Raw genomic sequence first — 56889 nt, forward strand, 5'->3', positions numbered from 1 at the left:
CTTCGCCGGCCTTCTTCGGGTTCACGCCAGCGACGAACGCTTCACGGCCGTTTGCATACTCACGGCACGCGCGGGTGTGGAACTGACCGGTCTTGCCGGTGATGCCCTGCGTGATGACCTTGGTGTCTTTGTTGATCAGAATCGACATGTATTGACCTCTTTTCGTTTGGCGTCGCGCGTCGCGTCATCCGCGCCTTGCGTTGCGGATTTCGCGCCGGCACGCCGCCATTCGTGTCCGGTGAAAATTACTTGCCTTCGGCAGCCGCGACGACCTTCTGCGCGGCTTCTTCCATGCTGTCTGCCGAAATGATCGGCAGGCCCGATTCGGCCAGCATCTTCTTGCCGAGGTCCTCGTTCGTGCCCTTCATGCGCACGACGAGCGGCACGTTCAGGTTCACGGCCTTCGAACCGGCGATCACGCCTTCCGCGATCACGTCGCAGCGCATGATGCCGCCGAAGATGTTCACGAGGATCGCCTTCAGGTCCGGGTTCTTGAGCATGAGCTTGAACGCTTCGGTGACCTTCTCGGTCGTCGCGCCACCGCCCACGTCGAGGAAGTTGGCCGGCTCGCCGCCGAACAGCTTGATGGTGTCCATCGTCGCCATCGCGAGGCCTGCGCCGTTCACGAGACAGCCGATGTTGCCGTCGAGCGAGATGTACGCGAGGTCGAACTTCGAGGCTTCGATTTCGGCCGGATCTTCTTCGTCCAGGTCGCGGTAAGCGACGATTTCCGGATGACGGGCCAGCGCGTTGGAGTCGAAGTTGAACTTCGCGTCGAGCGCGATAACCTTGCCGTCGCCGGAGACGTTCAGCGGGTTGATTTCAGCCAGCGATGCGTCGGTTTCCCAGAATGCCTTGTACAGGCCTTGCAGGATGGCGCGGGCTTGCGGAATCGAAGCTGCGGGCACGCCGATCTTCGCGGCGAGGTCGTCGGCCTGGGCGTCGAGCAGACCCGTCGACGGCTCGACGATGACCTTGTGGATCAGTTCCGGGTGCGTTTCGGCGACTTCTTCGATGTCCATGCCGCCTTCGCTCGAACCCATCAGGACGATCTTTTGCGACACGCGATCAACGACGAGGCTGACATACAGTTCCTGCTTGATGTCGGCGCCTTCTTCGATCAGCAGACGGTTGACCTTCTGGCCTTCCGGACCGGTCTGGTGCGTGACGAGCTGCATGCCGAGGATCTGGTTCGCGTATTCGCGGACTTGCTCGATCGTCTTGGCGACCTTCACGCCACCGCCCTTGCCGCGGCCGCCAGCGTGGATCTGCGCCTTGACGACCCAAACCGGACCGCCCAGCTCTTGAGCGGCCTTGACCGCGTCATCCACCGAAAACACCGGGATGCCGCGCGGGACCGCGACTCCGAATTTCCGCAGGATTTCCTTACCCTGGTACTCGTGAATCTTCATGCGTGATTCCTTCAGTCTGAGAGTTGGAGTGAACTTCGATTCCGCTGTTGTTATTCATGCGAGACGGCGTCGGCCCTGCCCTCTTGGCCCGGGCTCCGGCTGTCGCGCACGCCGGGGGTTTCCGCGCCACGCTCTATCGAACGCGGCACATGGCCATACCAGCGCGGATAAAACTGCTTCACCGCCTCCCCGTCGAACCGCAGCGCGTGGCAGCGGCCAAGCTGGAAGGGCGGCTTTTCACCGGCGGCCTCGTTGCCTCCGGCGGTCTTGCCGAGTTCCGGTCCGGGCGCTTCGCCCGGCGAGCCATTCGATGTGTCCCACACTGCCCCGACGAACGCCTGGATCGCAGCGGTCGGCAAAACGCCCAACATTTCTGTAAGGTGTGTGCAGCCGACCGTGCCGCCGAGGCGCCGGGCAGCTTCGCGGCGGAAGTTGTCGAGGAGATTGAGCCCGATAAGGGCCCGATAGGCGGGATTGGCGTTCTGGCACTGACCGTCGTAAGGCACCCAGTCGGACGACGCCTCTGCGTCGACGACGTTGAGCTTGCGATCGATCGTAATGCGCAGCCAGAGTTCATGGATCGGCAGACCATTGGGCCGGACACCGGCGGCGAGCGGCACGTCGCGTGGCTTGTGGTCGGTCAGGCACGCGTCGATGTCCCACAGGCCGTCTTCACGCTCATAGGCAACCGCCCGGATGGCGCGCTGATGGCGCAACTGGCGGGGCACGGGCGGAGAAAGCGGCATGCTAAAGGTAAGACCGGATTGGAAAACCTCGTGATTTTAACATACCGGGTATTTGAGACAGCCGCGAACACACAGGCCGGGCGGGGACTTGCCTGCGCTGTTTTTTCGAGACGGCCGGCTCAGTTATCGGACCAGTCTTCCTCGATTCCTTTGAGGATCTTGCCGATGATCGACATGGAGAAGCCGCGCGCCGCGAGAAAGCGCGCCTGGCGCGCGCGTTCGGCAGGCGTCGCGGGCAACTGGCCGTACTTCTTCTGCCACACCGTGCGGGCACGAACGAGTTCGGTCTCGCGCAGTTGCGAACTCACCTCTTCGATGAGCGCTTCGCCCACCGCGTGGCGCTTGAGTTCGCTGACGATACGCCCTGCCCCCACGCGCGACGCGCGCCGGTGCACGACGCTTTCGGCAAAGCGCGCGTCGGAGAGCCAGCCCTCGCGTTCGAGCGAATCGAGCAGGACTTCGAGCGCGTCGGCGTCCTCGGTGTACGGCATGAGCTTGCGCGAGAGTTCGGCGCGGCTGTATTCGCGGCGCGAAAGATAGCCGAGCGCGCGGCCCTTGAGGGAGCGCTCGGGGCGCTGCTTCGCCGTGGACGATTGTTCGCGCGCGCTGGCGCGTGCGGCGCGGCTGGCCGAGCTACGCTCGTATTGGTCGGTTTGCGGCGCGCTGGATTCGCGCGCCGTTTCGAGAGGCGCGCGACGCGATCGCTTGAATGTCGGTTCGGACAGCGGCTCCGGTGGCACGTTTGCCGCGGCTTCATCGGCCCCGCTGAAGAAAGCCTCGAAGGGGACTTCGAAGACCGCGCCGCCATCGTCGCTGAGATCGGCGGGCGGGGAATACGCCGCGCCAGAATGCGCGAAGCCGCGATCGCCCGCCTGGGCGTCGCGGCTCAAATGGCTTGAGCGGCTCGTGCGCGAGTCGGCAGGCTTGACGGCGGAGTGCCGCTCGCCCCCCCTGTCCGCAGGCGAACCCGCATGCGGGTTAGCCTGCTCGCCGGAAGGCGAGGACGTGTGTGACCCGCCCTTGCGCATCAGCTTGCCTTATCTACGAGAGCCTGGTGGACTTACTCTTCGTCAGCGACTTCGACTTCGCCGGAATCCTTGACGCCGTCCGGCATCGTGCTCACGCCAAGCGATTCGCGGATGCGGTTTTCGATCTCGCGAGCAATGTCCGCGTTCTCGCGCAGGAATTCGCGTGCGTTGTCCTTGCCCTGGCCAATGCGCTCGCCGTTATAGCTGTACCACGCACCCGCCTTGTCGACGATCTTGGCCTGCACGCCGAGGTCGACGATTTCGCCCTGACGCGAGATGCCCTCGCCGTAGAGAATGTCGAACACGGCTTCGCGGAACGGCGGCGAGACCTTGTTCTTCACGACCTTCACACGCGTTTCGCTGCCGATCACTTCGTCGTTCTTCTTGATCGAACCGATGCGGCGAATGTCCAGACGCACCGACGAGTAGAACTTGAGCGCGTTGCCGCCCGTGGTGGTTTCCGGGTTGCCGAACATCACGCCGATCTTCATGCGGATCTGGTTGATGAAGATCACCATGCAGTTCGTCTTCTTGATCGTGCCGGTGAGCTTGCGCAGCGCCTGAGACATCAGACGCGCCTGCAGACCCGGCAACGAGTCGCCCATTTCGCCTTCGATTTCGGCCTTCGGCACGAGCGCCGCGACCGAGTCGATCACGATCATGTCGATCGAGCCCGAGCGCACCAGCGCGTCGGTGATTTCGAGCGCCTGCTCGCCCGTGTCCGGCTGCGAGATGAGCAGTTCGGGCACGTTCACGCCGAGCTTGGCAGCGTATTGCACGTCGAGCGCGTGTTCCGCGTCGATGAACGCCGCCGTGCCGCCGAGCTTTTGCATTTCGGCGATGACCTGCAGCGTGAGCGTGGTCTTGCCCGACGATTCCGGACCGTAGATCTCGACTACCCGGCCACGCGGCAGGCCGCCTACGCCGAGCGCGATGTCGAGGCCGAGCGAACCGGTGGAGACGACCTGGATGTCCTCGACCGCGTCGCCGTCGCCGAGTCGCATGATCGACCCCTTGCCGAACTGCTTTTCGATCTGCGCGAGCGCGGCGGCCAGCGCCTTGCTCTTTTCAGCAGTCAGCCCAGCCGAGCCTTTCTTGCTATCTTCCATGAATCGTCCTTTGCTATGATGAACGGCGTCTCGTGACCATGCGCACGCCTCATTCGGGCTAATGCACACGAACGCAGACACTGTATAAAAAAACAGTGGTTTTGGCAAGCCTTTCTGGCTATCCAGAACCGCAAATTTCGGGAGACCGCCGCGCGTCGCCTGGCCGCGCCCTCAGGGACGCGGCGCGGCGCGGGTGTTACGAGCCTGACAACGAGGTCAAAAAGCCTCGAAGGCGACGCTGGCGCAACATGCGAATCCTCATTGCCGAAGACGACAGCATACTCGCGGACGGGCTCGTGAGATCACTCCGCCAATCTGGCTATGCCGTTGATCACGTGCGTAGCGGCGTGGATGCCGATACCGCCTTGTCGATGCAGTCGTTCGACCTCCTGATTCTCGATCTGGGCCTGCCGAAAATGCCCGGCCTCGAAGTGCTGCGCCGTTTGCGCGCGCGCAATTCCAACCTGCCCGTGCTGATCCTCACCGCCGCCGACAGCGTGGACGAGCGGGTCAAAGGCCTCGACCTCGGCGCCGACGACTACATGGCCAAGCCCTTCGCGCTCAACGAACTCGAAGCGCGCGTGCGTGCGCTCACGCGGCGCGGCGCGGGCGGCGGCCCGACCGTCGTGCGGCATGGCGCGCTGGCGTTCGACCAGGTGGGGCGCATCGCGCGCATTAACGACCAGGTGCTCGACCTTTCCGCGCGCGAACTGGGCGTACTCGAAGTGCTGCTGCAGCGGCTCGGGCGGCTCGTCTCAAAGGAGCAGCTCGTCGACCACCTCTGCGAATGGGGCGAGGAAGTCAGCAACAATGCCATCGAGGTCTACGTGCACCGGCTGCGCAAGAAGCTCGAAGCGGGCGGCGTGCGGATCGTGACCGTGCGCGGGCTCGGCTACTGCCTCGAAAAGGAGGCGAAGGAAGCGCAGGCCGGCGCAGGCCAGACGCCCGCGCGGACCGAGGCCGGCGCACCCGACGCCGCGCCGGCAATGCCCGCCAGCCACTACTTCAAGTAGGCAGGATCGACGATGGCCGGCCGTCCTCCCATCGCGCGCGCCGTGCCGCCCAAGGGCGCCGCAGGCGTGGCCGGTTCGGCCGGCGACAGCGACCCGGACGATTCGGCATTCGCGGCCGACGCCCTCGACGACGATGCGCGCGACGCCCGCTACGCCAATCCGTTCGCCCCGCCCGACGAGGCCGAAGCCGCCGCCGAGGCGCGCCCGCGCTCGCTCTTCGGCGAGATTCTCGACTGGATGCTCGCGCCGTTGCTGCTGCTCTGGCCGATGAGCATCGCGGTCACGTATCTGGTGGCGAAGTCGATCGCCAACGGCCCCTTCGATCGCGCGCTCGAGACCGACGCCTATGTGCTCGCGCGCCAGATCCAGCCCGTCAACGGCGTGGCCGAGCTGACACTGCCCGCCTCCACCCGCGACTTCCTGCGCGCCGATAACGTGGACAGCGTGTTCTATCAGGTGCTCGGCAGCCGCGGCGAGCTGATCGGCGGCGATCGCGACATGCCGCTGCCGCACGACGACGACCGCCCGCCGCCGGGTCTCGTCGAATTTCGCGACGACACGCTGCATGGCATCGACATCCGCGTCGCCTATACAACGGTGGAGCCGACGCATCCCAGCGCCGGCGACCGCCAAGGTCAAGCCGTGCTCGTGCAGGTCGCGGAAACGCTCGACAAGCGCCGCCAGCTCGCCAACGACATCATCAAGGGCGTGATCCTGCCGCAGTTCGTGATCTTGCCGCTCGCGATCCTGCTCGTGTGGTTCGGCCTCTCGCGGGGCCTCGCTCCCCTGCACGCGCTGCAGTCGAACATCCGCATGCGTCGCCCCGACGATCTTTCGCCGCTCGAAGCGCGCCGCGCGCCGCCCGAAATCGAGCCGCTCGTCACCTCGTTCAACGACCTGCTCACGCGGCTCGAACAGAACATGGAGTTGCAAAAGCGCTTCATCGCCGACGCCGCGCATCAGATGAAAACGCCGCTCGCGGGTCTGCGCACCCAGGCCGAGCTCGCGCTGCGCCAGAACGCGCCCGCCGAAGTGCACCGCTCGCTCGAGCAGATCGCGACGAGCTCCGAGCACGCCGCGCGGCTCGTCACGCAACTGCTCGCGCTCGCGCGCGCGGAAAACCGCATGTCGGGGCAGGTCTTCACGCCGGTGGACGTAGCCGACGTGGCGCGCCACGCCCTGCGCGACTGGGTGCAGCCGGCGCTCGCCAAGCAGATGGATCTCGGCTACGAAGGCCCCGAAACGGCCTACGGCAGCGGGGAAGAGGATGGCGAAGCGGCGGCGCGCGTCGAAGTGGACGGCAACCCGGTGATGCTGCGCGAGATGCTCTCGAATCTCATCGACAACGCGATCCGCTATACGCCCGCCGGCGGGCGCATCACCGTGCGCGTGCGGCCCGAGCCCGCGGCGGGCGTGGTCCATCTCGAGGTGGAAGACACGGGCATGGGCATTCCGAGCGCCGAGCGCGAGCGGGTGCTCGAGCGCTTCTACCGCATTCTGGGGCGCGACGGCGAAGGCAGCGGGCTCGGGCTCGCGATCGTGCGCGAGATCGTCACGATGCACGGCGGGACACTCGCCATCGACGATCACGTCTATCAGGACACGCCGCGCCTCGCCGGCACGCTCGTGCGCGTGACGCTGCGGCTGCGCGCGCAAGCTTGAGCCGCGTTGCCGGCGCTTTGGCGGCGAAACCACCGCAAACTGACGGACAGCGTCAGAAAATCGGGATGGGACTTACCCTTAGCCGATCCGCGGCGCGCGCGTCAAAGCTGGAAATTTAGACGATGTTCCGCTCCGAATGCGTGATTTTACTTGCGCATTCGGCGCACATAGCCGGCTGGGCCCCAATCCCAATCCACACTCAGAAACCTACACTCGCGTCAGAAGCCCGTAAGTTTCCATTCCAATAATGCTCCGCAGGACCGCGGGTCTAAGAGTCGCCTGCCCGACGGACCACACGCATATCAATACTGGAGACATCTATGGCAACCGTTGGCGGACAAGTCTCGCACGCGCCGATGACCAGCGACGAAAAACGCGTGATCTTCGCGTCGTCGCTCGGCACCGTGTTCGAGTGGTATGACTTCTACCTGGCCGGATCGCTTGCGGCCTTCATCAGCAAGAGTTTCTTTTCCGGCGTCAATCCCACCGCCGGCTTCATCTTCACGCTGCTCGGCTTCGCCGCCGGCTTTGCCGTGCGTCCGTTCGGCGCGATCGTGTTCGGGCGCCTCGGCGACCTCGTAGGCCGCAAGCACACGTTCCTCGTCACGATCGTCATTATGGGTATCTCGACCTTCGTGGTCGGTTTCCTGCCCGGCTATGCGTCGATCGGCATTGCCTCGCCGGTGATCTTCATCGGCATGCGTCTGCTGCAGGGTCTCGCGCTCGGCGGCGAGTACGGCGGCGCCGCGACCTACGTCGCGGAACACGCGCCGCCCGGACGCCGCGGCTTCTACACCTCGTGGATCCAGACGACCGCCACGCTCGGCCTGTTCCTCTCGCTGCTCGTGATCCTCGGCGTGCGCACGTTTGTCGGCGAAGAACAGTTCGCCGCATGGGCCTGGCGCATTCCGTTCATCGCCTCGATCCTGCTGCTCGCCGTTTCGGTGTGGATCCGTCTGCAGCTCGACGAATCGCCGGCGTTCAAGCGCATCAAGGCGGAAGGCAAGGTCTCGAAGGCGCCGATCAAGGAAGCGTTCGGCCAGTGGAAGAACCTCAAGGTCGTGCTGCTCGCCCTCTTCGGCCTCACTGCCGGCCAGGCCGTGGTCTGGTACACGGGCCAGTTCTATGCGCTCTTCTTCCTCACGCAAACGCTCAAGGTTGACGGCTCGAGCGCCAACATTCTGATCGCGCTGGCGCTGTTGATCGGCACGCCGTTCTTCCTGTTCTTCGGCGCGCTGTCGGACAGGATCGGCCGCAAGCCCATCATCATGGCTGGCTGCCTGATCGCGGCGCTCACCTACTTCCCGATCTTCAAGGCGATCACGCACTACGCGAACCCGGCGCTCGAAGCTGCCACGCAGCGCGCGCCGATCGTCGTGATCGCGGATCCGGCCGAATGCTCGTTCCAGTTCAACCCGGTCGGCACCTCGAAGTTCACGAGCTCGTGCGACATCGCCAAGAGCGCACTTTCGAAAGCTGGCCTGAACTACGAGAACGTGGCCGCCCCGGCAGGCACGCGCGCGCAGATCAAGGTGGGCGACACGACCATCGACACGTTTGACGGCCGCGCGCCCGGTGCGAAGGAGGCCGGCGCGCAGTTCGAGAAGACGCTCGCAGCCACGCTGAAAGCGGCGGGCTATCCGCTCAAGGCCGACCCCGCGCAGCTGAACTGGCCGATGACGGTGGTGATGCTGACGATCCTCGTGATCTTCGTGACCATGGTGTACGGACCGATCGCGGCGATGCTGGTGGAAATGTTCCCCACTCGCATCCGCTACACCTCGATGTCGCTGCCCTATCACATCGGCAACGGCTGGTTCGGCGGCTTCCTGCCGGCGACGGCCTTCGCGATCGTGGCGGCGCGAGGCGATATCTACTCGGGCCTCTGGTATCCGATCATCATTGCGCTGGGCACCTTCGTGATCGGCATGCTGTTCGTGAAGGAAACCAAGGACTCGGATATCTACGCGCAGGATTGAGGCTGCGAGCGCCGCCGGGCGGGGCTTCTCGCCCGGCGACTGCCTTCCTTGCAGAAAAGATGACGAAGGGGGTTGACAACCTCAGGCCGTACCGCGATAATCCTTTTCTTCGGCGAATTAGCTCAGCCGGTTAGAGCGACGGAATCATAATCCGCAGGTCCGGGGTTCGAATCCCTGATTCGCCACCAGTTGCAAAAGAAAGCCGCTGTCCCGCAAGGACAGCGGCTTTTTTCATTTCCGCGTGCCTGGCGAGCCGAGGAACCGCTGCCCGCCAGACCGCCACAGCATTCACCTGATCTGCTTGCGCTCCCGCTTCGTTTCGTACATCGAACGATCCGCGTATTCGATCAGCGCCGTCATCTCGGTGCCGTCTTCGGGCAGGATGGCAACGCCCACGCTCACGCCGAGATCGATGCGGTGTCCTTCGAACTCGAACGGCTCGCCGACGGTGTCAACGAGCCGGCGGCTGTACGCCTCGGCGTCCCTGCGCCCCGCGATGCCGGGCAGGATCACAGCGAACTCGTCCCCGCCCACACGCGCGGCCGTGTCCACGCGGCGGCTGTGGCGCGCAATGCGCGTCGCGGTCTCGCGAATCGCCGCGTCGCCGACGCGATGGCCGTAGCGGTCGTTGATCGGCTTGAGACCGTCCATGTCGAGATTGAGCACGCCAAGTCCGCCCGACGAGCGCACCGCGAGATCCACCGACTGGCGCAGACGATCGTAAAAGAGCGCGCGATTGGGCAGACCGGTGAGCGCGTCATGCGTCGCGCGCAGATAGAGCTCGCTCGTCTCGTGTCGCGCGGCGTGGAACATGGCCGCGGCGATGAGTTCCGACATCAGCGAGAGCGTGCGGATGTCCTCGTCCTTGAAGGCGTCGACTTCCGAATTCGTGACTTTCAGAACGCCGACGGTCGTCTCGAGATGCTTGAGCGGCGTGACGATCATCGAGCGCAGGCCGGCGCGCCGGCAGGCTTCGCGGTCCACGCGCGGGTCGGTTTCGGAGTCGTCGCAGCGCAGGATCTCGCCCTCGCGCACGCACATGCCCGACAGGCTCGTTTCGCGCGCGAGGCGCAGTCCAAGAAGGTTCGCGACGCTGCCCGAGGCCGCGCGGTAGACCATGTCCTCGCCCTCGGCAAGCTCGACGACCGCACCCTGGGCTCGCGTGAGCTGCTCGGTGCGCTCGGCCACATAGGCCATCACGCCGCCGAGATCGAGCCCGAGCTTCGCGATGTCCGACTGCGCCTTGATGATTTCCAGCAGGGTTGCATTGTCCAGTTGCGTGTCTTTTGCTTCGCTCTTTTTCATCGCTTAACCGTTAGCCTGTCTTTGACTTGCTGACGGCACTGAAAGCCAAAGCGCCGTTCAACCGGGCTAAAGCATAGCAAACGATATTGATTGCGCCAGCGCAAACGTTTTACATCAGCAATTCGCTGGCGTTTTTCGCGATTCGTTGCGGGTACACCCATCAGGCCTACGCGTTCAGCGCTCGATGCGCTCGCGCGTGAGGCGCAACAGCGCCGCCATCGCGCGGCTCGCCGCATAAGCGTCGCGTTGCGCGATCGCCTCGTACACAAGGGTGTGGTCGGGCAGCGCAGCGTTGAACACCTCGGCGCGCTTTGCGTTCACGCGCAACTGGCCTTCGAGCGTGCGCTCGATCAGCGTGCCTAGCGGCACCAGCAATTCGTTGCGGCAAGCGCCCAGCACCGCGAGATGAAAGCGCAGGTCGGCGCGCACCCATTCGTCCACGTTGCGCGCCTCGGCCATGGCCTCGTGCGCGGCGGCGATCGAGGCAAGCGCATCGGCGTCGTGCGCGTTTGCGGCGAGGCCTGCCGCAAACGGCTCGATCATCTCGCGCATTTCCTGGAGCTTGAGCGCGAAAGCGAGCGGCGGCGCCACGCGCGCGTACCAGTCGAGCACGTCGGCATCGAGCAGATTCCACGCTTCACGCGCACGCACCCGCGTGCCCACGCGCGGACGCGACTCCACGAGCCCTTTCGATGTAAGCGTGCGCAGCGCCTCGCGCAGCACCGTGCGGCTCACGTCGAACGTTGCCATGAGTTCGGCCTCGCGCGGCAGGACCGTCGCGGGTGGGTAGTCGCCGCGCAGGATCGCGCTGCCTAGTTCGTACGTCACGGTGCCGTGCAGATCGCGTTGAATCGCCGTTCTCCTGGATAATGGGAAGTGCTGCGAAATAATACTATTAATAGCACTTAAAGGCGAATTTTGCAGTAGCATGTGCCCTTGAAGACGTTGCCGCTCGCGCATGGTGCGAGCGCCGCCCTACCGCTCAAGTTCATGGAGACACCGCATGAAAATCACCAGGCTCGAAACCTTCGTCGTCCCGCCGCGCTGGCTCTTTCTGAAGATCGAAACGGACGAAGGGATCGTCGGCTGGGGCGAGCCGATCGTCGAAGGCCGCGCGCATACGGTAGCCGCCGCCGTCGATGAACTCGCCGACTATCTGATCGGCAAGGACCCGCTCCTCATCGAAGACCACTGGCAGGTGATGTACCGCGCGGGCTTCTACCGCGGCGGCCCGATCTCGATGAGCGCCATTGCCGGCGTCGATCAGGCGCTCTGGGACATCAAGGGCAAGCATCATGGCGTGCCCGTTCACGCGCTGCTCGGCGGCCAGGTGCGCGACAAGATCAAGGTGTATTCGTGGATCGGCGGCGACCGTCCGAGCGACGTCGCCAACAACGCTCGCGCCGTAGTCGAGCGCGGCTTCAAGGCCGTGAAGATGAACGGCTCGGAAGAACTGCAGATCATCGACACCTTCGACAAGGTTCAGGGCGTCATCAACAACGTCGCGGCCGTGCGCGAGGCCGTGGGCCCGAACGTCGGCATCGGCGTGGACTTCCATGGCCGTGTGCACAAGCCCATGGCGAAGGTGCTCGCGAAGGAGCTCGATGCGTTCAAGCTCATGTTCATCGAGGAGCCCGTGCTCTCGGAGAACGTCGAGGCGCTGCGCGACATCGTCAACCAGACCAGCACGCCGATCGCGCTGGGCGAGCGTCTGTATTCGCGCTGGGATTTCAAGCACATTCTCGCGGGCGGCTACGTGGACATCATCCAGCCCGACGCCTCGCATGCGGGCGGCATCACCGAGTGCCGCAAGATCGCCGCGATGGCCGAAGCCTATGACGTCGCGCTCGCGCTGCATTGTCCGCTCGGGCCGATCGCGCTCGCCACCTGCCTGCAGATCGACGCGGTGAGCTACAACGCGTTCATCCAGGAGCAGAGCCTCGGCATTCACTACAACAAGGGCAACGACCTGCTCGATTACATCAGGAATCCCGAAGTCTTCAAGTACGAAGACGGCTTCGTCTCGATTCCGCAGGGCCCGGGTCTCGGCATCGACGTGAACGAGGAGAAGGTGCGCGAAATGGCGAAGACCGGTCACCGCTGGCGCAATCCGGTGTGGCGTCACGAGGATGGCAGCGTCGCCGAATGGTGATACGCAAATGAACGCCGAAACGCGCGGCGCGCAGCTTGAAGTGACGCGCTCGATGCCGCGCGTTTCGGCGACGTAACGTTTTGCGTGGCTTTGGGCGCTCAGGCGCGCCCGCTCGCGAGACGCGCGAACGGCATATGTCGTTTGCGCACACAGCCAGTTCATGGAGAGCCGCGCCGCTCAAGGCGCGGCCATTGTCGAAGGCACGCGCCGAGCGCGAGCGCCACCCACTGGCCTGCTCCTTGCAGATTCCTTTGCAACTCAACTTCGGTGTTGCAAAGGATGCCATGGACGCGTCGATTCCCGACTATCTGATCCGCGAACAAGCCGCCGTCGGCGCACTCGTTGCCTTCGGCTTCCTGCGCGTGTTCGCTGCCGCAATCGCCTTCACGCGCGGCTGGCGCATTCGCTGGGTCGAGCACGCCGCAATCGGCGCCGCGGCGCTGTGGTGCGCGCCGCAACTGATCGCGCTGATCGCCAATCCTTCGTCCGTGGCCGCGCTCGCGGAACTGGAAGGCAACGCCATGGGCTGCGCCCTCGCCCTCTTCTTCTCACCGATTCTCAGTCACCGGCTCGGCTACGAATAACTTGCAGCGACGACGTTTCAGCCCTGCAACACGTAGGCCGGCACGCTGCGCGCGAGCGCGGCGGCGGCTACCAGCACGCCGATCATCACGATCGCCTCGAGATGAATCACGTTGACGAAACGGCGCGCCGCAGCTGTCGACGCCGCGCGCCGCAACTCGGGCATCGCCACGAGCCGGTTGAAGCCGCCCATCGCGAGCGCGAGCAGCACGAGCACGGCTTTGAGCATCAGCACGCGGCCCCAGGTGCTGCCCACGATGGCATCGATCGAGCCGCCGCTGCCGCGTAGCGCATCGAACACCCCCGTCGCGATCACGAAGCCCACCGCGAAGAACGCCACGTTCGAAATCTGGCCCGCCGTGCGGATCAACACGCCGCGTGCAGTCGACGCGCCGAGCGCCGGCAGCACGGCAAGTCCGCCCGCCATGACGATGCCGCTCCACGCGCTTGCGCTGAGCAAATGGAGCGTGTGCAGCCCGAGCGCGGCCGAGGCGAAGCCCGCATCGGCGGCGTGCCCGAGCCCCGCGCGCCCCGCGGCGATGGCGACGAGCGCGAGCCAGAGCACGCCATCGCGCGCCACACTCGAAGCCGCGAACGCGCAGCCGAGCAGCACGAGCGCGCCGATGAACGCGACGGTCCACGCATGGCCGACGTGCGTTTGCGAGAGCACCGTGCCGACTACGCCGAACACGCTGGGCAACGGTTCGCCGCTGACCGACGCGCTCTCGTAAAGCATCCACATGATGAGCGCCGCCACGAGGACGAACGCCGCGGCGCGCAGCGAGCGTTGCGCGCGCAGCCATGCGAGGCGCGCGGGCGCGACGGCCGTGCGGCCGTCCTTGTCGAGCCACGCGCCATAGAACGCCGAGCCGAGCGCGAATGCGTAGGCGATGTTGACAATGGCCGCCATGGCGACCTGCCCGATCCAGAGCCAGTCAGCTTTCATCGGACCTCGCCCTCCCGCGTGGTGCGGGTCGCGCGGACTTCGCGCGAAGGGGATCGGTCGGCTTGATGCAACGATAGGGAAAGTGCAATTGGAGTCATCGAGACAAGTGGCAAGGAAACAACATGAAAACGGCAACAGCAACACACACACGCATCACATCGCGTGTCCAGCAAGGGTGCCTGCTTCGATAGCCGCCGCGCCATTCGGTTCAATGCGGGCTCGATGCGGCTTCAACGCGCGTTCCATGCGCGTTCCATGCGCGTTCCATGCGCGAGCATCGAGCCGAAGCGCGAGACCGGAAGCGGCGGCGGCATGCGCCCGGCATGATGACATGCATGCGCCGGCAACGAGGGCTTGCCGAGTGTGGCGCGGGTGCGGGACAACCCCGTGTCACCGATTGGCGAACAGGTGCAGAATCATAACCGGCACCGACGCGACGATCGGCCGCAAGCACGTCGCGGTGGCGCCTCGAAGCCATCGGAAGGCGCTTGTGGCGCATGTGGCAAATAGTCACTATGGGTTCCCGATGCTAGAATCTGCTGCGTCGCCGCAGCGCGCACGGTCTTCTGCTTTCGTCGCGCGCAGCCTGGAAGCCAGGCCGTTCGAAGCCTGGTCAGGTCCACGATAAAGATTGGAGTTACGCGTGTCCCCAAGACGTATCTTCCGACCGCTCATTCCGCTCGTCGCGCCTCTGGCAGCAGCACTTTTGCTCGGGACGACCGGCGTTCTCAGCGCTGCGCATGCCCAGACGGCGGCCTCCGCGCCGCAGCCCAAAGCCCCGGACACGATCGCCTCACGCGTGCAGGGCTGCACGGCGTGCCACGGCTCGCACGGGCAGGGCACCGACAACGACTACTTCCCGCGTCTCGCCGGCAAACCGGCCGAGTACCTGTTCAACCAGCTAATGAACTTCCGCGAGGGGCGCCGCAAGTACCCTCCGATGAATTATCTGGTCACCTATCTCTCCGACGACTACCTGCACGAGATCGCGACGTTCTTCTCGCAGCAGCGGCCGCCCTACCCGCCGCCCGCGAAGCCTTCGGTCGGCAGCGACACGCTCGCGCGCGGTCAGCAGATCGTCCTGCACGGCGACCCGGCCAAGCAGGTGCCCGCCTGCGCGGCCTGCCACGGTGCGAAGCTCACCGGCATGGAGCCGGCCATTCCGGGTCTGGTCGGTCTGCACCTGGATTACATCAGCGCGCAGATCGGCGCCTGGCGCTCGGGCTCGCGGCATGCGAAGGCGCCCGACTGCATGCATGAGATCGCCACGCGCCTCACTGACGAAGACGTGAACGCGGTCGCGGCCTGGCTCTCTACGCAGAGCGCGCCGCAGAACCCCGTGCCGGCGCCGGCTGGCTCACTCAAGACGCCGCTTGCCTGCGGCAGCGAACCGCAATAAGGCGCCGGGGGAGACAGCCAATATGAACCGCAAGTCCCTGTTCGCACTTTCCGCCGTGATCGTGGCCGCCGCCGCGGCCCTCGTACCGGTGCTCTGGTCGGGCACCCACTATCTGCACAACGGCGCGGCGCAGGCGGCGACGCCCGTCGACCAGGCCGATCTCATCAAGAAGGGTGAGTACCTCGCGCGCGCCGGCGACTGTATCGCCTGCCATACCGTGCGCGGCGGCCAGATGTTCGCGGGCGGCCTGCCGATGGCCACGCCGTTCGGCACGCTCTACACCCCGAACATCACGCCCGACGACCAGTACGGTATCGGCAAGTGGAGCGCCGACGACTTCTATCGCGCCATGCACACGGGCCGCTCGAAGGACGGCAGCCTGCTCTATCCGGCGTTCCCGTTCGCGAGCTACACCAAGGTCACGCGCGCCGACGCCGACGCGATCTTCGCCTATTTGCGTTCGGTCCCGCCGGTCAACGTGCCCAGCCGCCCGCACGAACTCAAGTTCCCGTTCAACAACCGCAACCTGCTGATCGGCTGGCGTACGCTGTTCTTCCGCGAAGGCGAATACAAGCCCGATCCGACCAAGTCGGTCGAATGGAACCGCGGCGCGTATCTCGTCGAAGGCCTCGGCCACTGCGGCATGTGCCACACGTCGATCAACGCGGTCGGCGGCCCGGTCAACTCGGCGGCCTTCGCGGGCGGCCTGATCCCGCTGCAGAACTGGTACGCGCCGTCGCTCACGGGCAGCGAAGGCGGCCTCGGCGACTGGGACATCAGGGACATCGCAAGCCTCCTGAAGACCGGCGTGTCCGAGCGCGGCGCCGTGTTCGGCCCGATGGCGGACGTGATCCACAACAGCCTGCAATACCTCTCGGACGACGACATCCACGCGATGGCCTCGTATCTGAAGACCATCCCGCAGAAGAAGGAAGCGCCCGAAACCATGCAGATGGAGACGTCGGAAGCGTTCGGCGGCGAACTCTTGCAGCAAGGGCAGAAGATCTACCATGACCAGTGCGCAAAGTGCCACGCGGAGAACGGTCTGGGCATGCCGCCGAACTTCCCGCCGCTTGCGAATAACCAGTCGATCCAGATGCATTCGGCCGTGAACCCGATCCGCATGGTGCTCAATGGCGGCTATCCGCCGAGCACGGGGGGCAATCCGCGCCCGTTCGGCATGCCGCCGTTCGCGCAGTCGCTCTCCAACCAGGAGGTCGCGGCGGTGGTGACGTTCATCCGCATGTCCTGGGGCAACAAGGGCACGCCGGTGTCCCCGCAGCAGGTCGGGGACCTGCGCTCGTCTCCGCTCGACTGACGCCAGCGTTGACCCGGGTTAGCGTCTTTAGCGCTTAATCGGGTCCCATGCAAAGCGGTCCGCCGCCGGAAGGGCATCAGCCCTTACGGCGGTCCCACGCAAGTGGTTACTGCTATAGTGACGGTTGCCTGATAAGGGCGCAGTTCGCACAGCGCGGGCTGCGCCCTTCGCTATTTGGCGCCGGGGCCGTGCGGTGAAAACGGCTCCGTGGCCCGTCAGGTATGGTTTTGAACGCTGCGCTCGAGCACGGCGCCGCACGCGGTGGAACACTGTTCCACCGGCGCGCGTTGGCTCAAGAAGAACAAGGAGTGGTCGTCATGCACGCCGGTGAGCGTCTGAACAGCATTACTCACCTCGTGGGCGCGATGTTGTCGGTAGCGGGGCTCGTCTCGCTCGTGACGCTCGCGGCGCTGAATCACGACGCTTATAAGGTCGTGAGCTTTGCGGTATACGGGGCAATGTTGTGTGCGCTGTACACGATCTCGACGCTGTATCACGGCGTGCGCGGCATTCGCCTGAAGGCCGTGCTGCAAAAGTGCGACCATGCCGCGATCTATCTGCTCATCGCGGGAAGCTATACTCCGTTCACGCTGGTGACGCTGCGTGGACCCTGGGGCTGGTCGCTCTTCGGCGTAAGCTGGGGGCTCGCGGCCCTTGGCATCGTCCAGGAACTCACGCTCGGGCGGCGCACGAGAGTGCTTTCGATGGTGCTCTACGTGGTGATGGGCTGGCTCGCGGTGGTGGCGGTTCGGCCGCTCATCGAGGCCTTGCCGGCCGCAGGCACGGCGTGGCTGCTGGCCGGCGGCGTCATTTACAGCGTCGGCATTTATTTTTTCGTCAATGACGAACGCATCCGGCACGGACATGGAATCTGGCATCTGTTCGTGCTCGCCGGGAGCGTCTGTCAATTCGTGAGCGTCGCGCGCTACGTCGCCTGACGCGTCAATGCGAAGACATCGTACGGCCGCCGCAGTGTCCGCGGCCGCACGATGCAACTTAACGCCAGACGACGGGTCTCGATAGACCCGTCCGTTCCATGAAGAAAAAACGCGGCGCGCGCACTGGCGCGCCGTCCGAACAACGCGAAAAAGCGGCTTCACCGGGCGCATTCGAACCCGGCAACACCGCTTTGGCTGCGCAGCGCGCCTTCGGGCCGCGAAGCGACGCCCGCGCTACTGCAATACAACAGGTGTTTATGTCTTTCGATTCTCTCGGCTTGTCCGAACCGCTGGTCCGCGCAGTCAACGAACTTGGGTACAGCACGCCCACGCCGATCCAGGCGCAAGCGATCCCCGCCGTGCTCGGCGGCGGGGACCTGCTCGCCGGCGCGCAAACCGGCACCGGCAAGACCGCTGGCTTCACGCTGCCGATCCTGCAACGCCTCACGGACATGGCGCCGGCAGCGGGCGGCAAGCGCGTGGTGCGCGCGCTGATCCTCACGCCCACGCGCGAGCTCGCCGCGCAGGTCGAGGAGAGCGTGCGCGCCTACGGCAAGTATCTGAAGCTCAGGTCCACGGTGATGTTCGGCGGCGTGGGCATCAATCCGCAAATCGACGCGCTCAGGCGCGGCGTGGATATCGTGGTCGCGACGCCCGGGCGCCTGCTCGATCACATGCAGCAAAAGACGATCGATCTTTCGCAGCTCGAGATTCTCGTGCTCGACGAAGCCGACCGCATGCTCGACATGGGCTTCATCCACGACATCAAGCGCGTGCTCGCGAAGCTCCCGCCCAAGCGCCAGAACCTGCTCTTCTCGGCCACCTTCGCCGATGAGATCAAGGCGCTCGCCGACAGCCTGCTCGACTCGCCCGCGCTCATCGAAGTCGCGCGCCGCAACACCACGGCCGAAACCGTGGCGCAGAAGATCTATCCCGTCGACCGCGACCGCAAGCGCGACCTGCTCACGCACCTGATCCGCCAGCACAACTGGTTTCAGGTGCTCGTGTTCACGCGCACCAAACATGGCGCGAACCGCCTCGCCGAGCAGCTCACGAAGGACGGCATCAGCGCGCTCGCGATTCACGGCAACAAGAGCCAGTCGGCACGTACGCGCGCTTTGAGCGAGTTCAAGGACGGCACGCTCCAGGTGCTCGTCGCGACAGACATTGCCGCGCGCGGGATCGATATCGACCAGCTTCCGCACGTCGTCAACTACGATTTGCCGAACGTGCCCGAGGACTACGTGCACCGCATCGGCCGCACGGGCCGCGCGGGCGCGACCGGCGAAGCCGTGTCCCTCGTGTGCGTGGACGAGCATCAGTTGCTCAAGGACATCGAGAAGCTCATCAAGCGCGCGGTGCCCCAGGAGGTCATTGCAGGCTTCGAGCCGGACCCGAACGCGAAGCCTGAGCCGATCCAGCGCCGCAGCCAGCCCCAGGGGCGCGCGCCACGGCAGGGGCAAGGCCAAGGCCAGGGCCGTGGTGCGTCGAATGGCGCCAATGCCACGAACGGCGGCCGGCCCGCGCAGGCGCGAGAAGCGCGTGAACCGCGTGAACCGCGTGAACCGCGCAGCGGTGTTCGTGAAGGTGGCCGGGAAAGCAAGCGCGAAGGTGGCCGCGACGGCAACCGCGCGCAGGCAGCCAACGGTGGCGGCAACGGCGGCCAGCGCCCGGCCAAGCCGGCCTCGAACGGCGGCGGCGTGCGCACGGCCAAGCCCGTGAAACAGCAAGGCGCGAATCATGGCGCACAAGGCGCACGCGGCGAGCATACGCGTCGCGAAACCCAGCGCGGCGTTTCGCACGAGAGCGCACTGGGCCGCACGCAACAACGCAATCCGCAAGGCAACCCGGGCGCGCTGCTCGGCGGCCGCCCGGGCGGCAATTCGCGCCGCGACGGCAACGGCCAGCGCGATCGCTGACCTTCGCGTCCGCAACGAAAAAGCCCGCTCCAGCAGCGGGCTTTTTTTCGCGGGTCGATGTCCTAGCGGAAGAAGACGTGTTGCGTGATCTTCGCGAGCGGATAGTGCACTCCGGGCCGGATCTTCGCGGGCAGGTTGAGCGGTTTGAGCAGCATCTTCACGCACATGTCGGCGGAAAGGTTGTGGCGCACCAGCCTGTTCACGCGCGCAGTGAGTTCGCGGCTATAGGCCTCGTCGCGCACTCGGTCGGGGTAGCGGCCCGCGTACACATGACGCAGCGCAATCTCGGAATCTTCGTTCTTGATCTCCATCACACGGCGCATGAGCGCGCCGAGCACGGCGAGACGCCCGTGACCTTCTATCTGGTTGTACTTCTTGAAATAGCGGAAAAAGTGCTTGTAGTGGCGCACTTCGTCGCTGCGAATGTTGTCGGTGATTTCCTTGAGCACGGGCTCATCCGAATACTCGCCGATCGCGCGGTAGAGCGTGGCGGTGCCGGTTTCGACCACGCAGCGAGCGACCATCTCGAGCGCGCGCGTTTTCTCGAACTCCTCGAACGAACAGGTCTTCGAATACTCTTCGATAAAGGTCTGAAACGCCGCCTCCCAGTCGAACTCGGGCCACACGTACTGGATGTACGTCTTCAGCGCGCGTCCGTGCTGAAGCTCCTCGGGCTCCCATTCGCGGTTGAGCCACTCGGAGACCTCGGGGTCGCCGTTGAAGAACACGTTCAGGTTGCTCGTGTATAGGTCGGAACCGCTTTCAATGAACGAAGAGGCGGCGAGGAGCAGCATCAGGTCTTCGTTGGCGGCGGCGCGTTGACGGTCGATACGTGAGAGATCGATGTCTTCGATGCGCCAGGGCATCACATGGCGAGGCTCATTGTCGTTACACATTGTGTCCTACTCCCGAAGCGGCGTTCTACGCTCACGACGCGCGGCGCCCGGCCGGAAGCTCGAGGCCCGGCGAACTGCCATTAGGCGTGGCGAACGTTACAAGCCATCCCTATTTCCATCTTAGCTGTACTTTCGCGTAGCTGCAGTCACAAAGCACAGACCGGGCCGGGTTCCCGCAGTTCCGGGAATAAACACCCTCTTCGCGTTACGTCATGTGACGATCACCCACCGACGCGCAATCGCAATACCCGCAGGGCGTACCTGTGTTCGATGCGTCGCGTTTCGAAGCGGCTATGCGCGCTGTGTGCCGCGCTGCGGCACGAACCTCAAGTGATTTCGCGAATCCAGGCCGCTCGCACCACCGCTGCGTGCGGGCTCGAATGTCAAAGGGAATATTTTCGGGGCGTGGTTTGTACAACGCAACGGCGTTGACTACACTCCAGTTCCCCGAGGTAGATCCCGGGCTGGACGTCGTTTTGGCCGCGCACAGGCGGCCCGGGCGGCCGGTCCCTCCAGCCAGTCGATCTGCACCGTCGCAGGCTTTCGCTCATACCACCGCATGTCTGTCGCTGCGCCGCCCTGCGGGCCGCAACCGGCGACCTCTGATGCGGCAACACGGAGAGAACGATGCTGAGTCCGCATGAATTCGCCACCCTGCTGCTAGTACAGGACGCCCCCAACCAGCTCGACATGGAGCGAGAAGAACTGGACGCCTTGCTCGAACGACAGCTCGTCCAACTGGAGCGCCTCGCATCCGGCCTTCAGCAATGGCGACTAACCGAAATCGGCGACTCTGCGTTGCGCGCCATCAAACGGTGTTCGTAGCCTGATCCCGCGGGTCGAGTACCCGCGCAGCCACAGGCTCCATTGCCCTTTATCGATTTGCGCGGATGCATGGATCGTCCGCGAGCCCGACCTGGTCGGGCACGTCCCCGATGCAGGCGCACGGCAGTAGACGCACGCGCCTGCAGTGCATGGTCACGCGGACCCGCGCGCTTCATGCCCGCGTGACCATTTTTTTGCGCATGCGTCCTCGCACGCGCGAATGCACGCACCCTGACGCGGCACGATCCGCCTGTTCGCCTACCCGGCTCGCAGCGTGGGGTCGACCGCCGAGCGCCAGCTCAGCGCCTGGGCGCGCTGCGCATTGAGGAAGTTCACCCACTCGCCCCGCGACTCGCCGTTGCCGCTCTTGCCGAGCGTGGTGTATTGCTGCGCGAGTTGAGCCTGGAAGCTGCAAAACTGCTCCTGGGGCAGCCTGCCGCGCCGATTGGCGACCCACGCGTCGAAAATGGCCGCGTAGACGCCCGGCGCATAGGCACCGAAATCGACCGCCTGGCCGCCGCACATCTGCTGCAAAGCGGCGAGCGACGGCGCGCGCCCCCCGCCTTCCGGGCCCGGCGGCGCGCCCACGCACCCCGCGAGCAGCACGGCTGCACCGATCATTGCAATTGCACGCATGATTGCCTCGTTATCGTTTTCGACTGGTTGGAACGTCTGCATCCCGACCCGGTTATTGTCGCACCGCGCCGCACTGGCGGCGCCCTTGCCGTTCCGTTGCGCCGAATCGAGCGCAACTCGCTTTCGGGCTATGCTGGGTCCGATGCCGCGTGCCTCGTTGCGCGCCGGTCGACGCGCGTACCGCCGCGCCCCCTCCAGGGAGACTGCACGATGCCTCAGTCGCACGCCGATTCGTACATCCTCGCGCTGGACCAGGGCACGACGAGTTCGCGCGCCCTGCTGCTCGAACGCAGCGGCGCAATCGTCGCGCTCGCGCAGAAGGAGTTCGCACAACTTTACCCGCGGCCCGGCTGGGTCGAGCATGACCCGCGCGACATCTGGTCGAGCCAGGCGGGCGTCGCGGCGGAAACGCTCACGCGCGCGGGCGTCGGGGCCGCCGCGATTGCGGGCATCGGCATCACGAACCAGCGCGAAACGACCATCGTGTGGGACCGTGCAACGGGTCACCCCGTGTACAACGCGATCGTCTGGCAGGACCGCCGCACGGCCGGCTATTGCGACGAACTGAAAGCGCGCGGCCTCGAGCCGATGGTGCGCGCGAAAACTGGCCTGCCGATCGACGCGTACTTTTCGGCCACCAAACTCCGCTGGATTCTCGATCACGTCGAGGGCGCGCGCGAAAAAGCGCGCGCGGGCCGGCTCGCATTCGGCACCGTGGACAGCTGGCTGCTGTGGCACTTCACGCGCGGCGCGCTGCACGCCACCGACGTCACCAACGCGGCGCGCACGATGCTGTTCGACATCCACACGCTGCGCTGGGACGACGACCTGCTCGCGCTCTTCGAGATTCCGCGCAGCATGCTGCCGGAGGTGCGTTCGTCGTCGGAGGTCTATGCGCGCACGGCGGCGTCGCTCTTCGCCGCCGAAATCCCGCTTGCCGGCGTGGCCGGCGACCAGCATGCGGCGCTCTTCGGGCAGATGTGCATGCGCCCCGGCATGGTGAAGAACACCTACGGCACCGGCTGCTTTCTCGTGATGAATACCGGCGCGCAGCCCGTCGAGTCGAGCCACAACCTCGTCACGACCATCGCGTGGCAAGCGCTCGGACAAACGCAATACGCGCTGGAGGGCAGCATCTTTATCGCTGGCGCGGTGGTGCAATGGCTGCGCGACGGGCTCGGCATCATCCGCAGCGCAGCGGAAATCGAACCGCTCGCGGCGAGCGTGCCGCACAGCGACGGCGTGTACCTCGTGCCCGCGTTCGCCGGCCTCGGCGCGCCGCACTGGAACGCGCACGCGCGCGGCACGCTGTTCGGGCTCACGCGCGGCACGACCGCGGCGCATATCGCACGCGCGGCGCTCGACTCGATCGCCTATCAGTCGTTCGACGTGCTCGCCGCCATGGAGGCCGATTCCGGCATGCGCGTGAACGAGCTGCGCGTGGATGGCGGCGCCAGCGCAAACGATCTGCTCATGCAGTTCCAGGCCGATCTGCTGGGCGCAAACGTGCTGCGGCCGCGCTCGAGCGAGAGCACCGCGCTGGGCGCGGGATATCTGGCCGGGCTCGCGGTGGGGTTCTGGCGGGATATCGACGAACTCCAGCAGCATTGGAGCCTCGAGCGGCGCTTCACGCCCTCGTCGCCGCGCGACGATGCGGCAAGGCGCCTGGCCGGCTGGCAGCGCGCGATACTCGCGGCAAAAGCATGGGCCGACACCCGCGAGGCAGACACAATGGACGACGGCTGAGCCTCGCAGGCCGCCAGTGCGCTGCGTGCAAAAAGCAAAAGCACGTATGATGGGAGTTTCCACCTTGCCGCCTGCCTGGCTCAGGCGCACGCACCGGCCACTGACCGCTGGCCGCGCGCTGGCCGGCCTCTCGTTTCACGCATGATCGACCATCTCATCTGCGACTGTGACGGCGTGCTCGTCGACAGCGAAGTTATCGCCGACCGCGTTCTTTTCGACTCGCTCAGCAGTACCTTTCCCGGCATCGATTTTCACGCCGCCGTGAATGCGGCGTTCGGCCAGCAGACCTCGCGCTTTCTCACCGACGTCGCCGCGCGCTTCGACCTCACGATGCCCAAGGACTTTCTCGAGACCATCGAACATCGTTGCGAAGCCGCCATTGCCGAATCGGTGAGCCCGATCAACGGCGTGCGCGACGCCTTGCGCCGGGTGACGCTTCCTGCCGCGGTCGTTTCGAACAGCCGGCTCACGCGCGTGCACGCTTCGGTGCGGCGCGCCGGGCTCGACACGATCTTCGGCAATCGCATCTTCAGCGCCGAGCAGGTCGCGCGGCCCAAGCCTTATCCGGACGTGTACCTGCATGCAGCGAAGCAGCTCGGCGTGGAGCCGGCGCGCTGCATCGTCGTCGAAGACAGCATTTCGGGTTTGAACGCCGCGCGTGCGGCAGGCATGAAGACGATTGCGTTCGTAGGCGCGAGCCACATTCCTTCGGGCTACGCCGATGTGCTGCGCGAGATGGGCATCACGCGCATCATGGCGCACATGGAAGAACTGCCGGCGCTCGTCGAGGCCGGCGTGCGCGGCGAATTCGGCGACGTGCAGTCGTAAGACTGCGCGCCTCAGGCCGGCTCGGCGCAGCGCTCGCGCGCCACGGCGAGCGACTCGCGAAACGCCACCAGCTCGGCAATCGAAAGCACCGGCAGATCGTGCAGCTTCGCGAAGTCGTCGACCTGCTTGCCGCGCGCCATCGTGCCATCCGGGTTCATCAGCTCGCACAGGACGCCGGCCGGCGCAAGACCCGCGAGCACCGCCAGATCCACGGTGCCTTCGGTATGGCCGCGGCGCGCCAGCACGCCGCCCTTCTGCGCGCGCAGCGGAAACACGTGGCCGGGGCGCACGATATCGGCAGGCTTGGCGTCCGGGGCGATCGCGGCGCGGATCGTCGTCACGCGGTCGGCTGCCGAAACGCCCGTGCTCACGCCGTCGCGCGCCTCGATCGAGACCGTGAACGCGGTGCGGTTGCGGCTCTCGTTGTGGGCCGCCATCGGCGGCAGTTCGAGCGCGCGCACCTTTTCGTCAGACAGACACAGGCAGACGATGCCGCTGCATTCGCGGATGAAGAGCGCCATCGTTTCGGGCGAGAGGCGTTCGGCGGCGACGATCAGATCTGCCTCGTCCTCGCGGTCGTGGTCATCCTGCAGCACGACCGGGCGGCCTTCGCGCATGGCTTGCAACGCGGCGGCAATGCGCGGGGGCACCGGCTCGGAATCGATGAACGGGAGATCGGCGGCGGCGTCGAGCGGCGCGCCCTGGGATGAAGCGAGAGGGGTACTGGCAGTAAGGGACATGTGAAACGCTCCTCGCGAGAGTTAGGCGAAAAACGTTTCAGGGCATTGCAAACAGACAGGAATCCCCGGCACGCGTGATTCGCACGGATGCGGCGCGCCCCGAAAATGGGGACGCACACACATCGGCCGAAACGCCGCGGCGGATGGGCAAACATGACCATCTGCACATCTTCTTTCATCCGGACTATGACCGTCGGCTCTGGCTTCGCACCAGATCTGCTGACCCTGCGCACGACACAATGAGGCTCGCGCAGGCGCTCGCGGGCTTGTCGGCCTTGCCTTGCGGCGCGGCCGGCATACCGCCGGTGGGGAATTTCACCCCGCCCTGAAGACGCACTGATTACCGGCTTATTACCTGATTTAACCGGCGGGCAAAGGATACAACAGGCTGCACAACTGTGCAGCGCAAAAAAGTGCGACTAGAGAATTTTCTCGACGATGCGACACGACTCATGCCGGCTGCGCCGCCACGGCTGCGACTGCGACTGCCTCGCCCGCCTCGACCGTCCTGACCGCTTCGGCTGCCGATCCCACTTCGCCGACCGCCGTCCCGGCCGGCACGTCCCAACGCGGCGGCGTCTCCGCGTTGAGCGTCACGCGAAACACGCGCGCCTCGGTGTCGCCCGGGTTGCGCAAGCTGTGCGGCTGGTCGGCGTCGAACACGATTGCGTCGCCGGTGGCGAGCAGCTGGGGCCGGTCGTGCACGCTCACTTCGAGCGTGCCCTCGCTCACCACGAGGTTCACCGTCGTGCCGGGCGGGCGGCGCGCGCCGGGCTCGGTGTGCAGCGGCGCGATGCGAAGTTCGTGGAATTCGGCGGCGGCCGGCTCCCCTTCCGGATAGAGCGCGCGTGCCGAATAACGGCCGTCGGCGGAAACGAGGCGCGACGCCCGCTCGGCGGGCAAATGCTCGAAGCCGTTCACGGCATGCCGCCGCAGGAATGCCGAAACCGAGACCTTGAGCGCCGCCGCCACCTTGCACAGCACCTTGATCGACGGCACGCTGCGCGCCGACTCGACTTGAGCGAGCATCGCGCGCGAGACACCGGAGGCGCGTGCGAGCGCATCGAGCGAAAGCTGGCGTTCGGCGCGCAGCCGGGCGAGGTTGACGCCCACGAGATGTTCAAGCGTCTCGTAAGATCCTTCGGTGTGCGCAATATCGGGTTGTGCATCGCGTACGAGCGCGAGGGGTGAATGCATGGCTGCCTCCAGGCAGCGCCGCGTCATTGCGGCGCAAGAGCATGAATGGAGGCAAGACTAGCATCGCGATTTGCCGCGCCCAACGAAGTTATCTTCACACTGTTATCAGCATTGCAGAGCGCGAATCGTGGATTGCTTTCGCGCCCTGCGCATAAGGCGCGCTGCCTTCTGCACGGCCTTGCGCATTGCCCTCGTCAGGCGCTCACGTATTCTGCCGCGCCGCCACGTGCGCGTCGCGCAGCGGTACGGCGCGCGTATCGAGCCGCGCCGCCGCCCATGTGAGCACGAGCGCCGCCACCGAGACGGCCGCGGCCACCCACGGCAACGAGTCGAGCGCCACGCCGTGCGCAATCGCGAGGCCGCCCATCCACGCGCCCATTGCGTTCCCCACGTTGAACGCGCCGATGTTCAGCGTCGAAGCGAGATTCGGCGCCGCCGCGGCTTTCGCGACCACACGCATCTGCAGCGGCGGCACGGTCGCGAACGCGGCGATGCCCCACACGAATACGGTGATCGCGGCGGGCCACGCGGCGTGGCTCGTCTTCGTGAAGATGGCCATGACCACGGCGAGCACCACGAGAATGCCCATCAGCGAAGGCATCAGCGCGCGGTCCGCGAGCTTGCCGCCCAGGGTGTTGCCAAGCGTCAGACCCACGCCGAACAGCACGAGCATCAGCGTCACGCCGCGCGGCGAGAAGCCGCCCACCTGTTCGAGAATCGGCGCGATGTAGGTGAACACGACGAACACGCCGCCGAAGCCCAGCACCGTCATGCCGAGCGCGAGCCACACCTGCGGGTCGCGCAGCACGCGCACTTCGTGGCCGAGCCCGGCCGGACCGCTGTCGTGATGGTTGGGCACCAGAGCCGTCACGCCGGCGAGCGAGATCACGCCAAGGCCGCTCACGATCCAGAACGCAACGCGCCAGCCGAACTGCTGGCCAATGGCGGTGCCAAACGGCACGCCCAGCACAGTGGCGAGCGTGAGCCCCGTGAACATCAGCGCGATGGCGCTCGCGCGCTTTTCCGGCGGCACGAGCGAGGCGGCCACCACGGCGCCGATGCCGAAGAACGAGCCGTGCGCGAACGATGCGACGACGCGCGCGACCATCAGCAGCGAATAGTTCGACGCGACCGCGCACATGACGTTGCCGACGATGAACACGCCCATCAACAGCTGCAGCGCGAGCTTGCGCGGCATGCGGCTCGTCAGCGCGGCAAGCAGCGGCGCGCCGGCCGCCACGCCGAGCGCATAGCCGGTCACGAGCAGACCCGCGGCGGGAATCGTCACATGCAGATCGCGCGCCACATCGGGCAACAGGCCCATGATGAGGAACTCGGTGGTGCCGATGGCAAAAGCGCTGATGGCCAGCGCGAGCAAGGGGATAGGCATCGAAATCTCCGAAAATCAGCCTGGATTCAAATGGGCTTCAGTGGCATCCAGCGGCCATCAAGCCGCCGCGCCAGCCGCCAGCGACGTCACGAACTCGACGACGACACCCGGCGCGAGCGCAACGAACAACTGCACTTCCTCGCTCGCAGGCACCTCTGCCAGCTGGTACGGCACGCGATGCGCGGCCAGCCGTTCGACGAGTGCGCGCCATTCAATACCGGGGGCCACGCGAAACGCCACGTGGTCGATGCGCGGCGCCACGGGCGCAGGCGCTCCGCCTGCCAACCGCGCGGACTCGGTCGCCTCGACCAGATGGATGACCGGGCGGCCGTTCGCGTAGAGCCAGTGGCCGTCCACGCGAAACGGCGGACGCGGGCCGTCTTCGAGGCCGACGATGTCGCAAAAGAAGCGGCATGCGCCTTCGAGATCGGGCGTGACGAGGGTGACGTGATCGAGTTGCATGGCGTGCGGGCCGAAAAGGTTGTCCTGAAAACACGCGCATTGTCGTGGCTACGCTCGAATTTGATAATTGGCGTAGCATTTGAATCATTTTCAATTGATTTCTAATAATCGCGATGGACAACCTCGGTGACGTGCGCCTGTTCGTGGAGGCGGCACGCCTCGGCAGCCTTTCCGCCGCGGGCCGCAAGCTCGGCCTCACGCCCGCGGCGGCCAGCGCCCGGCTCGCGCGGCTCGAAGCGGAACTGCGTGCGCGTCTATTCGACCGCACCACCCGCCAGCTGCGCCTCACCGACGAAGGCCGCCTCTATCTCACCTGCAGCGAGCACGCGCTGCGCTCGCTCGACGACGCCAAGGCGGCCTTGCAGGAGGGCCAGAACGCGGTGCGCGGCAAGGTGCGCATTTCGGCGACCTCCGATTTCGGCCGCAATCTGCTGATGACCTGGCTCGACGAATTCCGCGCCATCTATCCCGACGTGCGTTTCGCGCTGATGCTGACCGACTCGCTCTCGAATCTCGTGCTTGAGGACATCGATCTCGCGATCCGTTTCGGCACGCCGCAGGACAGCTCACTCGTGGCGCGCTGGCTCGCGCCGAACCGCCGTGTGCTGTGCGCCTCGCCCGAGTACCTCGCGCGCTGCGGCGAGCCGCGGGAGCCGAACGATCTGGCTCTTTTCGACTGCATCGTGATCGGCTCGGCGGCGGGGCCGGTGAACGAATGGCGCTTCACGCGCGGCAACGGATCGCAGGCCGAAACGCAGACCTACACCGTGCCGCTCGACGGCGCGCTCGAATCCACGGATGGCGAAGTCGCGCGCCAGTGGGCGCTGTGCGGCTACGGCCTCGCGGTGAAGTCGATCTGGGATGTCGCGGACGATCTGCGCGCCGGGCGGCTCAAGACCGTGATGTCCGAGTGGCGCTACCCCGACGCGCCGCTGCACGCGCTTTACCACCGCAACCGCTTTCTGGCGCCGCGCGTGCGGGCGCTGCTCGATTTCCTCACCGAGCGTTTCGCACAGACTTCGGGCGAACTGGAGGCGCTCGTCCCCTGCGCGGAGACGGCCGAAGCGACGCAAAGCCGCAGACGCAAACGGATATAATGTCGGATTGCGCAGAAAGCGATCCGCGGCCGCATACGCATTGGCAAACATTGGCGAATATTGGCCAATGCGGCAGCACCGGCAAAAAGCGAAAAAGAAGTGAAAAGCAACGCGGAACGTCCCCAACGCATCGCCAGAAACAGGATGCCATCGCCGGTCTGATAGCCGGTCTCCCCGCATCCCGATTCGGCCCCCATAAAACACCGTAGTCCTGACGTGCAGACCGTGCATCACGCGCGCGCATCAAGCGGACGACGCCCCCAGGTCAACCACTGCGAACGGCGAAACCCGATGACCAAGAAAGTTTATGTAAAGACCTTTGGCTGCCAGATGAACGAGTACGACTCCGACAAGATGGTCGACGTACTCGGCGCCGCCGAAGGTCTCGTGAAGACAGACACCCCCGAAGACGCGGACTTCATTCTCTTCAACACCTGCTCGGTGCGCGAAAAGGCGCAGGAGAAGGTCTTCTCCGACCTCGGCCGCGTGCGCGAGTTGAAGGAAGCGAACCCGAACCTGCTGATCGGCGTAGGCGGCTGTGTGGCGAGCCAGGAAGGCGCGGCGATCGTCGCGCGCGCGCCGTACGTGGACCTCGTGTTCGGCCCGCAAACGCTGCACCGCCTGCCGCAGATGATCGACGCGCGCCGCGCCTCGGGCCGCGCGCAGGTGGACATCTCCTTCCCCGAAATCGAGAAGTTCGACCATCTGCCGCCCGCGCGCGTGGAAGGCCCGAGCGCGTTCGTCTCGATCATGGAAGGCTGCTCGAAATACTGCAGCTACTGCGTCGTGCCCTACACGCGCGGCGAGGAAGTCTCGCGTCCGCTCGACGACGTGCTCACCGAAATCGCGGGCCTTGCCGACCAGGGCGTGCGTGAAGTCACGCTGCTCGGCCAGAACGTCAACGCCTATCGTGGCGCATTGACGGCCGGCGCGCACGACGTCGCCGACTTCGCCACGTTGATCGAATACGTCGCCGAAATCCCCGGCATCGAGCGCATCCGCTACACGACTTCGCACCCGAAGGAATTCACGCAGCGCCTGGTCGACACCTACGCGAAGGTGCCCAAGCTCGTGAGCCATCTGCATCTGCCGGTTCAGCACGGCTCGGACCGCGTGCTCATGGCGATGAAGCGCGGCTACACCGTGCTCGAGTACAAGTCGATCATTCGCAAGCTGCGCGCGATCCGCCCGGACCTGTCGCTCTCCACGGACTTCATCGTCGGCTTCCCCGGCGAGACCGAGGAGGACTTCCAGAAGATGATGGCGCTCGTCGAAGAGATGAGCTACGACACGAGTTTCTCGTTCATCTACAGCCCTCGCCCGGGCACGCCCGCCGCGAATCTCGAAGACGACACGCCGCGCGAGGTGAAGCTCAAGCGCCTGCAGCACCTGCAGGCCACGATCGAAGAGAACGTGGCGCGCATCAGCCAGTCGATGGTCGGCCAAGTCGAGCGCATTCTCGTGGAAGGCCCTTCGCGCAAGGATCCGAGCGAACTCTCGGGCCGCACGCAGAACAACCGTGTGGTGAACTTCCCGGCGCCGCTCGCTTCGCACGCTCGCCTGATCGGCCAGATGATCGACGTGAAGATCAACCACGCGTACCCGCACTCGCTGCGCGGCGAACTCGTGCTCGCGCACGAAGACGCTTCGACGCTCGCGCATTAATCGGCGCGTCCCACGTCCCAGGAATTCAGGAGTTCAGAGACACCTTGAAGCCCAATCAGCAGCATCTGGAATTCACCGCGCCGCGCGACGACAACGCGCGGCTCGCCAACCTCTGCGGCCCGCTCGACGAAAACCTGCGCCAGATCGAGCAAGCGCTCGACGTGACGCTCGCGCGGCGCGGCCATCGCATCACCATCCGCGGGCGTGGCGCCAAGCTGGCACTTGCGGCGCTCGAAAACTTCTACAACCAGGCGCGCGATCCGCTCTCCGTCGACGACATTCAGCTCGCGCTCGTCGAGGCCCGGCACCCTGCGAACTTCGGCAGCAACTCGGCGAACGATCCGCGCGGCAACGGCAACGGCGGCGTGCGCGGCAATGTGAACGGCGGCAACAGCGGCGGCAACGACGCCGCCGAGATCGACCCGCGCTTTCGCGGCGACCCCGATCATCCGTTCGACGAGCCCGCGGGCGAAGGCGTCGATGTCGAGGAGCTGGGCCCGAAGCTCTACACGCGCCGTGCCGACCTGCGCGGCCGCACGCCTGCGCAGCGCGAGTATCTAAAGCAGATCATTTCGCACGACGTGACGTTCGGCATCGGGCCCGCGGGCACCGGCAAGACCTATCTCGCCGTGGCCTGCGCCGTGGACGCGCTCGAGCGCGACCAGGTCAAGCGCATCGTGCTCACGCGTCCGGCCGTGGAAGCGGGCGAGCGTCTTGGCTTCCTGCCCGGCGATCTGTCGCAGAAGGTCGATCCGTACCTGCGTCCGCTGTACGACGCGCTTTATGATCTGCTCGGCTTCGACAAGACCGCGAAAATGTTCGAGCGCCAGATGATCGAAATCGCGCCGCTCGCCTACATGCGCGGGCGCACACTCAATCACGCGTTCATCATTCTCGACGAGGCGCAGAACACCACGCCCGAGCAGATGAAGATGTTCCTCACGCGTATCGGCTTCGGCTCGAAGGCGGTCGTGACCGGCGACACCACGCAGATCGACTTGCCGCGCGGCCACAAGAGCGGCCTGATCGAAGCGCAGCATGTGCTCAAGGACGTGCGCGGCATCGCCGTCACGCACTTCACGAGCGCCGACGTCGTGCGCCATCCGCTCGTCGCGCGTATCGTCGAGGCGTATGACGCGCACTCGAAAAAGGACGAAGGCGTTGGCGACGCGCGCTAATGCCGCCGCCTTCGTCGCATAGCTTTAGCCCCATGCCCCGCGCACCGAAACTCAAACTGACTGTGCAGTTCCCCGCCGCGAAGGCGTTCCCCGAGCACAAGGCAGCGCTGCCCCGCGCCACCGTGGCGGCGTGGCTCAAGGCCGCGCTGTTCGCGGACGCGGAACTGGCCGTGCGCTTCGTCGACGCCGAGGAAGGCCGCACGCTGAACCGCACGTATCGCGGCAAGGACTACGCGACCAACGTGCTCACCTTCGCCTATGCGCAGAGCGAGGACGACCCGGTCACGGGCGATCTGGTCCTGTGCTGCCCCGTGGTGGAAAAGGAAGCCGCCGAGCAGGGCAAGCCGCTCGCCGCGCACTACGCGCATCTGCTCGTGCACGGCGCGCTGCACGCGCAGGGCTACGATCATGAAGACGAGACCGAAGCCGAAGAAATGGAAGGCATCGAGACCGAGGTGCTCAACTCGCTAGGCTTTCCCGATCCGTACAAGTAAGCCCCCGCCATGAACGACAAACGCACGCCCGATTTCGCCGAACCCTCAGCACTGCCCGAGGCGGGCGATGCGAGCGTGCCCTGCCCCGGCTACCCGCCGGTGCTCGGCGAGTCGCGGCTCCTGAGCGAGGACGAGTTGGCCGCCTCGCTCGCCTGCACGCTGAAAGCGCGAGGCTGGGACGGCGCGAGCGACATGTGGCTGTTCGGCTATGGCTCGCTGATCTGGAACCCAGGACTGCCCACCGTCGAGAACGTGCGTTCGCGCGTGCACGGCTACCATCGCGGGCTGTACCTGTGGTCGCGCGTGAACCGCGGCACGCCCGAGCAGCCCGGCCTCGTGCTCGCGCTCGACCGCGGCGGCTCGTGCGCGGGCGTCGCGTTCCGCCTTGCGGCAGAAGGCGTGATGCCGCACCTCGAAGCGCTCTGGCGCCGCGAGATGCCGATGGGCTCATACCGCCCCGCCTGGCTGCCCTGCGTGCTCGCGGACGGCCGCCGCGTCGACGCGCTCGCATTCGTCATGCGCCGCGATGTGGCGTCTTACACCGGCAAACTTTCCGAAGCCACGGTGCGCACCGTGTTCGGCTGCGCGTCTGGCCGCTACGGCACGACGCTCGACTACGTGCGCCGCACCGTCGACGCGCTGCGCGAGAGCGGCATGCGCGACCGCGCGCTCGAGCGGCTGCTTGCGCGCTGCGCCTGAGGTCGGCGTAACGGGTGACGTCACTGCGCGCCGCTTTTTCGTCCGCCGGGCGGCCACGCCGCATCTGCGTTAGGATGGATCTGCCGGTGTGTGTCCAATGTGTGGCATTACACGGTCGCGCCACAGGCATGTTGTATCCTTAACCCTCCGCAACAGCGCGCCCTGCCCCCAGCGGCAAAGGGCGCACCATCATGAACGACTCTTATCCCAGTCGACGCCAGACCGACAAACCGCAGGAAAAGCGCTCCCTACTCGAGCGGCTGACCGACTTCATCTCGCCCGAGCCCGACTCGCGCAGCGAGCTTCTCGAAATCCTCCAGGACGCGCACGCGCGCAACCTGATCGACGCCGATTCGCTTTCGATGATCGAAGGCGTGTTCCAGGTGTCCGAGCTTTGCGCGCGCGACATCATGATCCCGCGCGCCCAGATGGACGCGATCAACATCGCCGAAAGTCCTGACGAATTCATTCCGTACGTGCTGGAGAAAGCGCACTCGCGCTACCCCGTGTACGACGGCAACCGCGACAACGTGATCGGCGTGCTGCTCGCCAAAGATCTGCTGCGCTACTACGCCGAGGAGGAATTCGACGTGCGCGGCATGCTGCGCCCGGCCGTGTTCATCCCCGAGTCCAAGCGCCTGAACGTGCTGCTGCACGACTTTCGCCAGAACCGCAATCACATCGCCATTGTCGTGGACGAATACGGCGGCGTGGCCGGCCTCATCACGATCGAGGACGTGCTGGAGCAGATCGTGGGCGACATCGAGGACGAGTACGACTTCGACGAGGAAAGCGGCAACATCATCGCCTCGCCCGACGGGCGGTTCCGCGTGCGCGCGCTCACCGAAATCGAGCAGTTCAACGAGGCGTTCGGTACCCATTACTCCGATGAAGAAGTCGATACGATCGGCGGCTTCGTCACGAATCATTTCGGGCACGTGCCGCATCGCGGGGAGAAGGTGCGCATCGACGACCTGATCTTCGAGGTGCTGCGCGCCGACGCGCGCCAGGTTCACATGCTGCTGGTACGGCGCGACCCGATGGCCGGCCAGCGCGAAGCCGCGTTGCAGCCGCCGGGCACCTGACGCAGTAAGAGCGCTCCGCCTCTGCGCAGACGACGCCAGCCTTCCGGCTGGCGTTTTTGCGTGGGAGCACGGCGGAGCTTCGATCCGTCCCCTGGAGACCATCCCGGTACCGTCGCACGAAAGTGCTATCGTTGCGCTCGTCGCGCAGTCCGCGCTCGCGCTTTTCAGCGCGCTTTCCATCGCATTCCACGCACCGCATGGCCGAACCGATCGATACCCGCACGCACACCGAGACGCGCGCGAGCGAAACCACCAACGGCGCCGCGCGCCGCGCGCTGCCCTTCTGGCACTATCTCGCCGCCGCCGCGCTGGGCGCGCTCAACACGCTGTCGTTCGCGCCCACGCCGCACGGCGGCTGGCTCGCCATTGCGATCTTTGCGCTGTTCTACTTCTGGCTCACGCGCACCACCGGCTGGAAGAGCGCGCTCTTCACGGGCTGGGCGTTCGGCTTCGGCAACTTCGTGAGCGGCGTGTGGTGGCTCTACGTGAGCATGCACTTCTACGGCGGCATGCCCGCGGTACTCGCGGGCGCCGCGCTCGTGCTGTTCTCGCTTTATCTCGGTCTGTATCCGGCGCTCGCCGCGCTCATCTGGTCGTTTTGCGCGGGACACGCGAAGAATGGACGCAGCGGCGAGTTGCCGTTCTCGCCCACGTGGCACGGCGCCTTCGCATTCGCGAGTGCGTGGGCGCTCGGCGAATGGGCGCGCGGCTACGTGTTCACCGGCTTTCCCTGGCTTTCGAGCGGCTACGCGCAAGTGGACGGTCCGCTCGCCGGTTTTGCGCCGATCGTGGGCGTCTATGGCGTGGGCTGGGTGCTCGCGCTCGTCGCGGCGCTCATCGCGCAAGCGGTTTTGCGTGCAAGCGACGTGAAGGGGCGCGTCGCGTCGCCCCGGCGCGGCGCAGTGGCGACGCCGGCGCTGCTTGCTCTCGCCGTGATCGCCGCCGGCCTGCTGCTTTCGCTAGTCTCGTGGACGCAACCCTCCGGCACGCCGCTCAACGTAAGGCTGCTGCAAGGCAACGTCAAGCAGGACATGAAGTTCTCCGAGCAGGGCATGATCGACGCCCTCAACGAATTCCAGAAGCTGATCACAGAAAAGCCCGCCGATCTCGTCGTCACCCCCGAAACCGCGGTGCCGGTGCTCGTGCAGGAAATTCCCCAGAAGTTCGGCCGCGATGTCCGCGCCTTCGCCGACGGCACCAATACGGCCATCCTGTTCGGCGCAGTGGGCGGCACGATCACGTCCGATGGCCGCGTGATCGACTACACCAACAGCCTCTTCGGCATCACGCCGGGCCAGAACGGCCTCTATCGCTATGACAAGCATCACCTCGTGCCCTTCGGCGAATTCGTGCCCTGGGGCTTCCGCTGGTTCGTCAATCTCATGAACATCCCGCTCGGCGACTTCGCGCGCGGGGCGCCCGTGCAGCCGCCCTTGCGCGTGCACGGTGAGCTCGTGGCGGTGAACATCTGCTACGAGGACATCTTTGGCGAGGAGATCGCGCGCACCGTGCGCGAGAGCCCGACCTCGCCGGGCATCCTCATCAACTCGACGAACCTGGCGTGGTTCGGCGACACCATCGCGCTCGACCAGCACCTGCAGATTGCGCGCATGCGTTCGCTCGAAACCGGCCGCCCGATGCTGCGCGCGACCAACACGGGCGCCACGGCCGCCATCGACGCGAAAGGCCGCGTGATCGCGCGCCTGCCCACGTTCACGGTGGGCTCGCTCGACGTAAAGGTGGAAGGCACGAGCGGCTTCACGCCCTACGTGACGAGCGGCAACAACACGGTGATCGCCATGTCGTTGCTGCTGCTGGCGCTCGGCTTTGCGTTCGGACCGGCCTTCAAGGGCGCGAAAGCGCGCAAGCCGGCCAACGGAACATAAGCCGCGCGCAAAGCACACGAAACCTCGCGCTGACGACGCAACCGCACCGCTGCCGGCCGCCCGAACCCCATCAAGGTCTCAAGGCTCCGGCAATCCGGTAAAATTCAACGTTTTAGCACCTGGCCGCCTCGGCCCGGGCCACGCAAGGGGAAGGGGCAAGGCGGAGCATCGCCGCCCCGCCGGCGCGCTCGCCTGGCTCCGGCCGCCGCATTCCGCCCCCGAAAGCCCGAAAGACACTGCAGGCACACATGCTCACGTTTCAGCAAATCATCCTGACGCTCCAGTCTTACTGGGACAAGCAGGGCTGCGCACTGCTCCAGCCGATCGACATGGAAGTCGGCGCCGGCACCTCGCACGTCCACACCTTCCTGCGCGCAATCGGCCCCGAGCCGTGGCGCGCGGCCTACGTGCAGCCCTCGCGCCGCCCGAAGGACGGCCGCTACGGCGAGAACCCGAACCGTCTGCAGCACTACTACCAGTACCAGGTGGTGCTCAAGCCCGCGCCGGAGAACATTCTCGACCTGTACCTCGGCTCGCTCGAGGCGCTCGGCTTCGACCTGAAGCAGAACGACGTGCGCTTCGTCGAAGACGACTGGGAGAACCCCACGCTCGGCGCCTGGGGCCTCGGCTGGGAAGTGTGGCTCAACGGCATGGAAGTCACGCAGTTCACCTACTTCCAGCAGGTGGGCGGCATCGACTGCAAGCCGGTGCTCGGCGAAATCACCTACGGTCTCGAGCGTCTCGCCATGTATCTGCAGAAGGTCGAGAACGTCTACGACCTCGTCTGGACCGAGTGGGAAGAGCCGGGCCCGAACGGCCCGGAAATGCGCCGCCTCACCTATGGCGACGTCTACCACCAGAACGAAGTCGAGCAATCGACCTACAACTTCGAGCACGCGAACGTCGACCTGCTGTTCACGTTCTTCAACGCGTACGAAGCCGAAGCGAAGCGCATGATCGATCTGCAGCTCGCGCTGCCCGCCTATGAACTCGTGCTCAAGGCCGGCCACACGTTCAACCTGCTCGACGCGCGCGGCGCGATCTCCGTGACGGAGCGCGCAGCGTACATCGGCCGCATTCGCGCGCTTTCGCGCAGCGTGGCGCAGTCGTACTACGAGTCGCGCGAAAAGCTCGGCTTCCCGATGCTCGGCAACCCCGTGCACGGCGTGCCGGGCCTCACCACCGACGAACAGGACGCCGCGATGCCCGCCTGGGCGCCGCCGCTGAAGGTCGAACGCAAGTTCGACGAGGCATGACCGGATCTCAAGAACAATGACGCAAGCTCATCACGCCACTCTCCTCGTCGAACTGCTGACCGAGGAACTGCCGCCGAAGGCCCTCGCGCGCCTGGGCGACGCGTTCGCCGAAGGCATTGCGCAGCGCCTCGCCGCGCGCGACCTGATCGAAGGCGACCTCTCGTTCGAACGTTATGCGACGCCGCGCCGCCTCGCCGTCACGATCAGGAACGTGCGCAGCGTCGCGCCCGAAAAGCAGGTGCGCGAAAAAGTGCTGCCCGTTTCGGTCGCGCTCGACGCCAACGGCCAGCCCACCGCGCCGCTCGCGAAGAAGCTCGCGGCGCTCGGCTTCCCCGATTTTCCCGTGAGCGACCTCGAACGCGCGAGCGACGGCAAGAACGAGGCGTTCTTCCTGCGCTACTCGGCGCCGGGCGCCATGCTCGCCGACGGGCTTCAGGCCGTGCTCGACGAAGCGCTCGGCAAGCTGCCGATCCCGAAGGTCATGACCTACCAGCGCCCGGATGGCAGCAACGTGCAGTTCGTGCGTCCGGTGCATCGCCTCACGGTGCTGCACGGCGACCAGATCGTGCCGGTCACGGCGTTCGGCGTCGATGCCGACGACACCACGCGCGGCCACCGCTTCCTCTCGGAAGGCCTGATCGCCATCCAGCACGCCGACGAGTACGCGCACACGCTCCAGCACAAGGGCTTCGTGATCGCGAGCTACGCCGACCGCCGCGAGTCGATCCGCGCGCAACTGATCGAACAGGCCGGCAGCGACAAGGTCGTGATGCCCGAGTCGCTGCTCGACGAAGTGAATTCGCTCGTCGAATGGCCGGTCGTCTACGCATGCAAGTTCGAAGACGAATTCCTGCAAGTGCCGCAGGAATGCTTGATCCTCACGATGCAGACGAACCAGAAGTACTTCGCGCTCACCGACGACCAGGGGCGCCTGCGCTCGCGCTTCCTGATCGTCTCGAACATCGCGACGCAAACGCCCGAAGAGATCGTCGAGGGCAACGAGCGCGTGGTGCGCCCGCGTCTGGCCGACGCGAAGTTCTTCTTCGAGCAGGACAAGAAGAAGCCGCTGGCCGACCGCGTACCGCTGCTCGCGAACGTGGTGTATCACAACAAGCTCGGCTCGCAGCTGCAGCGCGTGGAGCGCCTCGAAGCGCTCGCCGGCAGGATCGCCCTGATGTGCAGCGCCGATATCGCGCTCGCGGAACGCGGCGCGCGCCTCGCGAAGGCCGACCTCCTGACCGACATGGTGGGCGAGTTCCCCGAGCTGCAAGGCACGATGGGCACCTACTACGCGCGCCACGACGGCGAGCCCGAAGAAGTGGCGATTGCGTGCTCCGAGCACTACCAGCCGCGCTTCTCCGGCGACGCCCTGCCCGCCACCACGACGGGCACGATCGTCGCGCTCGCGGACAAGCTGGAAACGCTCGTCGGGATCTGGGGCATCGGCCTCGCGCCCACGGGCGAAAAGGATCCGTTCGCGCTGCGCCGTCACGCGCTGGGCGTGCTGCGCATTCTCGTCGAGAAGCAACTGCCGCTCGACCTCGTCGAGCTGCTGCGCGCGGCCTCCGCGCAATTTGCCGGCATCGAGGCCGTGACGGAATCGACCCAGGCCATCTACGAGTTCTGCATGGACCGTCTGCGCGGCATGCTGCGCGAACGCGGCTTTGCGGCCACCGAGGTGGATGCGGTGCTGGCACTGAACCCCACGCGCTTCGACGACATCGTCTCGCGTCTGGACGCGGTGCGCGAATTCGCAGCGCTCGCGGAAGCGGCCTCACTCGCGGCGGCCAACAAGCGTATCTCGAACATCCTCAAGAAGTCCGAGGGTGCGGAAGATGCCGGCGTGCAGATCGCACTTTTCGTCGAAGCCGCCGAGAAGGCGCTCTACGCACAGCTCGAACAGGTCGCGCCGCGCGTGGAAACGCAACTCGCCGCACGCGAGTACACGGGCGCGCTCACCGCGCTCGCGGCGCTGCGCGAAACCGTGGACACGTTCTTCAACGACGTGATGGTCAACGCCGAAGACCCGGCGCTGCGTGCGAACCGCCTGGCGTTGCTCAAGGCGCTGCATCGCCAGATGAACAGCGTCGCGGACATCTCGCGGCTGGCTGCATAAGCGCAAACAAGCGGAAACGAGCGAGACGCCATGCCGACCAGCACCACCAGAAAACTCGTGATCCTCGACCGCGACGGCGTGATCAACGTCGACTCCGACGCGTTCATCAAGTCGCCGGACGAATGGGTCGCGATACCTGGCAGCCTCGAAGCGATCGCGCGCCTGAACCAGGCGGGCTATCGCGTCGCGGTGGCGTCGAACCAGTCGGGCATCGGGCGCGGACTGTTCGACATGGCCGCGCTCAACGCCATGCACGCGAAGATGCATCGCCAGGCGGCAGCCGTGGGCGGCCGCATCGACGCCGTGTTCTTCTGCCCGCACACGGCGCAGGACCATTGCGAGTGCCGCAAGCCGCAGCCCGGCATGCTCAAGATGATCGCGGAGCGCTTCGAGATCGAACCGGCCCATACCCCGGTGGTAGGCGACTCGCTGCGTGACCTGCAGGCAGGCGCGGTACTCGGCTTTCGCACGCACCTCGTGCGTTCGGGCAAGGGCGAGAAAACGCTCGCCGCCGGCGGCTTGCCCGAAGGCACGTTGATCCACGACGACCTGCGCGCTTTCGCGCTCGACTTTCTGGCGAACGCCCCTGCGTGAAGGCGCAGGCGGTTCACGCGAACACTCAACCGGCTAGACCGATGCGCTTTCTTCGCTCCCTGCTGCTGTTCATCTATTTCATCGTCTACACGATGCCGTACGCCACGGCGTGCTTTATCGCGTTCCCGTTCTTGAACGCGACGCGGCGCTACTGGATGGCCGTGGGCTGGTGCCGCTCCACGCTGTTCGTTGCGCGCCACCTCTGTGGCATTCGCTACCGCATCGAGGGCATGGAGAACCTGCCCAACGGGCCGGCCGTGCTGCTCTCGAAGCACCAGTCCGCATGGGAGACGCTGGCGTTCCCCGCGCTCATGCCGCGGCCGATGTGCTACGTGTTCAAGCGCGAGCTGCTGTTCGTGCCGTTCTTCGGCTGGGCGCTGGGCATGCTGAAGATGGTTCATATCAACCGCAAGGAAGGCAAGAACGCGTTCACCTCGGTGATACGCCAGGGCAAGCAGCGCATGGCCGAAGGCGCATGGGTGATCATGTTCCCCGAAGGCACGCGCATACCGGTGGGCAAGCAGGGCAAGTACAAGACCGGCGGCCCGCGCTTCGCCATTGAAACGGGCGCGCCCGTGGTGCCGATCGCGCACAACGCCGGTCACGTCTGGCCCCGAAACTCGTTCATCAAATATCCGGGTATAGTCACGGTGTCGATCGGCAAGCCGATCGAGACGACCGGACTCACGCCCGACGAAGTGAACACGCGCGTGGAAACGTGGATCGAAACGGAAATGCGGCGAATCGATCCTGAGGCGTATCGCGAAACGGATGGCGCAGCGGCGAAACCGGCACGGATTTGAGGCGCAGAGGGTGCTGGCTCGCATCGCGCGAAGCGTTGTGGCGCGGATGTGGACGCTACTCGCCGCACGGCTGAGCGCACCGCGCAGCACTGCGCCAGAAGCCCCGCGCAAACGCCCCGCGAACGGCACACGCCCACGCCGCGCACGCCCATCCGCACCAGGCCCGACGATGCAGAAGTCCCCCGCCCCGCGCCCAAACGCGGCACTCGACAACCGGCAACTCGACTTGCCGCTCTTTGCTGAACCGGCGCCTGTTGTGGCGCCCGATGCGTCCTCCCCCTCTCTCACACCGCAGCCTGCGACTCCGCACTCGCCCGAAAAGCCCGGCAAGGCACCGCTTGCGCCCGATGGCACCCGGCTGCGTACTGTCGTGCTCGGCGCGCGCACGCTGCATTACCGGCTCAAGCGCTCGTCGCGCAAATCGATCGGGTTCGTGATCGACGGTACGGGGCTCAGCATCACGGCCCCCAGGTGGGTCACGATCGCCGATATCGAGACCGCGATCGCCGAGAAGCAGCGGTGGATTTTCGCCAAGCTCGCCGAATGGCAGACGCGCACGGAGCAGCGCGCCTTGCCGCGCGTGGAATGGAGCGACGGGGCCGAGCTGCCATATCTTGGCAAGCCGATTACGGTGAAGCTGGGCGCTTCCTTGCTCGCGTTCGATCAGCAGACGCGCGTGCTTGCGTTGCCGCTGCCGCCGCATGCCGACGCGCAGCAGATCAAGGACCGCGTGACTGGTTGGCTGCAGGGCGAAGCGACGCGGGTTTTCGGTGAGCGGCTCGAGGCGTATGCCGAGAAGCTCGGGGTCTCGTTCCGGTCTTACGCGCTTTCTTCGGCAGCGACCCGGTGGGGGAGCTGTTCAAGCGAAGGGAGAATTCGCCTGAACTGGCGGCTGATTCATTTTCCGCTCTCCGTTGTGGACTACGTGGTCGCGCATGAGCTCGCGCATTTGCGCGAGATGAACCATAGTCCAAGGTTCTGGCAGACGGTCGAGTCGATTTTTCCGGAGTTTCGCGAGGCGAGGAAGCAGCTTAAGCAGCATCCGCCCGAGATGGTGCCGGGGATGTGATATCCCCGTTGCAAGTTCGCGAATTTCAGCTGGATTTTAATTCATTCGCAGTTCGAAGCAATTCACCGAAGAAACAGGCTGGATTGCCAGCCTGTACTACCAACGTTCTTACTTCTTGCGCTGAATAAACTCGATCTTGTAGCCGTCCGGATCGGTCACGAACGCGATCACCGTCGTCCCATGTTTCATCGGGCCAGCTTCGCGCACCACCGCTCCGCCCTGCTCCTTGATCTTCGCGCAGGCAGCATAGGCATCGTCCACCTCGACCGCCAGATGGCCGAAGCCAGTCCCAAGATCGTACGACGCCGTATCCCAGTTATGTGTCAGTTCGATCACGGTGCCGTCGCGCTCGTCCGTGTACCCGACGAAGGCCAGCGTGAACTTGCCATCGGGGAAGTCTTCGCGGCGCAGCAGTTTCATGCCGAGCAGTTCGGTATAGAACTTGATCGAGCGATCGAGGTCGCCGACCCGGATCATCGTGTGCAGCAGGCGCATGGTGTACTCCGTTTTGCCGTCGTCAAACAACGGACTGTACCAAAAACGGGCCAGTCCTGCCGGCGCGGCAAGATGTGCCGATTTGCTCTAGCATGGACGCCATCCCGAAATTGCTGCGGCAATTTCGCCAGCGAGGCGTAAGCAATGCGCGCAGGCAATGAACGTGAGAACCGAGGAGGTAGACATGCGAATTCTGGTAGTCGGTGCGGGTGCGACGGGCGGCTATTTCGGCGGCCGGCTCGCCGCTGCGGGGCGTGACGTGACGTTTCTGGTACGCGAGGCGCGCGCCGCGCAACTGCGCGAAGCGGGCCTCGTCATCCGCAGTCCGGCGGGCGATCTCACGCTGCGCGACGTCAAGACCGTGACGCGCGAAGCGCTCGAGTCGCAAGGCGGCCAGCCGTTCGATCTCGTCCTGCTGAGCTGCAAGGCCTACGACCTCGACAACGCCATCGATTCGTTCGCCACAGCCGTCGGCCCGAACACGTTGATCCTGCCGCTGCTCAACGGCATGCGTCATCTCGAAGTCCTGCAGGCGCGCTTCGGCACGCAGGCGGTGCTGGGCGGCGTCTGCCTGATCGCGTCCACGCTCAACGACAAGCGCGAGATCGTGCATCTGAACGACGTGCAGGCCATCACGTTCGGCGAACTCGGCGGCGGCGTCTCGCCGCGTGTGCAAGCCGTGGCGGATCAGTTCGGCAATGCCGGTTTCCACGTGAAGGCGAGCGATCATATCCTTCAGGAGATGTGGGAGAAGTGGGTGTTCCTCGCGTCGCTCGCGGGCAGCACGTGTCTTTTCCGCGCGCCCATTGGCGCGATTCTCGCCACGTCCGACGGCGCCGCGATCATCGAGCGCCTGTTCGCCGAATGCCGCGCGATCGCAGCTGGGCACGGCCACGCCGTGCGCGACAGCTTCCTCGAGCGTTCGCGCGCGATGCTGTTCGCCAAGGGTTCGTCGCTCACCGCCTCGATGCTGCGCGACGTGCAGAACGGTTCGCGCATCGAGGCCGATCACGTGCTCGGCGACCTGATCCAGCGCGGCGGCGCGGCACAGCACGCGTCGAATGAGCTTTCGGTGCTGCGCGTCGTCTACAGCCAGCTCAAGGCCTACGAGGCGCAGCGCGCCGAGGCTGCTTGAGCGACGACGCTTAGTGCACCGGGAAGGCGGCGGCGCGCCACGCGCACATCAAGCGCCGCCAGCCCCTTCCAGCGCCTGCGCGAGACTCACATACTCCTCGACGGGCACTTCCTCGGCGCGGCGCGCCAGATCGAAGCCCAGCGCGTCGAAATCGAGGCGCTCGCGGTAATCGCTGAGCGTGTTGCGCAGCATCTTGCGGCGTTGCGAGAACGCCGCCGTCACGAGTTCGCCGAGCACGGCGTCGTTGACCTTCGGCAGTTCGTGCGGCGCGTAGGGAATCATGCGCACGATCGCCGAATCCACTTTCGGCGGCGGCTGGAACGATTCGGGCGGCACGTCGATCAGCTTGTCGATCACATAGCGGTACTGGAGCATCACCGTGAGACGGCCGAACGCCTTGCTGCCGGGCTCCGCCACCATGCGCTCGACCACTTCGTTCTGCAGCATGAAGTGCTGGTCGATCACGCGCTCGGCGAACGTGGTGAGGTGGAACAGCAGCGGGCTCGAAATGTTGTACGGCAGGTTGCCGACGATGCGCAGCGAGGGCTTCTCACCCGGCGCCGCAAGCGAACCGAAGTCGAACGCGAGCGCGTCGCCCGCGTGGAGTTCGAGCAGCGGGCCGAACTTCTTCGTGAGGCGCGCGATCAGGTCGCGGTCCAGCTCGACCGCGTGCAGCGGCGATTCGGGCGTGGCGACCCGTTCGATGAGCGGCTCGGTGAGCGCGCCGAGACCCGGCCCGATTTCGACCATGCGCTCGCCGCGCTGTGGACGGATGACGTCGACGATCGAATCGATCACGCCCGTGTCGACAAGGAAGTTCTGGCCGAAGCGCTTGCGCGCGAAGTGGCCCTGGTGCTGTCTGCTGCTGTTGGACATCTTCTCTGGAATCAATCAGATGGCGCGCCGGTGGCGCGCCATCGAAACGGCGGTGTCGAGGGCGGCGATCAGGCTGCCGGCGTCCGCGCGGCCAGTGCCGGCGAGGTCGAGCGCGGTGCCATGATCGACCGAGGTGCGCACGATCGGCAAGCCGAGCGTGACGTTGATGCCTTCGCCGAACGTCGCGTATTTCAGGACCGGCAGGCCCTGGTCGTGGAACATCGCCAGCACGCAGTCCGCGTCCTTGAGGTAGCGCGGCTGGAACAGCGTGTCGGCGGGGTACGGGCCGCGCGCGTCGATGCCTTGCGCGGCGGCGGCGGCCAGCGCCGGCGAGATCGTATCGATTTCCTCGCGCCCCAGGTAGCCATTCTCGCCCGCATGCGGGTTGAGGCCGGTCACCAGGATGCGCGGCAGCGGCACGCCGAAATGGTGACGCAGGTCATGGTCGATGATGCCGAGGGTTTCAACGAGCCCCTCGACGGTGAGCGCCGCCGAGACGTCCTTGAGCGGCAAATGCGTCGTGGCGAGCGCCACGCGCAACGGACGCGCGCCGGTGCCCGCCAGCATCATGACCACGCGCGGCGTGTGCGTGCGTTCAGCGAGGTATTCGGTGTGGCCGGTGAACGGCACGCCGGCGTCGTTGATGGTGCTCTTTTGCAGCGGCGCGGTGACGATCGCGTCGAATTCGCCGGCCAGCGCGCCGTCGATGGCGCGGTCGAGCAGCGCCAGCACATAGCGGCCGTTGGCGGCGTCGAGTCTGCCGGGCTTGGCGGGGGCAGCCAGCGCCACATGCTCGACCTGAACGGGCTGGTTCGCCAGCACGGCGGACCAATCGACGCTCGCGGCCTGCGCGCGCGCTTCGAGCAGCGCGCTGTCGCCGAGCACGACGAACTGCGCGTCGGGCCAGTGCGCCGAGGCGCCCGCCAGTGCGGCGGCGGTCAGCTCGGGGCCGACGCCGGCCGGCTCACCCGTGGTGATGGCAATGCGGATCGGCCCCGCCCTCCGCGGAGCCGGCGACGACGATGCGGAGGCGTTCATGGCTCGATCCCCTGGTGACGCTTAGTTGTGCGGCGGCGTCATGCCCGCGATCTTGTAATCGACATAGGCGCTGTCGCGCAGCTGGCGCAGCCAGTCGGCGTAGGCCTGCTCCGCCTTGCGCTGGCCGATGGCCTGGCGCGCGAGTTCCATTTGCTGCGCAATCGAGCCTTCGGCGTCGCGGCGGCCCAGCACCTGGATCAGGTGGTAGCCGTACTCAGTGCGTACCGGCTCGCTCAACTGGCCGTCCTGCAGCGTATTCATGGCGCGCTCGAATTCCGGCACGGTTTCACCCGGGCTGATCCAGCCGAGGTCGCCGCCCTGCGAGGCCGAGCCGTCCTGCGAGTAGGTGCGCGCGAACTTGGCGAAGTCGCCGCCCGCCGCGATTTCCTGGCGGATTTCGAGCAGCTTCTGGCGTGCCTGGGGCTCGGACATGCCGTCGCCCACGCGCAGCAGGATGTGGCGCACGTGCGTTTGCACGAGCTTGGGTGCGTCGGCGGCCGTGCCCTGGCCCTGGCGGCGCTCGACGAGGCGCACGATCTCGAAGCCGTCGTTGGTGCGGATCACCGAAGGGTTCACCTCGCCCGGACGCAGCGTGGAAGCGGCGGTCACGAATTCGGGCGGCAGCTTCGACTGCGGCAGGAAGCCCATGTCGCCGCCCTTGCCCGCGTCGCTCGCCTGCGAGTTCGACTTAGCGAGGCTCTCGAACTTGCTGCCCGACTGGGCTTCCTTGAGCAGCGCATTGGCCTTCGCCTGCGCGGCTTCGATGTCGGTTTCCGAGGCGTTGAGCGGCGCCTTGATGAAGATGTGCTGGAAGTGCAGGTCGCTCGACTGGCCAGCGTTCGGTCCGCGCTGGCTCGCGATGTAGTTCGCGACTTCGGCGTCGGACACCGTGACCTTGCTGTCCACTTCTTTCTCGCGCAGCTTCGAGAGCGTGAGCTCCGTGCGTGCGTCGCGCGTGAACGTGGTCCAGGGCACGCCGGCCGCCTCGATGCGCGCGCGATAGGTGGCGAGATCCATGCCGTTGGCCTGGGCGAGGCGCTCGAGCGTGCGCTGCACGCCGGCGTCGTCGACGGTGATGCCGTCTTCCTTGGCCTTCTGGAGCTGAATGCGTTCGAGCACCATCTGGTTGAGCACCTGCGCGCGCAACTGCTCATCGGGCGGCACCGGCGCGTTTTGCTGCTGCAGCCGGTGAGCGATCATTTCGGCGCGGCCGTCGAGCTCGCGCTGCGTGATCACGCCGTCATTGACGACTGCGGCGATCGTGTCGACCGTCTGGCCGTTGCCGGCCGGGAGACCCTGAGCTTGCGCCGGCGCGGCCGGCAACACGCCTGCGACGGCGAAGAGACTCGCAGCGTACGCTGCCAGGCGAAGCTTTTTCATGATTCCCACAGATACTCCAATGTTGGCGGGCACGCTTCGCCCGTCTCTATGCAACCGACACCGCGTTGCCCCGAGGCGCCTCGCGCAAGCAAGGCGCCGCGGATCACGCGTTATTGATAATCAGTGAAGCGCGAGTCCGGCGGCGACTGAGCCGGCAGCTGCGTGTACCCCGGCACTGCGGTCCTGAACGCCGCCACCAGCCCGTTGTCGACGTTCGACAGTCCCTTGAGCGTAAGCTGCGCGAGAAACCGCGTTGACGAATTAGGCGTGCCCGACGTATTGAGCCCGTTCGCGTAACGCTGCAGGCCGACCCCGAGCACCCAGCAGTCGGCGTCGTACTGCATGCCGACCAGGCCGTCGACAATCCGATGGCCGTTCAGATCGTAGTTGAAGCGGCCCACCGCGTACACCCGGTGTGAGAACGGCCATTGAGCCGAGATCAGCACCTGATTGATCGGCTGGTAGTCGAGCGTGGTGTTCGCGCGCGTGTAGCGATACGCCACGTTCAGCACGCGGCTCGTTCCCGGGCTGTACCCGAACCCGATGCTTGCCTTCGTGAGCTGGTTGCTGTCGGCATTATATTGGAACGCCGTTTCCGAAGCGAAACCGGCCCCGATTTTCAGGGCAGCGCCCGCAATCAGGTCCGAATGCGTCGCCTGACTCGTGCTTTCGCCCGAGTTGAGCGTGACGCGCTGATCCTGGAAGTAGTACTGCTGCGCGATCACGAAGCGCGCGCGCTCGTCGCCCGAAGCCGGGTCGATGAAACGCGTAGTGAGCGCGGCCGTCAGGCGATTCGCGTCGGCGATGCGGTCGTTGCCGACGAAGGTGTTCGGCGTGAAGATTTCCGCCAGGCCGAAGTCCGACTCGGCGGTATCGAAAAGGGGTGCGAACTGCTGGTTGCGGTACGGCGTGTACACGTAGTACAGGCGCGGTTCCAGCGTCTGGATGTAATCCTGACCGAACAGATGGACCGAGCGGTCGAACACGAGGCCCGTGTCGAAGCTGAAGGTCGGGATCGATTCGGTGAAGCTCTTCGGCGTGCCGACGGGCGAGCCGAAGGTCGTGCCCGCCGGGCCGATATTGCTCAGGTTGTACGACGCGAAGTGCCACTGAACCTTCGGCGTGACGAAGTAACCCGGCCCCACCAGGGAGTACGACACGTACGGATTGAAGACGACGCGGTCGCCTTCGGTCGCATTGTCTTCCGTGATGCGGAAGCGCGAATAGTCGGCTTCCATGCCGTAGTCGAAGCCGCCGACGTTGTACTTCGCGTACTTCACGTTCAACTGCGGCTCGCGGCCATACGGCGGCGTCGACGACTCGACCGTCTGCCAGTGCTGGTAGCGGCCCAGCACGGACCACGGTCCGCTGTTGTACGTGAGGCCGGCTTCCTGCTGATACAGCGTCTGCGTGCCGTTCAGGAACTGGTTGGCCGGAGACGACAGGTCCGACGGATAGGTATTGTCCGAGACCTTGTTGTAGTAGACGTACCCGCCGAACCCGTTGCCGAAGTTCTGGTTGTGCTGGATGAACAGCGCGTAGCGGTTCGTCTTCGTGATCGCATCGTCCGGCAGGAAGGTCCCGGTGATCGAGCCCGAGTAATTCGTCGAGAGATACCGGTAGTTGCCCTGCAGGAACACGCCGCGCTTCGAGATGATCTCGGGCGTGAACGTGAAGTCGCGGTTCGGCGCGATGTTGAAGTAATACGGCAGCGAGATTTCGTAGCCGTTCGTCGAACTGATCGAGAACGTCGGCGGCAGCAGGCCGCTGCGACGGTCGCCCGAAAGCGGGAACGACAGCCACGGGCTCGCGAAGATCGGCACGTCCTGAAAGAACAACACGGCGTTGTGCGCGACGCCTTCGTCGCTGCCGGTGTCGAAATCGAACTCGCTGCCCTTGATGTACCACGCCGGATTGGTCGAGCAGTGGCATGCCGTATAAGTGCCGGTCGTGAGCACCGAACGCTCGCTGTCCAGCAAGTCGGCGCGCGCGGCGCTGCCCGAGCCGCCCGTGAGCGTGAAATGGTATTTCGGCGCGGGCATGAAGCCCTCGTTCGCCTCGACCTTCAAATGCGCCTCGGGCCCCGAGAACGTCGTGCCGTTCTGCACGACCGTGACATTGCCGTAGGCATTGGCCATGTCGGTGTCCTGGTCGTAGTGCAGGGCGTCGCCCTTCACCACGTTCGAACCCTGGCGCAGCTCCGAGGCCCCTTTGACGGCGAGGTCGGTGTCCACCGTGCCGGTCGTCGAATCGCCGAGCACGAACGTCGCCGGGTGCTGGCCCGACGCATTGGGGTGATCTTCGAGTTGCGGTGCGATCCGCAGGCTCCACGGGCCGTCCAGCTGCTCGGGCTGCGCGGCCGCGCCCGAGAGCTGGGCGTGCGCGAGCGCGGGCACCAGACCCGGTACGGCCAGGAGTGCCGCGATGAGCCGCCGCTTGCCCGGCACGCCGTCGTCACTAGGGGAGATCGTCTGGAAAAGCTGTCTGGGCGGCATGTATGGTTTTGGCGAATCGGCCCGGCCGCCTGCCCTCTCCATGATGGTGGCCCGCCTGGGCACCCGCCTCCCGATGAACCGGATCGAGGCCGGGCTGCAAACAATTGATTACAATTCATCGCCCCCCTGGAGCGACGATGAATGCGGCGAGCGAACCGTCATGCGGGCTTTGGCGCGAGTCGCGTCAAAAAAGTCGTGGGGTATTATATGGCAAGACGTTGATCCACTGATTTTGCCTCTGGCTTTCATGACCTTTTCCGCCGCGCATTCTCCCGCCACTTCCCCTGGCGCCTCGCCGACCGACAATCGCCGCGACCTGCTCGCCGCCTGGCTCGGCAGCCACGCCGGCCAGTACGCCCTCGACCTCGCAACGCTCGCCCCGGCCTCGGCCGACGCGAGCTTTCGGCGCTATTTCCGCCTTGCGAGCGTGGGCGAGCACGGCGCGTCGCTGATCGCCGTCGACGCCCCGCCGCCCGAAAAAAGCCGCGAGTTCGCCCAGATCGCGCAGTTGCTCGAGGCGGCCGGCGTCCACGTGCCGCGTGTGCTCGAAGCCGATTTCGACGCGGGCTTCATGCTCGTGACCGATCTCGGCACCGCGCCCTACCTGAATGCGCTGCAGGAAGCCGGCCCCGGCGCGCGCTCGCGCGAGCTGATGCGCGGCGCCATCGACGCGCTGATCCGCTGGCAGCTCAGCTCGCGGCCCGGCGTGCTGCCGGATTTCGACGAAGCCTTCATGCGCCGCGAGATGGAGCTGATGCCCGAGTGGTATCTGGAGCGCCATCTGGGCCGCAAGGTCGACGAAGCCACGCGCGGCGTGCTCGATCGCACCTTCGCCCTGCTCGTGGCGAGCGCCCGCGCGCAGCCGCAAAGCTTCATGCTGCGCGATTTCATGCCCCGCAACCTGATGATCGCCACGCCCAACCCCGGCGTGCTCGACTTCCAGGACGCCGTGTACGGCCCGATCACCTACGACGTCGTCTCGCTGCTGCGCGACGCGTTCCTGAGCTGGGACGAGGAGTTCGAGCTCGACTGCTTTGCGCACTACTGGGAGCGCGCCAAGAAGGCGGGACTGCCCGTCGATGCCGACTTCGGCGAGTTCTACCGCCAGCTCGAGTGGATGGGCCTGCAGCGCCACATCAAGGTGCTTGGACTCTTCTGCCGCATCAACTATCGCGACGCCAAACCGCATTACATGGCCGACCTGCCGCGCTTTCTCGCCTACGCGAGCAAAGTCGCGCACCGCTACCGCCCGCTCGCGCCGTTCGCACGGCTCATCGACGAGCTGCAGGGCAGCGCCGTCGAAGTCGCTTACACCTTCTGAAGCGGGCCGTCATGACCCAATCGAATCACACGCCGGCCAGGGCGGGCCACGGCCGCACCGCCATGATCTTCGCCGCCGGACGCGGCGAACGCATGCGCCCGCTCACCGACACCTGCCCGAAGCCGCTCCTCGCCGTGGGCGGCAAACCGCTCGTCGTGTGGCAGATCGAGCGGCTCGCCGCGGCGGGCTACACGCGCATCGTCATCAATCACGCATGGCTCGGCGCGCAGATCGAAGCCGCGCTCGGCGACGGCGCGCGCTTTAGCGTGACGCTCCACTATTCGCCCGAGCACGACGCGCTCGAAACGGCGGGCGGCATTGCCCAGGCGCTGCCGCTCATCGAGTCGATGGGCACGCCCGAGGTGTTCCTCGCGGTGAGCGGCGACGTCTACAGCGCCTACGACTTCGCGCGCCTGAACATGCACGCGCAAACACTCGCGGCACAAGCGCGGCCGGGCATGCATCTCGTGATGGTGCCAAACCCGCCGTTCCACGCGAAGGGCGACTTCGCGCTGGGCGCCGACGGCCGGCTCGCGCTCGAAGGCGCGCCGCGCTACACGTTCGGCAATATCGGCCTCTATGACACGCGCATGTTCCGTGACCTCGCGCCCGGCACGAAGCGCGCGCTCACGCCGTACTATCGCGAGGCGATCGCGCAAGGACGCGCGAGCGGCGAGCTGTACGAAGGCGTTTGGGAGAACGTCGGCACGCCCGCGCAGCTCGAAGCGCTCGACGCCGCGCTGCGAAATTCGACGAACGCGCACCACGGCTGAAACCGGCAACGCGACGCGCCGTGCCAACGCCGGCGCGGCGCGCATCTTCAGTTTCCACCCGCCGCCGGCAACTCCACCTGCCCCTGTTGTGCCTGGGACTGTGACTGGGACTGGGGCGCCTCACCCGCTTTCTGCTGCTGAAGCGCCCACATCTGCGCATAGTGTCCGCCCGCGTGCAGCAATTGCGCATGCGTGCCGCGCTCGACGATGCGCCCGTGATCCATCACGATGATCTGCTGCGCATGCACGACGGTCGAGAGCCGGTGCGCAATCACGAGTGTCGTGCGCTCGCGCGCGATCTGGTCGAGCTCGTGCTGGATGGCGCGCTCCGAGCGCGAATCGAGCGCTGACGTCGCCTCGTCGAACAACAGGATCGGCGGATTCTTGAGCAGCGTGCGCGCGATCGCCACGCGCTGCTTTTCTCCCCCCGAAAGCTTCAGGCCGCGCTCGCCAACGGGCGTGTCGTAGCCCTTGGGCAGGCTCTCGATGAACGCGTGAATGTGCGCCGCGCGCGCCGCCGCAATGACTTCCTCGCGGCTCGCCGTGGGCCGGCCATAGGCGATGTTGTAATAGATCGAGTCGTTGAACAGCACCGTGTCCTGCGGCACGATGCCGATCGAGGCGCGCAACGAATCCTGCGTGACATCGCGGATATCCTGACCGTCGATCGTAATGGCGCCGCCGCTTTTGCCAGGATCGGTGCGGTCAAGATCGTAGAAGCGGAACAGCAACCTCGCGAGCGTGGACTTGCCAGAGCCGCTGTGCCCCACCACGGCCGTGGTCGTGCCCGCCGCAATCGTGAAGCTCAGGTCGTACAAAATCTGGCGTGACGGCTCATACGCGAAGTTCACGTGCGAAAAGCGCACTTCGCCGCCGCGCACCTCGAGCGCCTGCGCGCCGGGCACGTCGGCCACTTCGCGCTCGACAGTGAGCAGCGTGAACATGCGGTCCATGTCGGTGAGGCTTTGTTTGAGCTCCCGATACACCACGCCGAGAAAATTCAGCGGAATGTAGAGCTGCAGCATGAAGGTGTTGATGAGCACGAGGTCGCCGAGCGTGAGCCGCCCCGCCATCACGCCCTGGGTGGCGCGCCAGAGGATGAACACGAGCCCGGTGCCGATGATCGCCTGCTGTCCGAAGTTGAGCGCCGAAAGCGAGTGCTGCGACTTGATCGCGGCCTGCCGGTAGCGGTGCAGGTTCTCGTCGTAGCGCTTCGTCTCCCACTCTTCGTTGCCGAAGTACTTCACGGTCTCGTAGTTGATGAGCGAATCGATTGCGCGTGCGTTGGCGCGCGAATCGAGCTCGTTCATCGTGCGGCGGTAATGCGTGCGCCACTCCGTCACCTTCACCGTGAACACGATGTACGCCACGAGCGCGATGAGCGTGACGATCGCGTAGTACGCCTCGTACTTCACCACGAAGAAGCCGAGCACGAGGCCCACTTCCACGAGCGTCGGCAGGATGCTGTAGAGCGAGTACGAAATGAGCTGCGTGATGCCGCGCGTGCCGCGCTCGATGTCGCGCGACATGCCGCCCGTCTGCCGTTCGAGGTGAAAGCGCAGCGAGAGCGCATGCAGATGGCGGAACACCTTGAGCGCGAGCTGGCGCACGGCGCTCTCGGTCACCTTCGAAAAGAGGATTTCGCGCAGCTCCGTGAACAGCGACGTCGACAGACGCACGACGGCGTACGCCACCACGAGCAGTCCGATGCCGCCCGCGAGCACGATGCCGGGCGCGTGCTCCGCGCGACCGAGCGCCGTGAGATGACGCACCGGGGCGAGACCGTCGACGATGTGCTTCATCACGATCGGCACGCCAAGGTTGGCTACCTTCGCGCCGATCAGGCAGGTGAGCGCGAACGCCACGCGCCATTTGTAGGCCGTGAGGTAAGGCAGCAGCGAAACGATCGTCTGCCAGTCGTTGCGCGGCCCGGTGGCGGGCAGTGCGGGTTCGTTGGAAGCGGGAAAGCGGCGCATGGGGCGAGCGGCGTGATGCCTGTGCCAGGCGGCGCGCCAGGGCCGGTTCGGGAACCGGAAGCTGGCGCGGCGCAAACGGCACGGCGAGTCATGTGGGATAGATGTGAGGTTCCTGGCGACGGGTTTCGCAAAGGTGGAGGGCTCTAATCGACGCGCCCGCCGCGCCTGATGCTTTCCCGTACAATTCCTGATCGACCTATTGTCGCAGAAGGCGGCGCACGCCGCTGGGCGCCCAACGCGGGCCCCGGACCCGCGCCGCAACGCCTTGCGCCGTTCGATCCCTTTTCATGGATGCCCAATGACCGACTCCTTCCCGCTCCCTCAAAAATCGCCTGCGCTGCGCGTCGTGCCGCAACCCTCGGACGCCAACGTTCACGGCGATGTCTTCGGCGGCTGGATCATGGCGCAGGTCGACATTGCCGGCTCGATTCCGGCGAGCCGCCGTGCGAACGGACGCGTCGCGACCGTCGCCGTGAACTCGTTCGTGTTCAAGCAACCGGTGTTCGTGGGCGATCTGCTGAGTTTCTACGCCGACATCGTCAAGACCGGCAACACGTCGGTGACCGTCGAGGTCGAGGTGTACGCGCAGCGCATGCGGCTCCAGGAGGAAGTCGTCAAGGTGACGGAAGCCACGCTCACCTATGTCGCCACCGGCGCTGACCGCCGCCCGCGTCAGTTGCCGCCGATCGAATAACGGCAACGCCGAGGCAATCGCGAACGCCCGGCCGTAGCGCGGGGCTCAATCCGTCCACGCGAGCCCGGGCGTTTCCTCGTAGGTCGCGCTCGCGCGCAACAGCGCCGCGGCCTCGTCGCCGGGCAGCGGCGGTGCGAAGAAGTAGCCTTGCAGCTCGTCGCACGCGCGCTCGCGCAGGAAGGCGAACTGCGCCGAGGTCTCCACCCCTTCCGCGATCACCTGCAACTGCAGCTCGTGCGCAAGCGCGATGATGGCCGCCGTGATCGTTTCGTCGTCGCTGCTCGTGCCGATGTCGGCCACGAACGAGCGGTCGATCTTGAGCCGGTCCACAGGCAGACGCTTCAGGTAGCTCAGGCTCGAATAGCCGGTGCCGAAGTCGTCGATGGCAATGCCGATGCCGAGCGCGTGCAGCTCGTTCAACATCGACACGGCTTCTTCGGCATTGCGCATGAGGGTGCTCTCGGTCAGCTCGATTTCGAGCCAGCAGGCCTCCAGGCCGGTTTCCTGCAGCACGTCCTTCACGAGCTGCGCAATGTCTCGCTGGTGGAACGTCTTCGCCGAGAAGTTCACGGACACGCGCACGGGCGGCAGCCCCGCGAGCTGCCACGCGCGATTCTGCCGGCAGGCTTCGCGCAGCACCCAGTCGGAAAGCGGGCCGATCAGGCCGCTTTCCTCCGCCACGGGAATGAACTGCGCAGGCGAGACGAGCCCTACCTCGGGATCGCGCCAGCGCACGAGCGCCTCCATGCCGATGATGCGCCCGCCCTCGATCTCCACCTGCGGCTGGTAGTGCAGCAGGAACTCGCTGTCGCGCAGCGCCCGGCGCAGGCGCCGCTCCAGATTCAGGCGCGCCCCCACATTCGCGTTCATCTCGGGCTGGAAGAACTGGAACGTGTTGCGGCCCATGTCCTTCGCGCGGTACATCGCGACGTCGGCCTTCTTCATGAGCGTTTCGGCGTCGTTGCCGTCCTGCGGGAAGACGCTCGCGCCCATGCTGCAGCCCACGTACAGCTCGGTGCCGTCGATCCACGCCGGCTCCGAGATCAGCGCGCGCGCCCGCTCCATCCAGCCGATCAGCGACTTCTCGTCGATGGTGTCGGTGAGCACGATCACGAACTCGTCGCCGCCGTGGCGCGCGACCGTGTCGGTCGTGCGCGTGCAGCGCTGGAGCCGCTCGGCCACCACACCCAGCAGCCGGTCGCCCACGCTGTGACCGAGACTGTCGTTGACGTTCTTGAAGCCGTCGAGGTCGATGAACACCACTGCCACGCCCGTGTCGTGCCGCTGCGCCGCGAGCAGCGCGTGCTGGAGACGGTCGCGCAGCAGGTTGCGGTTGGGCAGCAGCGTGAGGCTGTCGTAGTTCGCCTGATATTCGAGCTGCTCCTGGTAGCGGATCAGCTCGGTCACGTCGTTGATGATACCGATGTGGTGCGTGATGCGGCCGTCGAGATCGGGCACCGGCGCGATCAGCAACTGATTCCAGAAGAGCGCGCCGTCCTTGCGATAGTTGCGCAGCACGGCGCTCACTTCGCGATTGGAAAGCAGCGCCTTGCGCACCGCGATGAGTCCGTCCTGATCGCGGTCGTCGCGCTGCAGGAGGCGGCAGTCCTGGCCGATCACCTCGGCCGGATCGAAGCCCGTGATGCGGCGAAACGCCGGATTCGCGTACTCGATCAAGTTGCTGCCGCCCGGGCCCGGCGCGGTGATCAGAATGGCATTCACGCACGCGTCGAGCGCGCGGCTTTGCAGGCGCAGCGCGAGGTCGGCGCGCTTGCTTTCGGTGGTGTCCGAGTACGAGCCGAGCACGCCGATCACGCGGCCGTCGCCATCGAGCAGCGGCAGCTTGCTCGTGAGCGTCGTGCGATGCAGGCCGTCGATCGTGTGGTTGTCCTCATAGTTGATACGCGGCAGTCCCGAGTCGATCACCTCGCGGTCCTGTTCGCGCATGCCGTCGGCGTAGGCCCGCCACGGCAGGTCGTCGTCGGACTTGCCGATAATCTGCTCGGGGTACGCGAGGCCCGCGTCCCGCGCGAAGGTCATGTTGCAGCCGAGATAGCGCGACTGCGCGTCCTTCCAGAAGATGCGCTGCGGGATGTTGTCGATCACCGACTCGAGCATCTGGTTCGAGCGCTGCGCCTCCGCTTCGGCCTGGATCTGCTCGGTCACGTCGTCGGCGAGCACGAACACGGCGTCGCGGCCGAGGAAGGTGAGCGAGTGATGCGAGATGTCGGCGCTGATGATCGAGCCGTCGCGGCGGCGATGGTGCCAGATGCCGGCCATCATGCGCACGTTCTGCGTGACCATGTCCGAGCGCGTGAGGTGTTGCTCGAGCCGCGAGACGTCCTCGGCGGGACGGATTTCGCGGATCGTCATCGCGAGGAATTCTTCCTCGCTGTAGCCGTACTGCTGAATCGCGGCGGCGTTCACCGCGAGAAAACGCAGCGTCTCGCGGTCGAACACGTACATCGGCACCGGATGCGCGTCGAACAGACCCTGAAAGCGCTCGCTGCGCAGGCGCATGCCGCTCACGGCGCGC

The 56889-nt window shown here is 65.9% G+C and carries 49 protein-coding genes, 1 tRNA gene and 1 riboswitch (2 of these 51 cut by a window edge); of the genes, 29 read left to right on the plus strand and 21 right to left on the minus strand.

The genetic code is table 11. The annotated features are described in order from the left end of the window. The 5 genes from sucD to recA form a co-directional block, all read right to left on the minus strand. Positions 1 to 148: the 5' end (the start) of a succinate--CoA ligase subunit alpha gene (gene sucD / locus M3I53_RS17180; protein WP_069262862.1), read on the minus strand. The gene continues 734 nt to the left of window position 1, outside the view; the window shows 148 of its 882 coding nt (coding positions 1-148); it begins with the start codon at positions 146 to 148; its stop codon lies off the left edge, out of view. Positions 149 to 245: 97 nt separating this feature from the next. Then, entirely contained in the window at positions 246 to 1412 is a 1167-nt protein-coding gene (gene sucC, locus M3I53_RS17185) for an ADP-forming succinate--CoA ligase subunit beta (RefSeq protein ID WP_254317091.1), read from the minus strand. A 50-nt stretch (positions 1413 to 1462) separates the two neighbouring features. Then, positions 1463 to 2158: a DUF2889 domain-containing protein gene (locus tag M3I53_RS17190; RefSeq protein WP_254317092.1), complete on the minus strand. Its 696-nt coding sequence runs from the start codon at positions 2156 to 2158 to the stop codon at positions 1463 to 1465. 119 nt (positions 2159 to 2277) lie between these two features. Continuing rightward, entirely contained in the window at positions 2278 to 3186 is a 909-nt protein-coding gene (recX, locus tag M3I53_RS17195; protein WP_254317093.1) for a recombination regulator RecX, read from the minus strand. Positions 3187 to 3218: 32 nt separating this feature from the next. Further along, a complete protein-coding gene (gene recA / locus M3I53_RS17200; protein ID WP_254317094.1) occupies positions 3219 to 4295 on the minus strand; it encodes a recombinase RecA in 1077 nt (358 codons plus the stop codon). Positions 4296 to 4543: 248 nt separating this feature from the next. Between recA and M3I53_RS17205 the strand changes: the two genes are divergently transcribed. From M3I53_RS17205 to M3I53_RS17220, 4 genes are all read left to right on the plus strand, one after another. After that, entirely contained in the window at positions 4544 to 5308 is a 765-nt protein-coding gene (locus tag M3I53_RS17205; RefSeq protein ID WP_254317095.1) for a response regulator transcription factor, read from the plus strand. Positions 5309 to 5320: 12 nt separating this feature from the next. After that, entirely contained in the window at positions 5321 to 6970 is a 1650-nt protein-coding gene (locus tag M3I53_RS17210) for a sensor histidine kinase (RefSeq protein ID WP_254317096.1), read from the plus strand. A 320-nt stretch (positions 6971 to 7290) separates the two neighbouring features. Then, positions 7291 to 8949, plus strand: a complete 1659-nt coding sequence (locus M3I53_RS17215) for an MFS transporter (RefSeq protein ID WP_254317097.1) — start codon at positions 7291 to 7293, stop codon at positions 8947 to 8949. Between the two features lie 111 nt (positions 8950 to 9060). Beyond that, positions 9061 to 9137 (plus strand) — tRNA-Met (locus tag M3I53_RS17220). A gap of 100 nt (positions 9138 to 9237) precedes the next feature. Here the strand turns inward: M3I53_RS17220 and M3I53_RS17225 are convergent. Together M3I53_RS17225 and M3I53_RS17230 are read right to left on the minus strand one after the other, a co-directional pair. Continuing rightward, entirely contained in the window at positions 9238 to 10254 is a 1017-nt protein-coding gene (locus M3I53_RS17225) for a sensor domain-containing diguanylate cyclase (RefSeq protein ID WP_254317098.1), read from the minus strand. Between the two features lie 174 nt (positions 10255 to 10428). Further along, positions 10429 to 11184, minus strand: coding sequence for a FadR/GntR family transcriptional regulator (locus tag M3I53_RS17230; protein ID WP_254317099.1), 756 nt, complete (start codon positions 11182 to 11184; stop codon positions 10429 to 10431). Between the two features lie 73 nt (positions 11185 to 11257). On the opposite strand from M3I53_RS17230, the gene dgoD reads away from it, so the two are divergent. Together dgoD and M3I53_RS17240 are read left to right on the plus strand one after the other, a co-directional pair. Further along, complete coding sequence (dgoD, locus tag M3I53_RS17235) at positions 11258 to 12406, plus strand: galactonate dehydratase (RefSeq protein ID WP_254317100.1); 1149 nt, start codon at positions 11258 to 11260, stop codon at positions 12404 to 12406. A 284-nt stretch (positions 12407 to 12690) separates the two neighbouring features. Further along, positions 12691 to 12990 (plus strand): hypothetical protein, encoded by a 300-nt coding sequence (locus M3I53_RS17240; protein ID WP_254317153.1) that lies wholly within the window; start codon positions 12691 to 12693, stop codon positions 12988 to 12990. A gap of 17 nt (positions 12991 to 13007) precedes the next feature. Here M3I53_RS17240 and M3I53_RS17245 read toward each other — a convergent pair whose 3' ends face one another. Next, positions 13008 to 13934 carry a CopD family protein gene (locus M3I53_RS17245; protein ID WP_254317101.1) on the minus strand — a complete coding sequence of 309 codons (927 nt, stop codon included), beginning with the start codon at positions 13932 to 13934 and terminating at the stop codon, positions 13008 to 13010. Positions 13935 to 14565: 631 nt separating this feature from the next. Between M3I53_RS17245 and M3I53_RS17250 the strand changes: the two genes are divergently transcribed. From M3I53_RS17250 to M3I53_RS17265, 4 genes are all read left to right on the plus strand, one after another. Further along, positions 14566 to 15333 carry a c-type cytochrome gene (locus M3I53_RS17250; protein WP_254317102.1) on the plus strand — a complete coding sequence of 256 codons (768 nt, stop codon included), beginning with the start codon at positions 14566 to 14568 and terminating at the stop codon, positions 15331 to 15333. Positions 15334 to 15355: 22 nt separating this feature from the next. Then, on the plus strand, positions 15356 to 16651 hold the full coding sequence (locus tag M3I53_RS17255) for a cytochrome c (RefSeq protein WP_254317103.1): 1296 nt from the start codon (positions 15356 to 15358) through the stop codon (positions 16649 to 16651). Between the two features lie 317 nt (positions 16652 to 16968). After that, positions 16969 to 17589: a hemolysin III family protein gene (locus tag M3I53_RS17260; RefSeq protein ID WP_254317104.1), complete on the plus strand. Its 621-nt coding sequence runs from the start codon at positions 16969 to 16971 to the stop codon at positions 17587 to 17589. 257 nt (positions 17590 to 17846) lie between these two features. Further along, positions 17847 to 19508: a DEAD/DEAH box helicase gene (locus tag M3I53_RS17265; protein WP_254317105.1), complete on the plus strand. Its 1662-nt coding sequence runs from the start codon at positions 17847 to 17849 to the stop codon at positions 19506 to 19508. 62 nt (positions 19509 to 19570) lie between these two features. On the opposite strand, the gene M3I53_RS17270 is transcribed toward M3I53_RS17265, so the two are convergent. Continuing rightward, on the minus strand, positions 19571 to 20404 hold the full coding sequence (locus M3I53_RS17270; RefSeq protein ID WP_309249527.1) for a ferritin-like domain-containing protein: 834 nt from the start codon (positions 20402 to 20404) through the stop codon (positions 19571 to 19573). Positions 20405 to 21031: 627 nt separating this feature from the next. Here M3I53_RS17270 and M3I53_RS17275 point away from each other — a divergent pair. Beyond that, the gene (locus M3I53_RS17275) at positions 21032 to 21229 is read left to right on the plus strand and encodes a hypothetical protein (protein ID WP_028205977.1); all 198 of its coding nucleotides are present in this window, start codon (positions 21032 to 21034) and stop codon (positions 21227 to 21229) included. A 258-nt stretch (positions 21230 to 21487) separates the two neighbouring features. Here M3I53_RS17275 and M3I53_RS17280 read toward each other — a convergent pair whose 3' ends face one another. After that, the gene (locus tag M3I53_RS17280; protein WP_254317106.1) at positions 21488 to 21865 is read right to left on the minus strand and encodes a hypothetical protein; all 378 of its coding nucleotides are present in this window, start codon (positions 21863 to 21865) and stop codon (positions 21488 to 21490) included. Between the two features lie 210 nt (positions 21866 to 22075). Between M3I53_RS17280 and glpK the strand changes: the two genes are divergently transcribed. After that, a complete protein-coding gene (gene glpK / locus M3I53_RS17285) occupies positions 22076 to 23611 on the plus strand; it encodes a glycerol kinase GlpK (RefSeq protein WP_254317107.1) in 1536 nt (511 codons plus the stop codon). A 141-nt stretch (positions 23612 to 23752) separates the two neighbouring features. After that, positions 23753 to 24439: an HAD family phosphatase gene (locus M3I53_RS17290; RefSeq protein ID WP_254317108.1), complete on the plus strand. Its 687-nt coding sequence runs from the start codon at positions 23753 to 23755 to the stop codon at positions 24437 to 24439. Between the two features lie 11 nt (positions 24440 to 24450). On the opposite strand, the gene ribB is transcribed toward M3I53_RS17290, so the two are convergent. From ribB to M3I53_RS17310, 4 genes are all read right to left on the minus strand, one after another. After that, entirely contained in the window at positions 24451 to 25179 is a 729-nt protein-coding gene (gene ribB / locus M3I53_RS17295; protein WP_254317109.1) for a 3,4-dihydroxy-2-butanone-4-phosphate synthase, read from the minus strand. A gap of 163 nt (positions 25180 to 25342) precedes the next feature. Further along, a riboswitch (FMN riboswitch) is annotated at positions 25343 to 25516 on the minus strand. Positions 25517 to 25629: 113 nt separating this feature from the next. Next, entirely contained in the window at positions 25630 to 26376 is a 747-nt protein-coding gene (locus tag M3I53_RS17300; protein WP_254317110.1) for a helix-turn-helix domain-containing protein, read from the minus strand. Positions 26377 to 26578: 202 nt separating this feature from the next. Next, the gene (locus tag M3I53_RS17305) at positions 26579 to 27766 is read right to left on the minus strand and encodes an MFS transporter (RefSeq protein WP_254317111.1); all 1188 of its coding nucleotides are present in this window, start codon (positions 27764 to 27766) and stop codon (positions 26579 to 26581) included. A gap of 57 nt (positions 27767 to 27823) precedes the next feature. Next, complete coding sequence (locus M3I53_RS17310) at positions 27824 to 28228, minus strand: VOC family protein (RefSeq protein WP_254317112.1); 405 nt, start codon at positions 28226 to 28228, stop codon at positions 27824 to 27826. Positions 28229 to 28341: 113 nt separating this feature from the next. Here M3I53_RS17310 and M3I53_RS17315 point away from each other — a divergent pair, with 113 nt between their 5' ends. The 12 genes from M3I53_RS17315 (at position 28342) to M3I53_RS17370 (ending at position 42170) form a co-directional block, all read left to right on the plus strand. Then, positions 28342 to 29325, plus strand: a complete 984-nt coding sequence (locus M3I53_RS17315) for a LysR family transcriptional regulator (protein ID WP_254317113.1) — start codon at positions 28342 to 28344, stop codon at positions 29323 to 29325. Between the two features lie 291 nt (positions 29326 to 29616). After that, complete coding sequence (gene miaB, locus M3I53_RS17320) at positions 29617 to 30990, plus strand: tRNA (N6-isopentenyl adenosine(37)-C2)-methylthiotransferase MiaB (protein WP_254317114.1); 1374 nt, start codon at positions 29617 to 29619, stop codon at positions 30988 to 30990. 44 nt (positions 30991 to 31034) lie between these two features. Beyond that, positions 31035 to 32168: a PhoH family protein gene (locus tag M3I53_RS17325; protein ID WP_254317115.1), complete on the plus strand. Its 1134-nt coding sequence runs from the start codon at positions 31035 to 31037 to the stop codon at positions 32166 to 32168. A 32-nt stretch (positions 32169 to 32200) separates the two neighbouring features. Then, positions 32201 to 32662, plus strand: coding sequence for an rRNA maturation RNase YbeY (gene ybeY, locus M3I53_RS17330; protein WP_069262884.1), 462 nt, complete (start codon positions 32201 to 32203; stop codon positions 32660 to 32662). Between the two features lie 9 nt (positions 32663 to 32671). Beyond that, positions 32672 to 33361, plus strand: coding sequence for a gamma-glutamylcyclotransferase (locus M3I53_RS17335; protein WP_254317116.1), 690 nt, complete (start codon positions 32672 to 32674; stop codon positions 33359 to 33361). 191 nt (positions 33362 to 33552) lie between these two features. Further along, a complete protein-coding gene (locus M3I53_RS17340) occupies positions 33553 to 34446 on the plus strand; it encodes an HlyC/CorC family transporter (RefSeq protein WP_254317117.1) in 894 nt (297 codons plus the stop codon). Positions 34447 to 34643: 197 nt separating this feature from the next. Further along, on the plus strand, positions 34644 to 36332 hold the full coding sequence (gene lnt, locus M3I53_RS17345) for an apolipoprotein N-acyltransferase (protein WP_254317118.1): 1689 nt from the start codon (positions 34644 to 34646) through the stop codon (positions 36330 to 36332). A gap of 248 nt (positions 36333 to 36580) precedes the next feature. Then, entirely contained in the window at positions 36581 to 37588 is a 1008-nt protein-coding gene (glyQ, locus tag M3I53_RS17350) for a glycine--tRNA ligase subunit alpha (RefSeq protein ID WP_254317119.1), read from the plus strand. Positions 37589 to 37604: 16 nt separating this feature from the next. After that, positions 37605 to 39704 (plus strand): glycine--tRNA ligase subunit beta, encoded by a 2100-nt coding sequence (glyS, locus tag M3I53_RS17355; protein WP_254317120.1) that lies wholly within the window; start codon positions 37605 to 37607, stop codon positions 39702 to 39704. Positions 39705 to 39734: 30 nt separating this feature from the next. Then, positions 39735 to 40298 carry a D-glycero-beta-D-manno-heptose 1,7-bisphosphate 7-phosphatase gene (gene gmhB / locus M3I53_RS17360; protein ID WP_254317121.1) on the plus strand — a complete coding sequence of 188 codons (564 nt, stop codon included), beginning with the start codon at positions 39735 to 39737 and terminating at the stop codon, positions 40296 to 40298. Between the two features lie 41 nt (positions 40299 to 40339). Beyond that, positions 40340 to 41101, plus strand: a complete 762-nt coding sequence (locus tag M3I53_RS17365) for a 1-acyl-sn-glycerol-3-phosphate acyltransferase (protein WP_254317122.1) — start codon at positions 40340 to 40342, stop codon at positions 41099 to 41101. A gap of 169 nt (positions 41102 to 41270) precedes the next feature. Continuing rightward, positions 41271 to 42170 carry a M48 family metallopeptidase gene (locus M3I53_RS17370; protein ID WP_254317123.1) on the plus strand — a complete coding sequence of 300 codons (900 nt, stop codon included), beginning with the start codon at positions 41271 to 41273 and terminating at the stop codon, positions 42168 to 42170. Between the two features lie 108 nt (positions 42171 to 42278). Here M3I53_RS17370 and gloA read toward each other — a convergent pair whose 3' ends face one another. Then, the gene (gene gloA, locus M3I53_RS17375; RefSeq protein ID WP_254317124.1) at positions 42279 to 42665 is read right to left on the minus strand and encodes a lactoylglutathione lyase; all 387 of its coding nucleotides are present in this window, start codon (positions 42663 to 42665) and stop codon (positions 42279 to 42281) included. A 184-nt stretch (positions 42666 to 42849) separates the two neighbouring features. On the opposite strand from gloA, the gene panE reads away from it, so the two are divergent. Beyond that, positions 42850 to 43800, plus strand: coding sequence for a 2-dehydropantoate 2-reductase (gene panE, locus M3I53_RS17380; RefSeq protein ID WP_254317125.1), 951 nt, complete (start codon positions 42850 to 42852; stop codon positions 43798 to 43800). 48 nt (positions 43801 to 43848) lie between these two features. Here panE and rsmA read toward each other — a convergent pair whose 3' ends face one another. From rsmA to M3I53_RS17400, 4 genes are all read right to left on the minus strand, one after another. After that, the gene (gene rsmA, locus M3I53_RS17385) at positions 43849 to 44676 is read right to left on the minus strand and encodes a 16S rRNA (adenine(1518)-N(6)/adenine(1519)-N(6))-dimethyltransferase RsmA (protein WP_254317126.1); all 828 of its coding nucleotides are present in this window, start codon (positions 44674 to 44676) and stop codon (positions 43849 to 43851) included. A gap of 15 nt (positions 44677 to 44691) precedes the next feature. Next, a complete protein-coding gene (gene pdxA / locus M3I53_RS17390; protein WP_254317127.1) occupies positions 44692 to 45714 on the minus strand; it encodes a 4-hydroxythreonine-4-phosphate dehydrogenase PdxA in 1023 nt (340 codons plus the stop codon). Between the two features lie 21 nt (positions 45715 to 45735). Further along, complete coding sequence (locus M3I53_RS17395; RefSeq protein WP_254317128.1) at positions 45736 to 47103, minus strand: peptidylprolyl isomerase; 1368 nt, start codon at positions 47101 to 47103, stop codon at positions 45736 to 45738. 101 nt (positions 47104 to 47204) lie between these two features. Then, entirely contained in the window at positions 47205 to 49589 is a 2385-nt protein-coding gene (locus tag M3I53_RS17400; RefSeq protein WP_254317129.1) for an LPS-assembly protein LptD, read from the minus strand. Between the two features lie 247 nt (positions 49590 to 49836). Between M3I53_RS17400 and M3I53_RS17405 the strand changes: the two genes are divergently transcribed. Both M3I53_RS17405 and murU read left to right on the plus strand, forming a co-directional pair. Further along, on the plus strand, positions 49837 to 50910 hold the full coding sequence (locus M3I53_RS17405; protein WP_254317130.1) for an aminoglycoside phosphotransferase family protein: 1074 nt from the start codon (positions 49837 to 49839) through the stop codon (positions 50908 to 50910). Between the two features lie 62 nt (positions 50911 to 50972). Then, positions 50973 to 51683 carry an N-acetylmuramate alpha-1-phosphate uridylyltransferase MurU gene (murU, locus tag M3I53_RS17410; protein WP_254317155.1) on the plus strand — a complete coding sequence of 237 codons (711 nt, stop codon included), beginning with the start codon at positions 50973 to 50975 and terminating at the stop codon, positions 51681 to 51683. Between the two features lie 47 nt (positions 51684 to 51730). On the opposite strand, the gene M3I53_RS17415 is transcribed toward murU, so the two are convergent. Then, positions 51731 to 53659: an ABC transporter ATP-binding protein/permease gene (locus M3I53_RS17415; protein ID WP_254317131.1), complete on the minus strand. Its 1929-nt coding sequence runs from the start codon at positions 53657 to 53659 to the stop codon at positions 51731 to 51733. A 298-nt stretch (positions 53660 to 53957) separates the two neighbouring features. Between M3I53_RS17415 and M3I53_RS17420 the strand changes: the two genes are divergently transcribed. Next, positions 53958 to 54353: an acyl-CoA thioesterase gene (locus M3I53_RS17420; protein WP_028206008.1), complete on the plus strand. Its 396-nt coding sequence runs from the start codon at positions 53958 to 53960 to the stop codon at positions 54351 to 54353. 45 nt (positions 54354 to 54398) lie between these two features. On the opposite strand, the gene M3I53_RS17425 is transcribed toward M3I53_RS17420, so the two are convergent. Continuing rightward, a protein-coding gene (locus tag M3I53_RS17425) for an EAL domain-containing protein (RefSeq protein WP_254317132.1) crosses the window boundary here: on the minus strand, positions 54399 to 56889 show its 3' portion. 1037 nt of this gene lie beyond the right edge of the window; the window shows 2491 of its 3528 coding nt (coding positions 1038-3528); its start codon lies beyond the right edge, outside the window; its stop codon occupies positions 54399 to 54401.

The organism is Paraburkholderia sp. CNPSo 3272, from assembly GCF_024206495.1.
Taxonomy (GTDB): Bacteria; Pseudomonadota; Gammaproteobacteria; order Burkholderiales; family Burkholderiaceae; genus Paraburkholderia.

Excerpts from the sequence above, each read along its gene's own strand:
- M3I53_RS17315 (WP_254317113.1), top strand. The coding sequence starts at position 28,342 with ATGGACAACCTCGGTGACGTGCGCCTGTTCGTGGAGGCGGCACGCCTC.
- M3I53_RS17240 (WP_254317153.1), top strand. The coding sequence starts at position 12,691 with ATGGACGCGTCGATTCCCGACTATCTGATCCGCGAACAAGCCGCCGTC.
- glpK (WP_254317107.1), top strand. The coding sequence starts at position 22,076 with ATGCCTCAGTCGCACGCCGATTCGTACATCCTCGCGCTGGACCAGGGC.
- glyS (WP_254317120.1), top strand. The coding sequence starts at position 37,605 with ATGACGCAAGCTCATCACGCCACTCTCCTCGTCGAACTGCTGACCGAG.
- M3I53_RS17205 (WP_254317095.1), top strand. The coding sequence starts at position 4,544 with ATGCGAATCCTCATTGCCGAAGACGACAGCATACTCGCGGACGGGCTC.
- gloA (WP_254317124.1), bottom strand. The coding sequence starts at position 42,665 with ATGCGCCTGCTGCACACGATGATCCGGGTCGGCGACCTCGATCGCTCG.
- murU (WP_254317155.1), top strand. The coding sequence starts at position 50,973 with ATGATCTTCGCCGCCGGACGCGGCGAACGCATGCGCCCGCTCACCGAC.
- M3I53_RS17260 (WP_254317104.1), top strand. The coding sequence starts at position 16,969 with ATGCACGCCGGTGAGCGTCTGAACAGCATTACTCACCTCGTGGGCGCG.
- M3I53_RS17420 (WP_028206008.1), top strand. The coding sequence starts at position 53,958 with ATGACCGACTCCTTCCCGCTCCCTCAAAAATCGCCTGCGCTGCGCGTC.
- M3I53_RS17365 (WP_254317122.1), top strand. The coding sequence starts at position 40,340 with ATGCGCTTTCTTCGCTCCCTGCTGCTGTTCATCTATTTCATCGTCTAC.
- M3I53_RS17215 (WP_254317097.1), top strand. The coding sequence starts at position 7,291 with ATGGCAACCGTTGGCGGACAAGTCTCGCACGCGCCGATGACCAGCGAC.
- M3I53_RS17415 (WP_254317131.1), bottom strand. The coding sequence starts at position 53,659 with ATGCGCCGCTTTCCCGCTTCCAACGAACCCGCACTGCCCGCCACCGGG.
- M3I53_RS17335 (WP_254317116.1), top strand. The coding sequence starts at position 32,672 with ATGAACGACAAACGCACGCCCGATTTCGCCGAACCCTCAGCACTGCCC.
- recX (WP_254317093.1), bottom strand. The coding sequence starts at position 3,186 with ATGCGCAAGGGCGGGTCACACACGTCCTCGCCTTCCGGCGAGCAGGCT.
- M3I53_RS17275 (WP_028205977.1), top strand. The coding sequence starts at position 21,032 with ATGCTGAGTCCGCATGAATTCGCCACCCTGCTGCTAGTACAGGACGCC.
- M3I53_RS17210 (WP_254317096.1), top strand. The coding sequence starts at position 5,321 with ATGGCCGGCCGTCCTCCCATCGCGCGCGCCGTGCCGCCCAAGGGCGCC.
- rsmA (WP_254317126.1), bottom strand. The coding sequence starts at position 44,676 with ATGTCCAACAGCAGCAGACAGCACCAGGGCCACTTCGCGCGCAAGCGC.
- M3I53_RS17270 (WP_309249527.1), bottom strand. The coding sequence starts at position 20,404 with ATGTGTAACGACAATGAGCCTCGCCATGTGATGCCCTGGCGCATCGAA.
- M3I53_RS17370 (WP_254317123.1), top strand. The coding sequence starts at position 41,271 with ATGCAGAAGTCCCCCGCCCCGCGCCCAAACGCGGCACTCGACAACCGG.
- M3I53_RS17255 (WP_254317103.1), top strand. The coding sequence starts at position 15,356 with ATGAACCGCAAGTCCCTGTTCGCACTTTCCGCCGTGATCGTGGCCGCC.
- panE (WP_254317125.1), top strand. The coding sequence starts at position 42,850 with ATGCGAATTCTGGTAGTCGGTGCGGGTGCGACGGGCGGCTATTTCGGC.
- M3I53_RS17405 (WP_254317130.1), top strand. The coding sequence starts at position 49,837 with ATGACCTTTTCCGCCGCGCATTCTCCCGCCACTTCCCCTGGCGCCTCG.
- pdxA (WP_254317127.1), bottom strand. The coding sequence starts at position 45,714 with ATGAACGCCTCCGCATCGTCGTCGCCGGCTCCGCGGAGGGCGGGGCCG.
- dgoD (WP_254317100.1), top strand. The coding sequence starts at position 11,258 with ATGAAAATCACCAGGCTCGAAACCTTCGTCGTCCCGCCGCGCTGGCTC.
- M3I53_RS17245 (WP_254317101.1), bottom strand. The coding sequence starts at position 13,934 with ATGAAAGCTGACTGGCTCTGGATCGGGCAGGTCGCCATGGCGGCCATT.
- M3I53_RS17265 (WP_254317105.1), top strand. The coding sequence starts at position 17,847 with ATGTCTTTCGATTCTCTCGGCTTGTCCGAACCGCTGGTCCGCGCAGTC.
- recA (WP_254317094.1), bottom strand. The coding sequence starts at position 4,295 with ATGGAAGATAGCAAGAAAGGCTCGGCTGGGCTGACTGCTGAAAAGAGC.
- M3I53_RS17400 (WP_254317129.1), bottom strand. The coding sequence starts at position 49,589 with ATGCCGCCCAGACAGCTTTTCCAGACGATCTCCCCTAGTGACGACGGC.
- M3I53_RS17190 (WP_254317092.1), bottom strand. The coding sequence starts at position 2,158 with ATGCCGCTTTCTCCGCCCGTGCCCCGCCAGTTGCGCCATCAGCGCGCC.
- miaB (WP_254317114.1), top strand. The coding sequence starts at position 29,617 with ATGACCAAGAAAGTTTATGTAAAGACCTTTGGCTGCCAGATGAACGAG.
- M3I53_RS17340 (WP_254317117.1), top strand. The coding sequence starts at position 33,553 with ATGAACGACTCTTATCCCAGTCGACGCCAGACCGACAAACCGCAGGAA.
- sucC (WP_254317091.1), bottom strand. The coding sequence starts at position 1,412 with ATGAAGATTCACGAGTACCAGGGTAAGGAAATCCTGCGGAAATTCGGA.
- M3I53_RS17225 (WP_254317098.1), bottom strand. The coding sequence starts at position 10,254 with ATGAAAAAGAGCGAAGCAAAAGACACGCAACTGGACAATGCAACCCTG.
- ribB (WP_254317109.1), bottom strand. The coding sequence starts at position 25,179 with ATGTCCCTTACTGCCAGTACCCCTCTCGCTTCATCCCAGGGCGCGCCG.
- M3I53_RS17300 (WP_254317110.1), bottom strand. The coding sequence starts at position 26,376 with ATGCATTCACCCCTCGCGCTCGTACGCGATGCACAACCCGATATTGCG.
- M3I53_RS17280 (WP_254317106.1), bottom strand. The coding sequence starts at position 21,865 with ATGCGTGCAATTGCAATGATCGGTGCAGCCGTGCTGCTCGCGGGGTGC.
- M3I53_RS17305 (WP_254317111.1), bottom strand. The coding sequence starts at position 27,766 with ATGCCTATCCCCTTGCTCGCGCTGGCCATCAGCGCTTTTGCCATCGGC.
- gmhB (WP_254317121.1), top strand. The coding sequence starts at position 39,735 with ATGCCGACCAGCACCACCAGAAAACTCGTGATCCTCGACCGCGACGGC.
- M3I53_RS17310 (WP_254317112.1), bottom strand. The coding sequence starts at position 28,228 with ATGCAACTCGATCACGTCACCCTCGTCACGCCCGATCTCGAAGGCGCA.
- M3I53_RS17230 (WP_254317099.1), bottom strand. The coding sequence starts at position 11,184 with ATGCTACTGCAAAATTCGCCTTTAAGTGCTATTAATAGTATTATTTCG.
- ybeY (WP_069262884.1), top strand. The coding sequence starts at position 32,201 with ATGCCCCGCGCACCGAAACTCAAACTGACTGTGCAGTTCCCCGCCGCG.
- M3I53_RS17290 (WP_254317108.1), top strand. The coding sequence starts at position 23,753 with ATGATCGACCATCTCATCTGCGACTGTGACGGCGTGCTCGTCGACAGC.
- lnt (WP_254317118.1), top strand. The coding sequence starts at position 34,644 with ATGGCCGAACCGATCGATACCCGCACGCACACCGAGACGCGCGCGAGC.
- glyQ (WP_254317119.1), top strand. The coding sequence starts at position 36,581 with ATGCTCACGTTTCAGCAAATCATCCTGACGCTCCAGTCTTACTGGGAC.